This window comes from Methylophaga sp. F7, from assembly GCF_056863975.1.
This window is the reverse complement of sequence record NZ_CM166511.1, coordinates 286,544-344,214: the sequence shown is the minus strand read 5'-3', so window position 1 is coordinate 344,214 and position 57,671 is coordinate 286,544. Positions and strand designations below refer to the sequence as shown.

Annotated in this window: 55 protein-coding genes, 3 tRNA genes and 3 pseudogenes (2 of these 61 running past the window's edge); 27 read left to right on the top strand and 34 right to left on the bottom strand. The window is 45.8% G+C overall.

Annotation, left to right across the window (positions count from 1 at the left end; all coding sequences use genetic code 11):
• From AC08OG_RS01770 to AC08OG_RS01735, 8 genes are all read left to right on the top strand, one after another.
• Nucleotides 1–12, top strand: partial view of an AAA family ATPase gene (locus AC08OG_RS01770; protein WP_292403814.1) — the end only. The gene continues 1,023 nt to the left of window position 1, outside the view; 12 of the gene's 1,035 nt are visible here — the last part of the coding sequence; the start codon falls outside the window, past its left edge; it ends in the stop codon at nucleotides 10–12.
• A complete protein-coding gene (locus tag AC08OG_RS01765) occupies nucleotides 9–845 on the top strand; it encodes a DUF58 domain-containing protein (protein ID WP_482929952.1) in 837 nt (278 codons plus the stop codon). The genes AC08OG_RS01770 and AC08OG_RS01765 overlap by 4 nt, the downstream gene beginning before the upstream one ends.
• 34 nt (nucleotides 846–879) lie before the next feature.
• Nucleotides 880–1,797: a hypothetical protein gene (locus tag AC08OG_RS01760; RefSeq protein ID WP_439502988.1), complete on the top strand. Its 918-nt coding sequence runs from the start codon at nucleotides 880–882 to the stop codon at nucleotides 1,795–1,797.
• A complete protein-coding gene (locus tag AC08OG_RS01755; protein ID WP_292354508.1) occupies nucleotides 1,794–2,771 on the top strand; it encodes a vWA domain-containing protein in 978 nt (325 codons plus the stop codon). The genes AC08OG_RS01760 and AC08OG_RS01755 overlap by 4 nt, the downstream gene beginning before the upstream one ends.
• Nucleotides 2,768–3,340, top strand: a complete 573-nt coding sequence (locus AC08OG_RS01750; protein WP_292354506.1) for an MxaK protein — start codon at nucleotides 2,768–2,770, stop codon at nucleotides 3,338–3,340. Before AC08OG_RS01755 ends, AC08OG_RS01750 begins: the two co-directional genes overlap by 4 nt.
• 11 nt (nucleotides 3,341–3,351) lie before the next feature.
• Nucleotides 3,352–3,819 carry a vWA domain-containing protein gene (locus tag AC08OG_RS01745; RefSeq protein WP_482929951.1) on the top strand — a complete coding sequence of 156 codons (468 nt, stop codon included), beginning with the start codon at nucleotides 3,352–3,354 and terminating at the stop codon, nucleotides 3,817–3,819.
• Nucleotides 3,816–4,361, top strand: a complete 546-nt coding sequence (locus AC08OG_RS01740) for a hypothetical protein (protein ID WP_482929950.1) — start codon at nucleotides 3,816–3,818, stop codon at nucleotides 4,359–4,361. The genes AC08OG_RS01745 and AC08OG_RS01740 overlap by 4 nt, the downstream gene beginning before the upstream one ends.
• 277 nt (nucleotides 4,362–4,638) lie before the next feature.
• The gene (locus AC08OG_RS01735; protein ID WP_482929949.1) at nucleotides 4,639–8,700 is read left to right on the top strand and encodes an EAL domain-containing protein; all 4,062 of its coding nucleotides are present in this window, start codon (nucleotides 4,639–4,641) and stop codon (nucleotides 8,698–8,700) included.
• A gap of 119 nt (nucleotides 8,701–8,819) precedes the next feature.
• On the opposite strand, the gene AC08OG_RS01730 is transcribed toward AC08OG_RS01735, so the two are convergent.
• From AC08OG_RS01730 to AC08OG_RS01710, 5 genes are all read right to left on the bottom strand, one after another.
• On the bottom strand, nucleotides 8,820–9,131 hold the full coding sequence (locus tag AC08OG_RS01730) for a hypothetical protein (protein ID WP_482929948.1): 312 nt from the start codon (nucleotides 9,129–9,131) through the stop codon (nucleotides 8,820–8,822).
• A 275-nt stretch (nucleotides 9,132–9,406) separates the two neighbouring features.
• Nucleotides 9,407–11,749, bottom strand: coding sequence for a nitric oxide reductase activation protein NorD (locus AC08OG_RS01725; RefSeq protein WP_482929947.1), 2,343 nt, complete (start codon nucleotides 11,747–11,749; stop codon nucleotides 9,407–9,409).
• Nucleotides 11,750–11,788: 39 nt separating this feature from the next.
• The gene (locus AC08OG_RS01720) at nucleotides 11,789–12,601 is read right to left on the bottom strand and encodes a CbbQ/NirQ/NorQ/GpvN family protein (RefSeq protein WP_292354496.1); all 813 of its coding nucleotides are present in this window, start codon (nucleotides 12,599–12,601) and stop codon (nucleotides 11,789–11,791) included.
• A 96-nt stretch (nucleotides 12,602–12,697) separates the two neighbouring features.
• Entirely contained in the window at nucleotides 12,698–13,054 is a 357-nt protein-coding gene (locus AC08OG_RS01715; protein ID WP_014705744.1) for a ribulose bisphosphate carboxylase small subunit, read from the bottom strand.
• Between the two features lie 69 nt (nucleotides 13,055–13,123).
• On the bottom strand, nucleotides 13,124–14,542 hold the full coding sequence (locus AC08OG_RS01710; protein ID WP_292354492.1) for a form I ribulose bisphosphate carboxylase large subunit: 1,419 nt from the start codon (nucleotides 14,540–14,542) through the stop codon (nucleotides 13,124–13,126).
• 243 nt (nucleotides 14,543–14,785) lie between these two features.
• Here AC08OG_RS01710 and AC08OG_RS01705 point away from each other — a divergent pair, with 243 nt between their 5' ends.
• Complete coding sequence (locus AC08OG_RS01705) at nucleotides 14,786–15,736, top strand: LysR family transcriptional regulator (RefSeq protein ID WP_482929946.1); 951 nt, start codon at nucleotides 14,786–14,788, stop codon at nucleotides 15,734–15,736.
• Here AC08OG_RS01705 and AC08OG_RS01700 read toward each other — a convergent pair.
• Both AC08OG_RS01700 and mscL read right to left on the bottom strand, forming a co-directional pair.
• The gene (locus AC08OG_RS01700; protein ID WP_292354488.1) at nucleotides 15,714–16,328 is read right to left on the bottom strand and encodes a hypothetical protein; all 615 of its coding nucleotides are present in this window, start codon (nucleotides 16,326–16,328) and stop codon (nucleotides 15,714–15,716) included. The two genes, AC08OG_RS01705 and AC08OG_RS01700, sit on opposite strands and share 23 nt — an antisense overlap.
• A gap of 54 nt (nucleotides 16,329–16,382) precedes the next feature.
• Entirely contained in the window at nucleotides 16,383–16,784 is a 402-nt protein-coding gene (mscL, locus tag AC08OG_RS01695; protein ID WP_292403791.1) for a large-conductance mechanosensitive channel protein MscL, read from the bottom strand.
• 186 nt (nucleotides 16,785–16,970) lie between these two features.
• Between mscL and AC08OG_RS01690 the strand changes: the two genes are divergently transcribed.
• Together AC08OG_RS01690 and AC08OG_RS01685 are read left to right on the top strand one after the other, a co-directional pair.
• A complete protein-coding gene (locus AC08OG_RS01690; protein WP_292354484.1) occupies nucleotides 16,971–17,954 on the top strand; it encodes a hypothetical protein in 984 nt (327 codons plus the stop codon).
• 83 nt (nucleotides 17,955–18,037) lie between these two features.
• Entirely contained in the window at nucleotides 18,038–18,778 is a 741-nt protein-coding gene (locus AC08OG_RS01685) for a hypothetical protein (RefSeq protein ID WP_292354482.1), read from the top strand.
• Here the strand turns inward: AC08OG_RS01685 and AC08OG_RS01680 are convergent.
• The 3 genes from AC08OG_RS01680 to AC08OG_RS01670 all read right to left on the bottom strand — a co-directional run bounded on the left by AC08OG_RS01680 (nucleotide 18,775) and on the right by AC08OG_RS01670 (nucleotide 20,311).
• Nucleotides 18,775–19,209 carry a hypothetical protein gene (locus tag AC08OG_RS01680; RefSeq protein ID WP_292354480.1) on the bottom strand — a complete coding sequence of 145 codons (435 nt, stop codon included), beginning with the start codon at nucleotides 19,207–19,209 and terminating at the stop codon, nucleotides 18,775–18,777. The two genes, AC08OG_RS01685 and AC08OG_RS01680, sit on opposite strands and share 4 nt — an antisense overlap.
• An 81-nt stretch (nucleotides 19,210–19,290) precedes the next feature.
• Nucleotides 19,291–19,851: a hypothetical protein gene (locus AC08OG_RS01675; protein ID WP_482929945.1), complete on the bottom strand. Its 561-nt coding sequence runs from the start codon at nucleotides 19,849–19,851 to the stop codon at nucleotides 19,291–19,293.
• A 73-nt stretch (nucleotides 19,852–19,924) separates the two neighbouring features.
• Complete coding sequence (locus tag AC08OG_RS01670) at nucleotides 19,925–20,311, bottom strand: hypothetical protein (protein WP_292403785.1); 387 nt, start codon at nucleotides 20,309–20,311, stop codon at nucleotides 19,925–19,927.
• A 364-nt stretch (nucleotides 20,312–20,675) separates the two neighbouring features.
• On the opposite strand from AC08OG_RS01670, the gene AC08OG_RS01665 reads away from it, so the two are divergent.
• Nucleotides 20,676–21,806, top strand: coding sequence for a mechanosensitive ion channel family protein (locus tag AC08OG_RS01665; RefSeq protein WP_292403782.1), 1,131 nt, complete (start codon nucleotides 20,676–20,678; stop codon nucleotides 21,804–21,806).
• A 16-nt stretch (nucleotides 21,807–21,822) separates the two neighbouring features.
• Here the strand turns inward: AC08OG_RS01665 and AC08OG_RS01660 are convergent, their stop codons facing one another.
• Nucleotides 21,823–22,707, bottom strand: coding sequence for a LysR family transcriptional regulator (locus AC08OG_RS01660; protein ID WP_482929944.1), 885 nt, complete (start codon nucleotides 22,705–22,707; stop codon nucleotides 21,823–21,825).
• A gap of 111 nt (nucleotides 22,708–22,818) precedes the next feature.
• Between AC08OG_RS01660 and AC08OG_RS01655 the strand changes: the two genes are divergently transcribed.
• A complete protein-coding gene (locus AC08OG_RS01655) occupies nucleotides 22,819–23,685 on the top strand; it encodes an SDR family oxidoreductase (protein WP_292403776.1) in 867 nt (288 codons plus the stop codon).
• A gap of 233 nt (nucleotides 23,686–23,918) precedes the next feature.
• On the opposite strand, the gene AC08OG_RS01650 is transcribed toward AC08OG_RS01655, so the two are convergent.
• From AC08OG_RS01650 to AC08OG_RS01595, 12 genes are all read right to left on the bottom strand, one after another.
• Nucleotides 23,919–23,995 (bottom strand) — tRNA-Met (locus AC08OG_RS01650).
• Between the two features lie 89 nt (nucleotides 23,996–24,084).
• Nucleotides 24,085–24,639: a phospholipase A gene (locus tag AC08OG_RS01645; RefSeq protein ID WP_482929943.1), complete on the bottom strand. Its 555-nt coding sequence runs from the start codon at nucleotides 24,637–24,639 to the stop codon at nucleotides 24,085–24,087.
• Nucleotides 24,575–25,153 carry a phospholipase A gene (locus AC08OG_RS01640; RefSeq protein ID WP_482929942.1) on the bottom strand — a complete coding sequence of 193 codons (579 nt, stop codon included), beginning with the start codon at nucleotides 25,151–25,153 and terminating at the stop codon, nucleotides 24,575–24,577. The genes AC08OG_RS01645 and AC08OG_RS01640 overlap by 65 nt, the downstream gene beginning before the upstream one ends.
• A gap of 59 nt (nucleotides 25,154–25,212) precedes the next feature.
• A complete protein-coding gene (gene ychF / locus AC08OG_RS01635; RefSeq protein WP_482929941.1) occupies nucleotides 25,213–26,304 on the bottom strand; it encodes a redox-regulated ATPase YchF in 1,092 nt (363 codons plus the stop codon).
• A 102-nt stretch (nucleotides 26,305–26,406) separates the two neighbouring features.
• A complete protein-coding gene (pth, locus tag AC08OG_RS01630) occupies nucleotides 26,407–26,979 on the bottom strand; it encodes an aminoacyl-tRNA hydrolase (protein ID WP_292354466.1) in 573 nt (190 codons plus the stop codon).
• Between the two features lie 20 nt (nucleotides 26,980–26,999).
• Nucleotides 27,000–27,674, bottom strand: a complete 675-nt coding sequence (locus tag AC08OG_RS01625) for a 50S ribosomal protein L25/general stress protein Ctc (protein ID WP_292354464.1) — start codon at nucleotides 27,672–27,674, stop codon at nucleotides 27,000–27,002.
• 112 nt (nucleotides 27,675–27,786) lie between these two features.
• A complete protein-coding gene (locus AC08OG_RS01620; protein ID WP_292354683.1) occupies nucleotides 27,787–28,722 on the bottom strand; it encodes a ribose-phosphate diphosphokinase in 936 nt (311 codons plus the stop codon).
• A gap of 88 nt (nucleotides 28,723–28,810) precedes the next feature.
• Nucleotides 28,811–28,885, bottom strand: a tRNA-Gln gene (locus AC08OG_RS01615).
• Nucleotides 28,886–28,929: 44 nt separating this feature from the next.
• Nucleotides 28,930–29,142 carry a hypothetical protein gene (locus tag AC08OG_RS01610; protein WP_482929940.1) on the bottom strand — a complete coding sequence of 71 codons (213 nt, stop codon included), beginning with the start codon at nucleotides 29,140–29,142 and terminating at the stop codon, nucleotides 28,930–28,932.
• Nucleotides 29,079–29,576 carry a 4-(cytidine 5'-diphospho)-2-C-methyl-D-erythritol kinase gene (gene ispE, locus AC08OG_RS01605; protein ID WP_482930567.1) on the bottom strand — a complete coding sequence of 166 codons (498 nt, stop codon included), beginning with the start codon at nucleotides 29,574–29,576 and terminating at the stop codon, nucleotides 29,079–29,081. The genes AC08OG_RS01610 and ispE overlap by 64 nt, the downstream gene beginning before the upstream one ends.
• A gap of 195 nt (nucleotides 29,577–29,771) precedes the next feature.
• Complete coding sequence (gene lolB, locus AC08OG_RS01600) at nucleotides 29,772–30,371, bottom strand: lipoprotein insertase outer membrane protein LolB (protein ID WP_292354461.1); 600 nt, start codon at nucleotides 30,369–30,371, stop codon at nucleotides 29,772–29,774.
• A 4-nt stretch (nucleotides 30,372–30,375) separates the two neighbouring features.
• Nucleotides 30,376–32,142 carry a tetratricopeptide repeat protein gene (locus AC08OG_RS01595; protein WP_482929939.1) on the bottom strand — a complete coding sequence of 589 codons (1,767 nt, stop codon included), beginning with the start codon at nucleotides 32,140–32,142 and terminating at the stop codon, nucleotides 30,376–30,378.
• A 122-nt stretch (nucleotides 32,143–32,264) separates the two neighbouring features.
• Here AC08OG_RS01595 and hemA point away from each other — a divergent pair, with 122 nt between their 5' ends.
• Both hemA and prfA read left to right on the top strand, forming a co-directional pair.
• Nucleotides 32,265–33,524 (top strand): glutamyl-tRNA reductase, encoded by a 1,260-nt coding sequence (gene hemA, locus AC08OG_RS01590; protein ID WP_292403769.1) that lies wholly within the window; start codon nucleotides 32,265–32,267, stop codon nucleotides 33,522–33,524.
• A 3-nt stretch (nucleotides 33,525–33,527) separates the two neighbouring features.
• Nucleotides 33,528–34,616, top strand: a complete 1,089-nt coding sequence (prfA, locus tag AC08OG_RS01585; protein WP_014705722.1) for a peptide chain release factor 1 — start codon at nucleotides 33,528–33,530, stop codon at nucleotides 34,614–34,616.
• Between the two features lie 11 nt (nucleotides 34,617–34,627).
• Here prfA and hemF read toward each other — a convergent pair.
• The 4 genes and pseudogenes from hemF to purD form a co-directional block, all read right to left on the bottom strand.
• Nucleotides 34,628–35,544: pseudogene (gene hemF, locus AC08OG_RS01580) on the bottom strand (oxygen-dependent coproporphyrinogen oxidase).
• On the bottom strand, nucleotides 35,541–36,095 hold the full coding sequence (tsaC, locus tag AC08OG_RS01575; protein ID WP_482929938.1) for an L-threonylcarbamoyladenylate synthase type 1 TsaC: 555 nt from the start codon (nucleotides 36,093–36,095) through the stop codon (nucleotides 35,541–35,543). Before tsaC ends, hemF begins: the two are co-directional and overlap by 4 nt.
• A 33-nt stretch (nucleotides 36,096–36,128) precedes the next feature.
• A pseudogene (locus tag AC08OG_RS01570) lies at nucleotides 36,129–37,000 on the bottom strand (phosphoribulokinase).
• Nucleotides 37,001–37,028: 28 nt separating this feature from the next.
• Nucleotides 37,029–38,321: a phosphoribosylamine--glycine ligase gene (gene purD, locus AC08OG_RS01565; RefSeq protein ID WP_292354446.1), complete on the bottom strand. Its 1,293-nt coding sequence runs from the start codon at nucleotides 38,319–38,321 to the stop codon at nucleotides 37,029–37,031.
• A 177-nt stretch (nucleotides 38,322–38,498) separates the two neighbouring features.
• On the opposite strand from purD, the gene AC08OG_RS01560 reads away from it, so the two are divergent.
• The 4 genes from AC08OG_RS01560 (at nucleotide 38,499) to AC08OG_RS01545 (ending at nucleotide 42,508) form a co-directional block, all read left to right on the top strand.
• Nucleotides 38,499–39,170: an LOG family protein gene (locus AC08OG_RS01560; protein ID WP_292403757.1), complete on the top strand. Its 672-nt coding sequence runs from the start codon at nucleotides 38,499–38,501 to the stop codon at nucleotides 39,168–39,170.
• A gap of 86 nt (nucleotides 39,171–39,256) precedes the next feature.
• Nucleotides 39,257–40,630, top strand: coding sequence for an oxygen-independent coproporphyrinogen III oxidase (gene hemN, locus AC08OG_RS01555; protein ID WP_482929937.1), 1,374 nt, complete (start codon nucleotides 39,257–39,259; stop codon nucleotides 40,628–40,630).
• Between the two features lie 5 nt (nucleotides 40,631–40,635).
• Complete coding sequence (locus AC08OG_RS01550; RefSeq protein ID WP_482929936.1) at nucleotides 40,636–42,369, top strand: chloride channel protein; 1,734 nt, start codon at nucleotides 40,636–40,638, stop codon at nucleotides 42,367–42,369.
• Nucleotides 42,370–42,421: 52 nt separating this feature from the next.
• Nucleotides 42,422–42,508, top strand: a tRNA-Leu gene (locus tag AC08OG_RS01545).
• Between the two features lie 50 nt (nucleotides 42,509–42,558).
• Here the strand turns inward: AC08OG_RS01545 and AC08OG_RS01540 are convergent.
• Complete coding sequence (locus AC08OG_RS01540; RefSeq protein ID WP_292354438.1) at nucleotides 42,559–43,419, bottom strand: aldo/keto reductase; 861 nt, start codon at nucleotides 43,417–43,419, stop codon at nucleotides 42,559–42,561.
• A 501-nt stretch (nucleotides 43,420–43,920) separates the two neighbouring features.
• Here AC08OG_RS01540 and AC08OG_RS01535 point away from each other — a divergent pair.
• Complete coding sequence (locus tag AC08OG_RS01535; protein WP_292354436.1) at nucleotides 43,921–44,643, top strand: plastocyanin/azurin family copper-binding protein; 723 nt, start codon at nucleotides 43,921–43,923, stop codon at nucleotides 44,641–44,643.
• Nucleotides 44,644–45,128: 485 nt separating this feature from the next.
• Nucleotides 45,129–46,196: a mechanosensitive ion channel family protein gene (locus tag AC08OG_RS01530; protein ID WP_292403648.1), complete on the top strand. Its 1,068-nt coding sequence runs from the start codon at nucleotides 45,129–45,131 to the stop codon at nucleotides 46,194–46,196.
• Between the two features lie 192 nt (nucleotides 46,197–46,388).
• Here AC08OG_RS01530 and pqqA (AC08OG_RS01525) read toward each other — a convergent pair whose 3' ends face one another.
• Nucleotides 46,389–46,460, bottom strand: a complete 72-nt coding sequence (gene pqqA / locus AC08OG_RS01525; protein WP_081443609.1) for a pyrroloquinoline quinone precursor peptide PqqA — start codon at nucleotides 46,458–46,460, stop codon at nucleotides 46,389–46,391.
• 231 nt (nucleotides 46,461–46,691) lie between these two features.
• Here pqqA (AC08OG_RS01525) and AC08OG_RS01520 point away from each other — a divergent pair, with 231 nt between their 5' ends.
• Together AC08OG_RS01520 and AC08OG_RS01515 are read left to right on the top strand one after the other, a co-directional pair.
• Nucleotides 46,692–47,384: a plastocyanin/azurin family copper-binding protein gene (locus AC08OG_RS01520; RefSeq protein ID WP_482929935.1), complete on the top strand. Its 693-nt coding sequence runs from the start codon at nucleotides 46,692–46,694 to the stop codon at nucleotides 47,382–47,384.
• 352 nt (nucleotides 47,385–47,736) lie between these two features.
• Nucleotides 47,737–47,886: a hypothetical protein gene (locus tag AC08OG_RS01515; protein ID WP_482929934.1), complete on the top strand. Its 150-nt coding sequence runs from the start codon at nucleotides 47,737–47,739 to the stop codon at nucleotides 47,884–47,886.
• Nucleotides 47,887–48,171: 285 nt separating this feature from the next.
• Here AC08OG_RS01515 and pqqA (AC08OG_RS01510) read toward each other — a convergent pair whose 3' ends face one another.
• Nucleotides 48,172–48,243 (bottom strand): pyrroloquinoline quinone precursor peptide PqqA, encoded by a 72-nt coding sequence (gene pqqA / locus AC08OG_RS01510; RefSeq protein ID WP_081443609.1) that lies wholly within the window; start codon nucleotides 48,241–48,243, stop codon nucleotides 48,172–48,174.
• A gap of 107 nt (nucleotides 48,244–48,350) precedes the next feature.
• Nucleotides 48,351–49,427 (bottom strand): NAD(P)-dependent alcohol dehydrogenase, encoded by a 1,077-nt coding sequence (locus tag AC08OG_RS01505; RefSeq protein WP_292354429.1) that lies wholly within the window; start codon nucleotides 49,425–49,427, stop codon nucleotides 48,351–48,353.
• A 734-nt stretch (nucleotides 49,428–50,161) separates the two neighbouring features.
• Between AC08OG_RS01505 and AC08OG_RS01500 the strand changes: the two genes are divergently transcribed.
• The 4 genes and pseudogenes from AC08OG_RS01500 to AC08OG_RS01485 all read left to right on the top strand — a co-directional run bounded on the left by AC08OG_RS01500 (nucleotide 50,162) and on the right by AC08OG_RS01485 (nucleotide 56,001).
• Complete coding sequence (locus tag AC08OG_RS01500; protein WP_292354428.1) at nucleotides 50,162–52,336, top strand: glutamine synthetase III family protein; 2,175 nt, start codon at nucleotides 50,162–50,164, stop codon at nucleotides 52,334–52,336.
• A gap of 241 nt (nucleotides 52,337–52,577) precedes the next feature.
• Entirely contained in the window at nucleotides 52,578–54,467 is a 1,890-nt protein-coding gene (amt, locus tag AC08OG_RS01495; protein WP_482929933.1) for an ammonium transporter, read from the top strand.
• Nucleotides 54,380–55,128: pseudogene (locus AC08OG_RS01490) on the top strand (diguanylate cyclase domain-containing protein); the annotation flags it as partial. The gene amt and the pseudogene AC08OG_RS01490, both read left to right, overlap by 88 nt.
• Entirely contained in the window at nucleotides 55,123–56,001 is an 879-nt protein-coding gene (locus AC08OG_RS01485) for an EAL domain-containing protein (RefSeq protein WP_482930566.1), read from the top strand. The pseudogene AC08OG_RS01490 and the gene AC08OG_RS01485, both read left to right, overlap by 6 nt.
• Before the next feature lie 192 nt (nucleotides 56,002–56,193).
• On the opposite strand, the gene AC08OG_RS01480 is transcribed toward AC08OG_RS01485, so the two are convergent.
• The 3 genes from AC08OG_RS01480 to AC08OG_RS01470 form a co-directional block, all read right to left on the bottom strand.
• Nucleotides 56,194–56,652: an ATPase gene (locus tag AC08OG_RS01480; protein ID WP_292403638.1), complete on the bottom strand. Its 459-nt coding sequence runs from the start codon at nucleotides 56,650–56,652 to the stop codon at nucleotides 56,194–56,196.
• Nucleotides 56,653–56,729: 77 nt separating this feature from the next.
• Nucleotides 56,730–57,182: a nucleoside deaminase gene (locus tag AC08OG_RS01475; RefSeq protein WP_482929932.1), complete on the bottom strand. Its 453-nt coding sequence runs from the start codon at nucleotides 57,180–57,182 to the stop codon at nucleotides 56,730–56,732.
• A gap of 74 nt (nucleotides 57,183–57,256) precedes the next feature.
• Nucleotides 57,257–57,671 carry the 3' portion of a DUF1294 domain-containing protein gene (locus tag AC08OG_RS01470; RefSeq protein WP_482929931.1) on the bottom strand. The gene runs 218 nt beyond the window's last position, so 415 of the gene's 633 nt are visible here — the last part of the coding sequence; the start codon falls outside the window, past its right edge — the gene reads right to left on this strand; it ends in the stop codon at nucleotides 57,257–57,259.

Below are 57,671 nucleotides of genomic sequence, written 5' to 3'. Positions count from 1 at the left end.
CCATCCCCATGAATCAGCACGAAATTCAACACCTGATCTTTGATTACAGATCACCCTTTCTGCTGAATGCACTGCGTGAAAGTGAGCATAAAAGCAAACGTCAGGGGCCCGGCAGTGATTTTTATAAAAAGTCTCCCTTTTTAGCTGACCCGAATCCTGCGCGTATTGATCTTGCAATGAGCGTGACCGATCCGTTTGAATCGATTTACGTCAAAACCTTTCGTCAACGCAGCAAACTGGACGTAATGACTTTGGTAGATGGATCTGATTCCATGACTGTTCAGGATAAAACACCACTGCTCAGCTTAACTGAACAGAGTATTGCTTATTCAGTGGCGGCCAGAAATGATAATTATCAAAGTTATTTGTTGAGTCATTCCATACAGTCCATTACCAATGCCGAAATACTGCCACAGCATTTTGAGTCTGCTACCAGACAGGCTGCAAACCATAATGAAGCTGAGGCTTTTAACGATATAGAGCGGTTGTTACCCGCTCGTCGTTGTTTAATATTTTTGCTTTCTGATTTTCACTGGAGTAATGAAAAACTCTACCGGATTCTCAATAGCTTATCAGGCCACTATCTGGTGCCGATTGTTATCTGGCGTTCTGCCGAATACAACGACTACCCACTATGGCGCTTTGTTCAGATCAACGATGCTGAGACGGGTGAAAACAGTTTGATTTTTGTGACGCCCAAGCAGAAAAAACTGATCGAATCGACTTTCGCTGATCGGAAGATTTTTCTTAATAATCAATTTCAAAAGCACAATTGCAGAGCGTTTTGGATGATTGATCAATTTTCAGCACAACAATTAAGCGAATTCTTTCATGGCCATTCATAAGCGATTAAAACAAAAAGTGTGCATGCCGATGTTTATGGCTGTTCTGTTAGCTGTTTTTTGCAACACAGCTTTGTATGCTGACCAAGTCCGTACCGGCATTGTGCAGCAATCATTGGGAAGAGATTTTGGTATTCTGGTCGGTGATGTTATTGAACATTATTATATTGTTCAGGTACCAGCAGAATTTAGCTTAATGCCAGCCTCACTTCCTCCCGACGGGGAGTTGGATTATTGGTTGTTATTACTCGACAGCGACTATGAACTCATCAGCGAAAGTGCTGAGTTACGTCAATACAGACTGCATTTCACGTTTCAGACATTTTATGCCCCACTGGATGTCCGAGCATTAGCAACGCCTCCATTAACGGTAAGTTTTAACGCTGGCGATAAAACCGAGCAGCTCACCATACCGGCCTGGAACTTCACCATGTCTCCGCTGAAAGAAATTGCGCCTCGTGGTGTAGCCAAAGACTCCAACCAAAATGCCTTTATGAAGGCAGATTTACCTCCCTCAACTATCCCTACCAAAGATTTGCAGCAACAAATCTGGGTACTGGCGATTACGCTACTGATTCTGGCGATCTTATGGTTAAGCCTTAAGGGATATCTGTTTATACTGACACGATCACCGTTTCAACAGGCTTATCATCAGGTCAAAAAGCTACGCAAACACCATAACGACGAGTCGGCATTTAATCATGCCTTACAAGCGGTACATAGGGCTTTTAACAGATTGGCTGGCCATGCATTGTTTGCTCACCAAACAGATCAGTTTATTGATAAACATAACGAGTTTTCTGGCTATCAGGATCAAATTGATAGTTTTTACCAGTTATCCACTGAAGCGTTCTACTCCGAGCAAAAGGTAGCGTCAGAGAAAGACTTTGACCAATTACTGAAGCTCTGCAAACAATTGGCTGGTGCGGAAAAACTGGCGCTGAAAAAATCATGAACATCGCATTTGCCCATCCATGGGTGCTCGTTTTATTAGTATTAGCCTTGTTGCCATTTATCGCAGGTATATTCAATAAACGACTCACCAGTTGGAATCGGCTAATTCCACCATCCAATACAACTCGATGGATTAATCGACTCATTAAACTTTTAGGGGTACTGGCATTTATCAGCATCGTGCTGGGGTTAGCCGGACTTTACCAAACGGAAAAAACTTTTACCCGAACAGGTACTGGCGCGCACATCGTGTTTGTTCTCGATCGAAGTGCCAGCATGAATGAAACATTTGGCGGTAAGGTACCCGATAATGCTACGCCTGCCAAAAGTCAGGTTGCACGTCGTTTATTGTCCGAATTTGTTAATAATAGGCCGCACGACTTATTTGGCGTCGTCGGGTTTAGTACGCAACCTTTTTTTATCAGCCCGCTCACAGAGCACAAGTCCGCCACTCAAGCAGCGATAAACAGTCTCACCAGTCCCGGCTTGGCATTTACCAATGTAGCCAAAGGGCTCGGCATGGGCCTGAGTTACTTTCAGGATCAACCGCATACCGGTTCCCGCGTCATTGTATTGGTCTCTGATGGCGCAGCGACACTTGATCATCGTGCGCAGAGGGTGTTGCGTGAGTGGTTTGAGCGTTATCAGGTAAGTTTATATTGGTTTTTTCTGCGTACCGAAAATGGATTAGGTATCACCTCTGAGCCTGAATCAGCTCGAGATGATAATCCCCGGGTGATGCCAGAGCGTTATCTTGATCAGTTTTTCCGTACCCTGCCGATCCCATATCACGCTTATGAGGTGGATACACCGGAATCTATGGAAGCAGCCATTCACCAGCTGGATAATCTGGAAAGCTTGCCACTGGTTTATAACGAATTGATACCCCGCAACGATATGACGCGCTTATGTTTTTTGACTGCCCTGCTTGCCGTTCTTATTTTACTGGGCATCAAAGCGCTGGAGGCAAAATGATGTTTTTGAAGCGAAATAATTTTATTTATCTGATCAGCCTGTTGGCATTGGCGGTTATCACAGCACTGATATTCAGTATCTATACCTTGCAACAACAGCAGCAAATCAACCAACAAATCCTCCTGCTGAATAAAGGTGAGCTGGTTGATCATGAAAAATTGAATATGCAATCGCCTGAAGTCAGAATCGCTTATGCCTATCTGCAAGGTAAATTGAACTTATTTGATGAAGCAGTAGAAACCTATAGCGGCACTGAGCGGCTGGCTAATCAGCAGCAACTTGTCCATATCCACTATAACCTTGGCAATCTTTATTTGGTTCAGGCTATCGATTTGGCAGAAAATCTTTCTGTTGATCGGGCGGTGGCGATGGCCGATGTGGCAAAGGACTTTTATCGCTCTGCACTGAAAAACCAGCCCTCCTTCTGGGAGGCTAAATACAATCTGGAAGCTGCGCAACGTCTGTCGCGGGATTTGCCACTGGGTGATGTCACCATCAGTGAAGAGTCTCAGGATGCCAGTACCGAGTTATGGTCGGCAATGCCCGGCTTTCCCATTGGTTTACCCTAAGGGATTGTCTGATGAAATCTATCTGGTTGCTGGGCAGCTCTGCAGTTCTACTGATTATTGCGGTTTTAATACCTAACCTGCCATTTCCCAGTAAAAAATATGATTATTTTTTTATGGTAGATATCACCCGCAGCATGAATGTAGAAGATTATCGTGATAATAACGGTGATCCGATTAGCCGGCTGGAAAAAGTCAAAGCGGATGCTTTAGCTGCCATACAACAACTTCCCTGTGGTTCACGAGTTGGGCTGGGCGTGTTTACTGAACGTATGCCGACGCTGCTCTATACCCCCATGGAAGTGTGTTCAGACTATCCTGAAATCCGGGAGAGCATCAGACGTATTGACTGGAGAATGGCCTGGGTCGCCGACAGTAATATTATTCAGGCATTTGCCAACACGTTGGAGTTGATGCGCACTGTTGAATTAACCGATGCCACGTTGGTTTTTTTACCGATGGGCAGGAAGCACCACCAATGAACTCGCGTTATGCGCCGGATCTTGGAGAATTACAATCTGCTGAGAATAATGATCAACAGCCAATTAGTGGTCTCATAGTGGGTACCGGTGATCATGCATTAAGCCGGATCCCAAAATATGATGAAGATGGAATCCAGATTGGCTTCTATACGGCGGAGGATGTACCACAGGGAACGACTTTTGGTTTACCGGAAGATCCCAGCAAAATTGAAGGCTATGTCCCTCGGAATGCCCCGTGGGGAAATCAAAGTCGTGCTGGGAATGAACACCTTTCCAGTGTAAAAGAAGACTATCTGAAATCACTGGCGGAACCGGCCAAATTTCACTACCATCATTTACAAACATCAACGGCATTATTGACTGCGCTAACGCACGACGATTTCTCCCAACGGCATATTCGGAAAACCGATTTAAGTTTTATTCCGGCAAGTGTGTCGCTGTTTTTATTATTTCTGGCCTATCTGCCTGAAAATATTTTTTCCCGTAAAAAAAACTTACTCAAACCAAACATCAACGAGCGCATACCTCTTAACTCAGGTTAAATCTAATCCATCTGTTGAATCACTCATCAGCTCGCCAATAATCCGCCAACAAATTGAAATTCTTGTTATTATCGGCAAGCAATTCGAAAACGGATCCCATGCACGTTATACCTCACAGGTTTACTTTTTTCTGCTGTTTATTCTGCTTGTATGTCTATTTGGCCAGGCCAAGGCTGCATCGACGGAATCTGTTACGCTGCAACTTAAATGGCGACATCAATTTCAGTTTGCCGGTTATTACGCCGCTATTCAGCAAGGTTATTTCCAACAGGAAGATTTGCAGGTTACGCTGCGAGAACGCCAACCCGGTATTAATGTTATCAATGAAGTCACCAGTGGCCGTGCAGATTATGGCATTGGTGGTATCGGACTACTGGCAGAATATGCTGCTGGCTCACCCATTAGAGCCTTGGCTGCCATTTTTCAGCATGATGCATTAGTGCTGGTCAGCAAAACCCAGTCTGGCATTGTCAGCCCGTATGAAATGCTTGATAAACGCATCATGTTTGACGATTCGGCCGGCAACGATGCTGTTTTCCTCGCTATGTTTGCTGATGCCGGTATTTCCCCACAGGATTACAAACTCATCCCGCAGGATCTGCAACTTGATAGTTTTATTAATGACCGGGTTGATGCAATCTCAATTTATCGAACTGATCAGCTTTTCACATTGGAACAGCTGGGCGTTAAGGTCAATATCATTAATCCCCAAAGCTATGGTTTTGATTTTTATGGTGACATTTTGTTTACCGGGGATAGAGAGCTTCGCAATAATCCAGGTCGCGCTGAGCGGTTTCGACGGGCTTCGTTAAAAGGCTGGCGCTACGCACTGGAAAATCCTGAAGAAATTATTGATGTGATAATCAATCAGTATGACAGCCAGGCCAGTCGCGAACAGCTACAACATGAAGCCAGAGAAATTCAGAAACTGATATTGCCTGACCTGATTCCTTTGGGCCAATTGGATCCGGCTCGTCTTCGCCGCAGTGCTCAGATATATGAACGGCTGAATATTGCACCACCACTCTCCGAGGCCCAATTAGAGGGCTTTATATATCAATCCAATGCTGCATTGCGACTGACCCCAGAAGAACAATCATGGCTGGAGGATAACCCTGTCATCAAACTCGGCATTGATCGGGATTTTGCACCTTACGAATGGATTAACAGCAAAGGGAATTATCAAGGCCTGGCAGCTGAATATATTCAGCTATTACAGGCCAAGCTTGGCGTGGAATTTGACATCATAGACGATAAACCCTGGCATGAAATTCTCGCAATGGCACAACGGGGTGAGCTGGATATGCTTTCCTGTTTGCACATGAGTCCCGAACGTTCAGAGTATTTATTATTCAGTCAGCCGTATATCACTAATCCAGTGGTCATCGTCAATGCGAATCGCTTCGGCTATATCGGTCACCTGGACAATCTGAGAGGCAAAACTGTCGCAGTGGAAAAAAGTTACCATGTTCAGGAAAATCTGGCCCGGAATCATCCTGATATAAAACTTATATTCACTGAAACCACACTCGAAGCTTTAAAAAAGGTCAGTACCGGCGAAGCCGATGCTTATGTGGGAGATGCTGCATATGCCAACTATGCCATCAAACAAGCCAACCTGATTAACTTGCAATTTTCCGGACAAACTCAGCAATATAATGCATACAGGATGGGGATAAACCCTTCTCATCCTCAGCTGCAATCCATCATTAACAAGGTATTAAGCAATATATCAGCTGATGAACGTCAGCGAATTGAGCAGACCTGGATGGGGCTAACCATCAATAATGGCGTTTCGCAGTCAACCCTGCTCAAAATACTGCTGACGATAGCCGTGATTATTCTGCTGTTTGTATTCTGGGTGTTCAGACTGAAACAGTCGGGTCAGGTATTAGCGCGAAACGAATCCAAATTACGCAGTATTGTTAATGCCTCTCCTATTCCGCACATGTTAAGTGACGGCAAAGGCAGGATTCAATATCTCAACAAAGCCTTTGTTGATAGCTTTGGCTATAACCTGGAAGACTTACCCAGCCATAAGGTCTGGCTGGAAAAAGCCTATCCCGATCCAAACTATCGTCAACGCAGCAAACTGGCTTGGGAGACTTTTGTAGCTCAGGCAGAGCAGCATCCACTGCCCTATCGTGGTGAGGCGGTTGAAGTGAAAGTGATGACCCAGCAACAACAAGCCAAACAAGTGATAATTTCCAGCACCGCAATTAATGATGGTCAGGCCGATGTCTTTATCACCATTTTTTACGATATTAGCGAACGTAAGCTCGCTGAGGAAAAGCTCAAATTATCAGGCCGGGTATTTAACCAGGCACATGAAGGCATTCTGATCACCAAACCGGATGGTCGTATTGTCGATGTGAATCCGGCATTTTGTGATATCACCGGTTACAGTCGTGATGAAGTCATTAATCAACAGCCATCAATCCTCAAATCAGGTAAACATCCCGAGTCATTTTATCGGGAGATTTGGCAAAGCCTTATTGAGAAAGGCTACTGGCAGGGAGAGATCTGGAATCGTCGCAAAAATGGCGAATTATTAGCTGAGTTGTTAACCATTTCCACCTTGATGGATGATCAAGGCGATACCTTGCATTATCTGGGCTTATTTTCCGATATAACTGAAATTAAGGAACAACAGCAGGCGCTGGAAATGATGGCGCATTATGACATGCTCACCCAGCTGCCCAACCGCACATTATTTGCAGATCGATTCCAGCAGGCTATTGCACACAGTATTCGTCAACATAGTCTGCTGGGAGTCATTTTTCTGGATCTGGATGGATTCAAACCGGTCAATGATAACTATGGTCATGAAATCGGCGATCAAGTACTGATTGAGGTGGCCCAGCGAATAAAAGCCTGTATTCGTCTGGATGACACCGCATCACGACTGGGTGGAGATGAATTTGCTATTTTGCTCAATGACATCAGTTCGGTAGAACACTGCGAACGATTGGTCAGCAGACTGTTACGCACCATTCAACTGCCTTATCGAATTGATGGCGATATCATCCAGTTAGGGGCCAGTATGGGGGTAACACTCTATCCACTGGATCAGTCCGATGCAGATACGTTGCTGCGTCATGCTGATCAGGCCATGTATCAATCAAAACAGACAGGCCGAAATCGCTACTCAATTTTTGATGCTGTGCATGACAAGCAAATTCTGCTTAAGCAAAGCCAGTTGGACAATTTACATCAAGCCTTTAACAAAAATCAGTTTTGCCTGTATTACCAGCCGAAAATTAATATGCGTAATGGGCGCATTCATGGCGCGGAAGCGCTGCTTCGCTGGAACCATCCTCAGCAAGGTATCCTGGAGCCAGCAGCTTTTTTAAGTTCAATGGCGGGCACTGAGCTGGAAATCCGTATTGGCAACTGGGTCATTGATCAGACGTTAAAACAGTTACAAAATTTTCATCAGCAAAACAGAGTCATTGAAATCAGCGTGAATATTTCCGCGCATCATCTGCAATGGCCAGGATTTTTTGACCATCTTGATCGGTTATTGGCCAAATATCCGGACTTGCCAGCCGAATATTTGCAGCTGGAAGTGCTTGAAAGCAGCGTGTTAACAGATATCCAGAATATTTCAGCGATTATAAGTACCTGCCGTGAAGGCCTAGGGGTAAGAATCGCACTAGATGATTTTGGCACCGGATACTCATCATTAAGCCATTTGCGGCATTTGCCGGTTGATGTGATTAAAATTGACCAGAGTTTTGTCCGCGACATCATGGATGATCCCAATGATTTCACCATAGTGGAAGGCGTTATTGGGTTAAGTCATGCATTTCAACACCAGGTTATCGCCGAAGGGGTAGAAAGCATTGAACATGGTTTGATGCTGATGACTATCGGTTGCGATATGGCACAGGGATATGTCATTGCCCAACCAATGCCAGCAGATGAATTAGGCCTGTGGATGGAGGATTACCAGCCGGAATCACGCTGGCTGAATCATGCACATAATACCTTATCCCCCCAACAGCGCCTGCTGGCATTAATGCAAATGCAGGGCGAGCAGTGGTTACAGCGAGTAATTGATAATCTGCACAGCAGTCCTGCTCAAATTAGCAGCTGGCCATTAATGAACCCCAAACGCAGCCATTTTACGCACTGGCTGGAGCAGGGTAAGCAGGAAGAGCTATTTAATCAATTATGGCTGGATCGACTCAAATTAGCCTATTACGAATTATTTCATGCCGCTGCCGGGTTACGAAATCAATTCGAAGAAAATGAAATCGCGTTAGCTCGTAAGGGTGTAGAAGATTTACAAACGTTATATGCTGAAATTAAGCAGATGCTTGCGACCCCATCATAGTGGTGATACTGCGTAATTGTCACATTTAGCTATTGGTGGATTTTAAGATTTAAGTCAGATTTTCCAGATCTCATTTCCAAAACTGGAATCTTATGATATCGGGTATAAATACAAGACCATCAGACTTCGTCGATAAGATCCCGTTCGGCATCCCACCCAGATTGTTTGGCTTGATTAATTGCCGCATCGTGAATACGCATAAATTTCTGTTGCATCTCCGGTGGCAGGTTTGCCACCCTGAAACCATATTTTTCCCATTCCAGATTAACCTTGCGCCACAGATCTTCAAGTCGTTGGACTACCCAGCCTTCACAGGTTTCGGTCTCCGGTATTAAACCAAATACCCAGGCATCACGGATGATTTTCCCGGTGTCGGTCATGCCACCATTTATTTCTTTATCAATACCAACGTAACGTTTTTGATCTTTCATGATTATTCCTAGGGCTTGTTGATCTTTCATATCCACCACTGCTGGTGGCTATTTTTTCGTCCTACAAGACGGAAATGATGCGATGTAGTTGTTCTACATAAGTCATTTCCAACGCCGTAGGGCGGAAAAATAGCCCCAGCCCTTTGGGTTGTGACTGAAAAAACGCCACTCTTCGTTGCTCGTCACTTATTTATAACAACTAAAAAGCGCTCCTCGTGCCTTGATTGACGCTTTTTCAGCTCACAACAGAGGCGGAGATGAAAGATCAACAAGCCCTAACGGGTCAGGCTGGCAAATAAAGTGGGCAGTTTTTCAGGCAACCGATCCACATGGTCAACAATGGTGTAGTTATTTTCACCAAAAATTCGTTTAACGTAACTATCAGCATTAGCATCCAGCGTCAGACAATAAGTCATCACACCACGGCTCCATAATTCATCCACCGCTTTGCGGGTGTCATGTCGTAAATGCTGAGGATCGCGCTCATCTATATCCGAAGGTTCACCATCGGTGACTAGCAATAATAGCTTGCGACGTTCCGGCTGTTTTAATAACTGTTGAGCGGCATGGCGCATTGCCGCACCCATCCTGGTTGATAAACCACCTTTCATTCCAGCCAATCGAGCTTTTGATTCATCATCAAAGGGCTGATTGAAATCTTTAAAGCGGAAGTATTGCACATCATGTCGGCCATCCGAAGCAAAGCCATGTAAAGCAAATGGATCACCGATGCCATTGATGGCCGTAGCAACTAAGGTGGCTGCTTCGCGGGTTAAATCCAGAACCGTCTTATGACTGCCTTCGATAACATCATTGGTTGATTCCGATAAATCCAGTAACACTGTCACGGCTAAATCCCGATTTTTTATCACATTGCGCATGGTGATACGTGTGTTGGGTTGCTCGCCCATACGGATGGCAATCATCGCATCAACTGCAGCATTGATATCAATCTCATCACCATCTTCCATATTGCGAAGCCGTTGTACTCCGGCCGGAGACAATAAGTCGATGATCTGCCGGATACGATGTGCCACCGGTTTGTATTCTTTCAGAATATTATCGATGTCATCTGGATCGCCTTTTTTGGGACGATACTCATATACCGTGCTCCAGTCGGGACGATACAGCTGCACCTGATAATCCCATTCCTGATAATGATAGGGTTCTGAGACGGGATCTTTACCCCACATCTCATTAAAGCTGACCGTTGCCTCACCGGCATCTTCATACGGCATGAACTTGGTGGAACACACCCAGATTTCCTGAGCATCATCGCCAGCCAACTCACAATCCACTTCATTGGCCATTTCAACGGCACTGACATATTTACGTATCTGTCGCTGGCTCGCTGGAATATATTCCGCTCCGTGCCTCAGGAAATCGAATTCTTCAAACTCCCAGACAAAACGATTATCGTCGCGATAAGGTAAACGAATAGATTCTAATATTCGTAAACTGGGTACCTCGCGCTGTTCGGCAAACAGATGAAATAATTCCATCCCCATATCCCAGCTGAACTGGTTATTTTCTGCTTGCTCAGCAATATTTTGATGGAATCTTTCCGCCAAGGCATTTAATGGGTCATCGTTGTTTTTAATCGATGCATCATGCAGGCTGCGGGCAAATTGTTCGAGTTTTAGCAGCCCCTTATGCTCAACATCCTGACTTTGTTCGATATTTAACAAGCTGCCCCAGAGTTTCTGCAAACCGGGGAAATCCTGTATCGCCAGATACTCAACCCGTGCGTCTTCCAGCAGTCCGATAAAAAACATTTGCGCCGGACTGAGTTGTTCGGCCGAAATCGGTGCTCGGGTATATTGAATGTGTGCTGCCAGATGGGCGGCCTGGGCTCGGTAGAGCTCCAGACCAGTGATACCCTCAAGATCGTCAACAGCATCCGGCAAATGCATGACAAAAAGTTCGATATAAGGTTTGAAACCTTCATAATCCGCCGCTGTAGGACGCAGAAAGAAATCCCTGCCCCATAATGCCCGCAGATAGAAATTCAGTTTGCGTTGGGTATCAATAAACAGCGTGCCGCGGCGTTCCTTCTGCAGCATCTTCTTGCTGTCAGCGGTTTCCAGAGCAAAATATTTGACCAGGTTATTCAAGTCGCGCCGGTAGGCTTCGGCTCCAAAATTAGCCCAGCGGCGTAAACCGGACAAGGTGAGTTTGGATAATAATTCATCAATAATGCCGAGCATTGGCCTTAAGCCACGGGAAGCTTTGGCAGACAGTTGATGAATCAGGCTCAAATACCCGCGTAATAACTCCGGGTCGCCCAACCGTCTGGCAGCAGTTGGTAGACTATGAATCATCAGCGCAATAACCTCACCCGAGGTCATTGACGATAATTTCATTGCCGCATTGATGCAATCGCGTATTACGTCCTCGCCACATTCCTTGACCACTTGCGGAATATCTTCCAGAAAGGCAACCACCAGTTCTTTACCCCGTCCCAGCTCTGCCAGGCCTTTGGCACCTTCCATATATTCCTGCAAACCAGCTGGCGACATGATTCTGGCTGCATCCTGGAAAGTACTGTCCAGCGTATGCACCAGTTCCGGCGCTATCTTTTCAAGCTGTTCGCGGTAATCGTCTAGATTGACGCTCATGATGTGATATCCAGACCGGAGAGACCGGGTCGGCCTTTATCAACTAACAAAGAAGGTATGAACAGCGGCTTCCAGCGTTTCACGCATATCCGGATCATCGGTCAATGGCGTGACTAATGTCATCTGGCAGGCAGCCAAAGGTTCAACCCCTTCTGCAATCATTTGCCCTGCATAGACCAACAATCGTGTGGATATACCTTCATCCAGGCCATGGCCTTTCAGGTTGCGTGCCCGATGGGCAATCTGTACCAGTTTTTTGGCTATCTCGGCATCGACACCGGTTTCCCTGGTGACAATTTCGGCTTCCAACTCGGCATCAGGATAATCAAAATTCATTGCCCCGAAACGTTGTTTGGTGGATTGCTTGAGATCTTTCATCAAACTTTGATAACCGGGGTTATAGGAAATCACCAGTTGAAAATCTTTATGGGCTTCGACCAGTTCACCTTTTTTATCCAGCGGCAGACTACGACGGTGATCGGTTAACGGATGGATAACAACGGTTGTATCCTGACGTGCTTCCACCACTTCATCCAGATAACAGATTGCACCAATACGTGCTGCAGTGGTCAAGGGTCCATCCTGCCATTTGGTGCCATCTTTATCGAGCAGAAAACGCCCCACCAGGTCTGAGGCGGTCATATCTTCATTACAGGCAACTGTGATCAGCGGGCGACCTAGCTTCCAGGCCATATATTCGACAAAACGCGACTTACCGCAGCCTGTCGGACCTTTCAGCATTACCGGCATGCGTCGCGCGTAAGCGGCTTGATACAGTTCCACTTCGTTACTGACCGGACGGTAAAAAGGTTCTGTTTTGACTTTATACTGTTCAGCAATTTTCTCGCTCATCGCAGTAACCTCAGGGTATTCAAGGGGAAGACTTTTTGTACAAGTTTGCTTGAATAAGTCCCTGACGCTGCGGTCAGGGACTTATTCGATTTGATGTTATACCGACTGACCGCGGAACACGACCATTTCTGCGCCTTTGGATTGAGCATAGTTATCATAACCCACCAAGCGGACATGGTTTTTCGGATGTGCTTTGTGGCAGGCTTCGGCTTCAGCCAGAATGCGATCCACATCGGTTTCACCGAATAAAGGCAGCTTCCACATATACCAGTAGTGACCAAACGCATTTTCTGGTTCAGTGTGCTCTACTGCAGGGTTCCAGCCCTTGCTGACGATGTATTCAACCTGTTTACGGATACGTGCAGCATCCATTTCAGGTAAATACGAGAAGGTTTCAAACTTGCGGCTTGAAGTATCGGCCAGGCTTGAAGCGTAATCTTGCATTTCACTCATTGTCATTTCCTCAAATAATGGCGAATTCGATATCAGTTAACGATGGTCAACAGCACCGACCAACATCACTTACTTATGTGCAACGTCTAATTTGTCGACAGTGTCGAATTCGAATTTGATTTCTTTCCAGGTTTCCATCGCCACTTTCAACTCTGGACTGTGTTCAGCAGCGGCGGTCAGGATTTCTTTACCTTCTTTTTCCAACTCTCTGCCGTGGTTACGTGCTTCTACGCATGCTTCCAAAGCCACGCGGTTGGCAGCTGCACCCGCCGCATTACCCCATGGATGACCCAAAGTACCACCACCAAACTGCAATACCGAATCATCACCAAAGATGCTGACCAGTGCAGGCATATGCCATACGTGAATACCGCCGGAAGCGACCGGCATGACGCCAGGCATGGAAGCCCAATCCTGATCAAACATGATGCCGCGACTGCGATCTTCTTTGATATAAGAATCACGCATGATATCGATCCAGCCCAGTGTTGCAGCCCGATCGCCTTCCAATTTACCGACCACAGTGCCTGAATGCAGATGATCACCACCTGACAAACGCAACATTTTGGTCAAAACGCGGAAATGAATACCATGGTTCGGATTACGATCCAGTACCGCATGCATTGCCCGGTGAATGTGCAGCAACATGCCGTTATCACGACACCAGTTGGCCAGACCGGTATTAGCGGTGAAACCGCCCGTCAGATAGTCATGCATGATGATTGGTGCACCCAGTTCTTTGGCATACTCGGCACGTTTGTACATTTCTTCAGGGGTTGGCGCTGTGACGTTCAGATAGTGGCCTTTACGTTCGCCCGTTTCGATTTCGGCTTTGTCGATGGCTTCCATAACGAAATCAAAACGTTGTCTCCAGCGCATAAATGGCTGTGAGTTAACGTTTTCATCATCTTTGGTGAAATCCAGACCGCCACGCAAACATTCATATACAGCACGACCGTAGTTTTTTGCAGACAGACCCAGTTTTGGCTTGATGGTGCAGCCCAGTAATGGGCGACCATATTTGTTCATGATGTCACGTTCAACCTGGATACCATGAGGAGGTCCACCACAAGTCATTACGTACGCAACAGGAATCCGCACGTCTTCCAGACGCAAAGAACGTACGGCTTTAAAACCGAAAACGTTACCCACCAGAGAAGTCAGCACGTTAACGACTGAACCTTCTTCAAATAAATCGATCGGATAAGCGATAAAGGCATAGAACGCTTCATCGTTGCCGGGAACATCTTCAATAGCGTAAGCACGGCCTTTGTAATAATCCAGGTCCGTCAGCAAATCGGTCCAAACTGTGGTCCAGGTACCAGTTGATGATTCCGCCGCTACCGCAGCAGCCGCTTCTTCACGTGGCACACCCTCTTGAGGAATAACCTTGAAACAGGCCAGAAAATCGGTGTCTTTTGGAGTGTAATCGGGCATCCAGTATGTTTCGCGATACTCTTTTACACCCGCTTGATAAGTTTTTGCCATGGTGCTCTCTCCAGGTATATGCGCAAGCAGATTAATCAAACTGTTACTTTGGGTTAGTCAGAGCCTGTATATCTCATAGTTATCTTGAGATGGACAAATTTTGTCTCCAGCCATGGTGGCTGTGAAAACGAATTTTATCCAAATGTAACCCAGCGACTATTTCATGTCTGAGGTAAAAATAGTTGACTTGACCTATTAAAACAAGTTAATAGTTTTTATCCTTGTCATAAATTAAAGTTATATATGTTACATGCCTCATTACAACAGTTACGCCTATTCGAAGCGGTTGCACGCCTGAAGAGCATTACCCGTGCGGCAGAAGAAAAACATTTAACCCAACCTGCCGTGTCGATCCAAATGAAAAAACTGGAAGAATCAGTCGGTATGCCTTTATTTGAAAGCGTTGGGCGGCAGTTACATCTTACTGTCGCAGGTAATGAACTCTATGATGCCTGCCGAGATGTTTTACAACGTCTTGCCGATCTGGACGCCGCATTAGCTGATTTACATGGTGAGGTTGCTGGTCCGGTAAACCTTGTTGTGGTCAGTTCTGCCAAATATTTTCTACCCTATCTTTTGGGCAATTTTATTGCGCGCTATCCCAAAGTTGAACCGAGGCTACAGGTAACTAATCGAGCCAGACTACTCGAACGTCTCGATGCCAATGAAGATCATCTTTATGTCATGGGTCAGGTACCAGAAGACCTGCCAGTGGTTGAGTACCCGTTTTTAGAAAATGTTCTGGTGATCGTCGCCCGGCCTGACCATCCATTGGCCAAACAAAAAAATATTTCATTAAAAACTATCTCTGAACAACGACTGGTTGGCCGCGAACCAGGTTCGGGCACACGCAAAGCGGTGGAAGAATTATTTGCCAAAAGCGGTTTAAAAGTCTCACCGTATATGGAATTAGGTGGAGCGGATGAAATCAAGCACGGCGTGATGGCGGGTTTGGGACTGGCAGTATTATCACTACATAGCCTGCGGTTAGAGCTGGCAGCAAAAAAACTGGTGGTCTTGGATGTAGAGAACTTTCCATTAAGACGGCGCTGGTATGCTGTGCATCGGCAAGGCAAAAGACTATCACTTGCCGCAAAAACATTTCTGGAGTATCTGCAACAGGAAGGTGAACAGGAAATCGAGCATTTACTAACAGATAACCTGTCTCTTCTTACTGACAACCCAGACGTTTAGCCTGGGCAATCAAGTCCGCCACCGAAGCTTGCTGTTGATTCCGGCATCGGCTGAGAAAGCTCCTCTGAGTGCCAAGAGAATAAGTGTTCTCGATAAATCGACAGTTATTCATTGATGCAGATTTATCCCACCCCGCGAGGTATTGAACGGGTTGCGAAAAATTGCCTTTCTGAAAGAGCACCACCTCAGCCGGACGCTGTTGGATTCTACTCAGGTGTACCTGGAATTTATCATCGCAGTCCAGCCGCTGCAGAGAATGTTGTTGATATAAATGCTGCATCGTTTTGATTTGAGCTTGCTGCTCCAGCTGTTGCAGCTTTGGCTCAATCAAAAGCAGATATCCTGCAAATATCACCACCAACACGATTGCAGCAGCAAATGCTCTGCGAGTCCAATCCAGCTTCTCGACTAGCGTGAAGATAACGCCGGCAAGGCATAATAAAATGCCCGCATAGAAAAAAAGCGGAACCAACCAATTTGCATAATGCGAAGGACTACCGATTAGACCAGCCAAATAGCCATAAAAAAATATCCCTCCAAGTAATAAACCAGCAAGAAGACTTACAGCAAACCTGGCAAGCAATAACATCATGCAAAATGACTAAAAAACCGAAAATCAAAAGATTTCCGGTGTTTTTTGGAAAGCTTATTTTTCTTTGAGCAGATCACGAATTTCCGTTAACAGAATTTCTTCTTTAGTTGGCGCTGGTGGAGCTTCAGGAGCAGCCTCTTCTTTTGCTTTCAGTGAGTTCATTGCTTTAATCACCAAAAAAATCACAAAGGCAATAATCACAAAATCAACAATGGTTTGAATAAACTGTCCATAAGCGATAACCACTGCCGGCGTTTCACCAACCGCTTCTTTAAGCACTATTGCCAGATCCTTGAAATCCACTCCCCCCAGTAACAAGCCCAGTGGGGGCATAATCACATCAGCTACAAATGAGGAAACAATTTTGCCAAAAGCGACACCAATGATAATACCGACGGCCATATCTATCACATTGCCACGCATCGCAAATTTCTTAAATTCTTGTACCATGCTCATATCTGCTCTCCTTTTTGACTTTAATAAATTTCCCGATAAAACAGTTTTTTACGGCTTTTATATCAGCAGTTTAGAATATATGACATAAATAATTATTTGTCGGTAAAAATTAGCGGACAATAGAAGGAATGCGATTTTTCCACTGACACTTACTTCGTCACTCGATAAAGTTATAAGGCTTAATATATGGCTATTGGTTTTTTTCAAAAACGTATTGAAGAGATTATCGACAATGTTGCGAACTCTGACGATACAACCTCATTAACGGCCGAACAACTGGCGCAATTGTCCTCAGAATTGGCATTATATTTTTCGACCATTTTGCTCACGCTTGCTGGAGCTTTGCTGATCGCAATCTTTGTTTTATGGATTTTGAAACGACGTGCAAATCCCGCTACAACCGCCAATAAAGAACTTGAACGTCAACGCTTATTGCAGGACCTTGAAACCCAATTTCTGACTATCAGCAATCAACCCTCGGTATGGTTAAACAACAGATCAAATTTTGACGCCAAACTGGTCTATGAATTCTCACTGGCATTGACGCCGGAAGTACGCTGGCATGTCCCACAAACAGTTGAAACATCATGGCATATGGGAGATCGGCTGATCACGATTACAGATCAGCAAGATTTGCTGACCGCCAGTTTGCTTGATGAAATATTGCTCTGGTTCCGTCGCCTGGACCGGGCCGTTGCCGGAGAAATCATCAAAGTTGAAGATATTTATAGCTTATGGCGCCAGATATTGCCATTTGCCATTGATAACCGCTTCAGCTTTATGGCCGCTTACTTTGCAGAAGATAACCGCGGTAGCATTGATGATATTGAAGCAGTACGACAAGTCCTGATTGGGGTGATTCGTTATTGTCAGCAACAAAAACATTCACAACCACTGAGTTACATTAATGGCAGACTGGATCCGCTATTCTTCGATCAGCTGCCTAAAGGAATGAAAACGGGTATTGAAGCGGCAAGACACAACACAGTTCGCAAGGATCCGGTAGTGATGGATGAGGTTTCTGTCCCGGTGCAACAAAATAGAACTGAGCGAAAAGAACCTGTCGTTACTTCGCCGGAAAATGTTGCTGAAACATCCAAAAAAACCACTCGTAAAGAGCCTATCGTCAGCTTTGATGATGTGGATGTCGAAACCAAAAAACCGGGGTAATATTCAAGATCTGAAATCAGTCAGAAATAAACAGTTGATGTGTCAAGCCATAACACATTAGTTTTGTTGGGAGATGCTGAGTAATGAAACATTATTCATTAGTCTTTTTGCTCTGCCTTAGTACGACACATGTCTGTTTTGCTCAACAAACTGACAATATGCATATTATTATTGATGGTCGCCAGCCATTGAAAAGCGAAGATCAGAGCACTTGGTTAACCCATCCGGCAATTTTGCAGGCGGCCAATCTGGCGAGGTCATACTGGCTAAAACAGAACACCGTTTATCAGGAAGATTTTCGGATTATGGCAAGCAGCCAGGGAAACTTTACCCGGTCCGAGAGTCGACAGTCAGCAGTATTGTATTTGCTCAGTCGATGGCCACGTTGTTGCAGCAATATGGGACTCGCCATTATCGAAGATAATCAGCTTGTTCGTAATATTGTGTTTGCCGGTGGCACGCATCATTTATTTTCTGTCGCTGATATTAATCATGACCAACTGGATGAACTGGCATTGGTTAGTAGCTTTGGAATGGGTGGTAGCAATGAAACAACTCTACGTATTATTTCGTTGCCTGCGAGGGAAACTGTTTTATTAGGCACTATGCCACTTGCTTATGACAATTGTGCAACATTGCGTGAAGACAGCCTGCTCAGCACATTTCGGATCAGTATTAATAACGATGCTGTAGATAAAATTGAACTTGAAGAATTTCAGGCAGACTGTGAGCACCCAGAAGATGTGATGGTCACTTCGGTTAAAAGCATCATGATCGAAACAAAGCAACTTAACGACGAATATATTGATTTGCCGATTAACTAAGGACTGACATTCGCATTTTTACAGACATTGGCTAACACTGCCATAGCCAGATCAATCTGATAAGTCGGTTGTCGATGCTCGCGCAGAAAGAATTGCTGTACTCGATAGGCTTGTTGCTCTTTTTCAATGCGCTGTTCACAACGCATTTCATCGATTACCAGTTCGCCATTAATATCCTGAAGATAATGTACCATTTCATGCACTATAAAACCCCGGGCACTTTGGTCCTGCTGCAACTCCATTCGCTCATCATAGAAAATTGTCCGAGTCTCGGTATCGTAATAGGCAACGGCGGTACAGAATTGATCATCACATAATGTCTGCAGCAGCTGCTGATGACTAACGGCCTCAACTGTTGGCAACTTAATCGGCTGCTCAAAGCTGGTTAAAGTTACTGCCCATATCATCAAATCATTGATTAGCTCTTGCATATCTCTGCTCCGGTGCTTTTGTACTAGAGTCTGTTTATCTCTCAGCTCATAACAGAGGCGAAGATGAGAGCTGAACAAGCCCTAAAGCAATTCAAACAATTTCTGCATTGCCTGTTGATGCGTTAAATTCTGCTGTCTTAAATTACTGTAATTGGCACATAACTCGCCATACACATACCGGCCGTTCACGGTTTGAAATTGATCAGCAAAATCCTCCAGAATCTGATCTTCATTTGCCTCAATCCCCATTTCCTGTAATTGCCGTGTGGTCTGTACAGTACGATTGGCGATCACCCGGGGTTGCTCATGTACATATGGCTTAATAGAAAAGAGAAGTTTCTGGTAATAGTTGTTATCACGTGTGTTATCAGCATCTGGTTTAGCTTGATAAAGTGAGAGCAACCATTGTTCCGGCGGGGTGGGATCGGCAACTGATAGCATTTCTACTGGTTTGGCCTCTGGCATTCCTTGCTGTAGATTTTGCGGGACCGGTTTGACAATGGCATAGGATGGTTGCTGTTCTTCAACCTGAGACGTTTGCTGAACATCATCATTACACCCGGTGACGCCAATAATGGCGACTGAAATAATTAAAAAGAACCCCACACGTTGCACCGCCAGGACCATTAATGTTAGTTTCATTTGGTTGCTCCCTGAATAGTTTGCTCGAACCTGCCGGGTTTATCAGTCTGACACTTTATGAAGGCATGGCCGTTTACTGAAAGTCACCGTAGCGTTCTTCAGCAGCAGCTTCACTGATAAAACTGGCAGCTACTAACTCCCAGCGTTGTTCAGCATCAAACACTCGACTGCATCCTAAGGCCTGTGAAACGTTGGGTTTAAGCGGAAACATTGATCGTCCCGCCTGTCTTACATCATAAAAATAACGATCCAGTTGTAAATCAATGATATGTGTCTGGTGGGTATTTTTTACAAATACTCTGGCCCCACCTTTCTCATCACAATCCTCATCCCACTCTTCATAAAACTCAATATAGTGAGTTGCTTCATTTGCTTCTGCCATTAAAACTGAGCTGTGTGCAATGCAAAATAGCCCCCCGATAAAAACAAGCAAACTGGCAGTAGAAAGTTTAGTGAGCATAAAAATTTAACTCCTGAAACAAATATGGGTTCATAGCTAAGTCCAGACCCAGTGTTAAGAATCAAAGTTTCTCCACAACCCAAGGTCAGGACATCATCCCTAGATGATTCAGGAATAAAGAATATTTATTACTCAGCAGCATTAAACCGACTGACCTGAAGCGGGAAACTTGATTGATCGAAAACAACTCGATAGTTTATTTATGCAGGTAAGTACAATTTTTCAGGCCTGATAACGTAATCCCCGCTAAACCTTTATTTTGATTGAATCCGTTAATCTTCCTGAGTCATCGCATTAACTGGATTCTGATCAATTTTGTGTTACCAGGGCTTGTTGATCTTTCATCATTTTTTTGGAGAACATAATGTTTGACTGGAATTTATTGAGTGATGGGAAGGCATGGATATTTCAACCAGCCGTATTGAATTTCTTCCTGGTGCTCGGAATTGCAGTTGTAAGCTACATGTTACTTCGCATGGTGATGCGTTTTTTTATTACCCGCAGCGTCGATCTGCTCTCACGATCCAAAGGACGTTGGGGACGATATGGCGCTGAGGTCTTCAGGCATACAAGTCGATTATTAATAGCCGCCATGGCCGTCCAAATTGGTCTGGCACTAGTTGATCTTGGTCCTGAATGGGATAATCGGGTCAGTCATATATGGTTTCTGGTGCTGGCCTTGCAACTGGGACTGTGGATTGATGCTGCCATCGTCATGTGGAAAACAGAAACCATCGAAACGCGGGTAGACCGTGAAAACCAATTAACCGTCACCATTGTTTCCTTACTGGTTCGTACCAGCATCTGGGCTGTCGTATTGCTATCTGTATTGGCAAATCTGGGCGTCAACATTACCGCTCTGGTTGCCAGCCTGGGTATTGGTGGCATTGCCATCGCTCTGGCACTTCAGACATTGCTGGGAGATTTGTTTGCCTCTGCATCCATCGGTTTTGACAAACCTTTTAGAACCGGAGACTTTATTGTTTTTAATGATGTTGCCGGTACCATTGAATATATTGGGCTGAAAACCACGCGTATTCGAAGCCTGAGTGGCGAACAGATCATTTGCGGTAATACCAACCTGCTGCAGCAAATCATTCACAATTACAAACGAATGAATGAACGTCGAGTGGTTTTCTTTCTGGCAATTTCATTTCGCACGCCAGTCGCCAAAGCCAGACAGATACCCGGCTTAATAAAGGAAATCATCGAATCCATCGACAAAACCCGATTTGATCGGGCGCATTTATTCAAATTTGATGATTATTCGATGAGATTTGAGGTGGTCTATTACGTGCTAAGCTCAGACTACAATATCTATATGGATATCCAGCAAAACGTTAATTTTACGTTGCTGGAGGAGCTGGACAAAAGAGAAATCAGATTTGCTATGCCTGTGCGTTCCATTGAGTTTCTTGATGATATACCGATTCCTGACAAACCTCATGCTTCGAGCAGTCACCTCAGCGACAAGACTATTCACAAAGCAGAATAAGTTTGTTTAGGGCTTGTTATTGATTTGGAATGGTGAAAATGCCGTCAGGGTACTGGTTGCACATAAACTCAACGAAGGCACGAACCTTCGGGCTTTGTAAACGACGTGACGTATGCAGAATCCAAAGCTCGGTTTCCCCGTCGGCCATGCCCCATGACACCAGTTCACCTTTTTCAAGTTGACTGCCAATAATGGAGTGCGGGAGCATTGCCGCTCCTGCCCCTGCAGCAATGGCATCGCGGACCATTAACAGCGATGAAAGACGAAGAACAGGTTGCGGTTCAATGATGTGCTGGCCATCATTGACGCTCCAAAAGTCTCCGTCACGATAGGTTTGCATAACCACTGCCGGAACCTTAATCGGCTTACCGCGTTGGCCCTTCGGCATTTGAAATGAAGGTGCGGCAGCAAGCACTCTTTTGTCTCTAGCAAAGCATCTGCCAACCAACAAACTGTCATTATCTGGATTAATACGGATGGCAACATCGAAATGTTCTTCAACGAGATTGACCAGACGATCTTCCGACACCACTTCAATCTGTACATCCGGATAATTTTCCAGGAACTGAGCAGTAAGCCGTCCCAAAGCGAGCTGAGAAAACAGGAGCGGTGCTGCAATACGCAGGCGACCACGCGGTGAATCAAGGCCATCCTTTGCCGACGCTACTGCATCGGTGATCTCATGCATTGGTCCCTGCGTTCTGGCCAGTAGCAGTTGTCCTGCTTCAGTCAATTCCATGCTACGCGAACCTCGCTCGATGAGCCGAATACCCAAAGCTTCTTCGAGATCGGCTATACGACGCGATAGGGTTGCCTTAGACCTGCCACTGGCACGGCTGGCTTTTCCAAAACCACCATGAGCTGCTACCAGTTGGAAGTCGTTAAGTGCATTCAAATCCATTATGTCTCACTTTTGATACAAACTGTCTTTATTTTAGTGTCTTTGTTTTAAATATGGAATCACTTATTGTTTGGTTGTACGCAATTCAAACCCAACCAAGGAGACATTATCATGACCATTCTCGTTATAGGTGCAACGGGCACTGTCGGAAGCCAAGTTATCGAACAACTCACAAAGCGCGGTGCCGATGTTAGGGCACTTGTTCGTGATACCACTAAAGCCAACTTCCCTGCTGGTGTCGACATTGTCCAAGGCGATCTGCTCGACGTTGATTCGCTGAGAAGTGCCTTCGCCGGCGTCTCGACATTATTTCTGCTCAACGCAGTGGTAGCCGACGAATATACCCAAGCTCTGATAGCGCTCAATATTGCTCAGGAGGTCGGCATTGAGCGGATTGTTTACCTTTCTGTCATTCACGCCGACCGTTATCTGAACGTGCCGCACTTCGCCGGAAAATATGGTGTTGAGCGTATGATCGAGCAGATGGGCCTTAACGCCACCATTCTGCGTCCTGCCTATTACATCAGTAACGACATCACGATTAAGGATGTAGTGACGGGATACGGTATTTATCCAATGCCCATTGGCGACAAGGGGCTGGCCATGGTGGATACGCAAGATATTGCCGAGGTCGCTGCCCTCGAACTTATCCGTCGTGAGGAGTCTTCAGTACCGCAGCCGCTTAATCGAATCAATCTCGTCGGCCCTGACACGCTGACCGGACAGGATGTCGCCGAAATCTGGACGCAGGTACTGGGTACTCCGATCACCTATCCGGGCGATGACACTGCAGGATTCGAGCAGAATCTCCGGCAGTTCATGCCGAATTGGATGGCTTATGATATGCGTCTAATGAGCGAACGTTTCCTCACCGAGGGCATGATCCCCGATGTTGGCGATGTAGAACGTCTGACTTCGCTACTTGGACGTCCGTTGCGGAGCTATCGTGACTTCGCTGACAAACTTGTTTCGGCATAGATCTTTCAGGAAACTCTCGTCGATCAGGTAGTGTGTGAGTAATTTTTAACGACACAAAATAGAAAGCCCAGTCATCTAATGATGACTGGGCTTTTGTCCGAACGGAGGATGGGGATCTACCAGGCCGCAATTAAGCTGATAACACCCAATGACTATTGCTATAACTACATAAAATGAAAGATCGGTGCCAGAGCTACACCAAGTTTAATTTTGGGGAAAATTAGAGAAGAAAGTGGTGGCTACACCTAGATTCGAACTAGGGACCCCATCATTATGAGTGATGTGCTCTAACCAACTGAGCTATGTAGCCACGAAGCCGAGCATTTTACGTTGCTGGGCAATAAATATCAACATTAAGAGACTGTTAATCTCTTACAACCTGAAAGGCTGGGGAGATGGTTATAACCAATCGCTGAACTGAATACCAAACCCTATGCTGTTGGTGCGGTGGTCATAATCAATTAGACTTTCACCATAGCCATTAAACCACTGCACATAACCTCTAAAGTTTTTATACAGCGGAAAGCTCCAGCCCAGTTGCGTTGCGCCTTTATTATCGCTACGCAGATTATTACGGATCATTAGATCAAAACTGTGATCACCGTATTTATAAACCGAAGTGAAATCAAAATTCCCCATATATTTTTCAATATCCGGGTTATCGTCCGAGCTATCTCTTTCAGGAACCCGATACCATGGGCGAACAGCAAAATAAAAGTCGCCTTTTTCTACGACGAACTCCGCAAATATGCGATTCCAGCTACGGGATAATTCACCACTCTGGCCATTTGATTGGTGATTAAAGCCGACATTAATCAGTGAGTTTTTAAACCCGAATAACTCGGTATCGTTTGCAAATGAAAGCCAGGCCTCTGGTTCGTGGTTGGAATCACAGAAACACTTGTGAGTTATCGTTATTAAACATTTGCCAGAAAGATCGGTTGGTATAAGCAATAAAGGCATCCGCCCGATTATTAAACAAACCTCTGACCACGGGAAGTTTTAAGCTGATTTGAAATTTACTTTCCCACGGTTGAAAATCATAGTCATTGCCAGGATCAGAAGCTTCAAAAGGAGCTTCATTGTAAGAAGCTACATTGTTACTGAAAATGAAGTAATTGGGTCGATGCGGCAAGAATGCAAATGGATTATTTGACTGACTTTTTTCTAAAACCAAACGACGTGTTAAGGCAGAACCATCCGCCGTTTTAATACTGGTGGCATCATCACCATCAAGGGAGATAGTCTGCTCCTCAGCACGCTTCACCGCAGGCAAAGTGACCGGATCAAAAGATTCCTGTTTTTGTGAGCTGATGTCAGCGCTGCATATTGCGCGAATATCCCCGACCGTAACCGTATCATCGGAAGTAGCCATCTTGGACAAAATGCACGCATTCATAGCCGGATCGGCCTGTGCCACGCCCATCAGTATCGGTGTTAATAACACGCCAACAAACCATCTTTTCATGATTATTCCTTTACTTCAGAGCGCCTTCCGAGATCCACTGATCAAAGGCAAATTTTCAATTAGACGTTAAATCTAAAATGCATTACGTCGCCATCTTTAATGACATATTCTTTGCCTTCCAGACGCCATTTTCCAGCATCTTTAGCACCCTGCTCACCATTAAACTGCACAAAATCTTCATAGCTGATAACTTCTGCGCGAATAAAGCCTTTTTGGAAATCAGTATGAATAACACCGGCACCTTCAGGTGCGGTCGCGCCGACTTCAACAGTCCAGGCACGTACTTCTTTAACACCAGCGGTAAAGTAGGTATGTAATCCAAGCAATTGATAACCGCTACGAATGACTCGATTCAGACCCGGTTCTTCCTGACCAAGTTCCTCAAGAAATTCTGCTTTATCCTCATCTGCCAGATCGGCAATCTCAGATTCAATAGCGGCACATATTGCTACAACAATAGCATTTTCTTTATCAGCCAAGGCCATTACTGCATCCAAAGCAGGATTGTTTTCAAAACCATCTTCAGCAACATTGGCAATATACATTGTTGGTTTGATGGTTAATAAATGCAAACCCGTTAATAATGCCAACTGTTCATCATCAAGATTCATTGCCCGAACAGGTGCCCCCTGGTCCAGGTGTTCGCGGATCTGTGTCAATAAATCCAGGCGTGCTTTGGCGACTTTATCACCGCCTTTGGCGTCCTTGGTAGTTTTGGTGATCGCTTTTTCTACTGATTCCAGATCAGCCAGAGCCAGTTCGGTATTGATCACTTCAATATCATCAACCGGCGAGACTTTACCGGCCACATGCACCACATTTTCATCTTCAAAACAGCGAACAACATGGGCGATAGCATCAGTTTCACGGATATTGGCCAGGAATTTATTACCTAAGCCTTCACCCTTGGAAGCCCCGGCAACCAGACCGGCAATATCAACAAATTCCATGGTAGTGGGCAAAACCCGTTGCGGATTAACGATTGCAGCCAGTTTATCCATACGCGGATCCGGCACCGGTACGATGCCAACATTAGGTTCAATCGTGCAGAACGGATAGTTTTGTGCTTCGATGCCCGCCTGCGTCAACGCATTAAATAACGTGGACTTGCCTACGTTAGGTAAACCGACAATACCGCATTTAAATCCCATGAGAAATCCTTAGGGGTTATTTATAACAATGACAAAATTCTTACCTCGCACCTTACACAGGTGTTTTCTAAAGTTCACAACAAGAAAGTTAAAAAACGATTCTTACTGTGAGTGCAGCCAGTTCATGGCTTTTTCGAGGTTTCCTGAAAGTACATCAGGTAAAACACGCAGGCTGTTATCGATACCTGCCATCATATTTTCCCGATCTGTTGCAGAGGGTTTACTCAGCACATAATCGGCAACTTGCTTACTATTGCCCGGATGATCAATACCAATCCGGCAACGTAAAAAATCTTTGCTGCCCAGTTGACTGATGATGTCACGCAGACCATTGTGCCCACCATGACCGCCACCGCGTTTCAGGCGCACCGTACCGGCGGGTAAATCCAATTCATCGTGGATAACGAGAATATTTTCTGCAGGGATTTTATAAAAATTGGCCAGCGCCGCAACAGATTGACCGCTGCGATTCATAAAGGTAAGTGGTTTGATCAACCAGACTTTGTGTTCAGGATTTGTGTATTGAATCAGTTGACCATGAAATCGGGATTCTGTTTTAAAACTCAGCCCAAAATCACTAGCCAACTGATCCAACCACCAGAACCCGACGTTGTGTCGGGTCTGTTCATACTGAGAACCGGGATTGCCCAGACCGGCGATAATCCAGTTTGTCATAACGGTTCCCGTCGACTGAATTAATCTTCAGTCGCTTCTTCCTCATCATCAGCTTCTGTATCTTCTTCAAGATCCACTTTAGCAACACGTGGCTCATGAATACTGACAACGGCTTGATCGTAAGAAGAACGTTCACCTTCTTCCAACTGCTCATCCTGAGTATGCGTCAAGGCAGTCAGAGTGACACCTTTAGGCAGCTTCAATTCGCTCAGGTGAATTGCTTCATCCATAGCCAGTTTTGCAACATCTATTTCGATGTATTCTGGCAGATCTTTAGGCAAACAAGAGATTTCAACCTCTGTCATCAGATGCGAAACCAAACCACCGGCTTTAACACCAACCGCTTTTTCCTCATTGATAAAGTGCAATGGAATAGTCATTGTCATTGCATGTTTGGCATCAACGCGCAGGAAGTCTGCATGGATGATTTTGTTGTCGTTCGCAGGATGACGTTGCAGATCTTTCAATACGACCTGATTTTTCTTGCCATCAATAACCAATGTCAGAATGTGAGCGTAAAACGCTTCTTCTGCCAAATGGCGAATGAACTGGTTATGGTTTACTGAAATTGAAACAGGTTCTTTTTCAGCACCGTAGACTACTGCTGGTACTTTGCCCGCATGACGTAGGCGGCGGCTCGCACCTTTCCCCTGGTCAGTACGCGCTTCAGCTTGTACTTCAAATAAATTTTCCATCTTCTTCTCCAAGACTAAAAAACGGACACGAGGCCCGTTCATATGCCGTTTTCCGGCTTTTCGCCTCCCCCGCGACCAGGTTCAGCACATACAACCAAAATAAATTTTTTGGTTAATCCATATATAAAGAGCTAACTGACTCTTCATTACTAATTCGGTACATCGCTTCCGCGAGCATTTCAGCAATGCTCAAGACGCGAATTTTGTCACATGCGGCCGCATCAGGCTGCAATGGGATGGTATCTGTCACCACTAATTCGTTCAGCAACGAATTATTGATATTTTTAATGGCTGCTCCCGATAAAACCGGGTGAGTACAGTAAGCAACCACATTGGTGGCACCATGTTCTTTCAAAGCGGCTGCTGCGGCACACAACGTACCAGCAGTATCGACCATATCATCGACCATCACACAGGTACGGCCATCAATATCACCGATGATATTCATTACTTTGGCCACATTGGCACGAGGGCGGCGCTTATCAATAATCGCCAGTTCAACATCCAAATGTTTGGCTAATGCACGGGCACGAACCACACCCCCAACATCCGGCGAGACCACAACCAAGTCCTGGTATTTGTGTTTCCAGATGTCACCCAGTAACACGGGTGAGGCGTAGACATTATCAACAGGGCAATCAAAAAAGCCCTGGATCTGATCGGCATGTAAATCAACGGTTAAAACACGGTCTGCGCCAACACCTGTCAACATATTGGCAACTACCTTAGCGGTAATGGCAACACGAGCTGAACGAGGACGGCGATCCTGACGGGAATAACCAAAATAAGGGACAACCAGGGTAATGCGTTTGGCTGATGCACGACGGATAGCGTCGGTCATCACCATTAATTCCATCAGGTTATCGTTGGTAGGCATACAGGTTGGTTGGACGATAAACACGTCCTTGCCTCGGACATTGTCGAGAATTTCAACCATGATCTCGCCATCACTGAATTTCTCAACTGTGGCTTTACCCAAGCTGATATTCAGAAAATTGGCGATATTTTCTGACAGTTTACGATTAGCGTTTCCAGTGAAGACCATCATATTGTCGTCTGCAGAACGCTGTTGTAACTGGAGGAGTCGGTTTTGAGTCACTATAGAGATGCCGAGTTCATTCAATAAACAAAAAGAGTGGCTGGGGTACCAGGATTCGAACCTGGGAATGACGGGATCAAAACCCGTTGCCTTACCGCTTGGCGATACCCCAACTGTTTTTACTCAACTCTATCAAATTGCAGTTACATTAAGACTTCAATCGAAGTCTTGAGCACAAAAACTCAACGGTGATTTGTTGCAGCCTTTGGCAGTAAAAGCATGCCAATGTTCCGGCACATGTTCTAAAACATTTTCAGCCGCAGTGGCTGAGTCAAAGCGGGCAAATACACAAGACCCTGTTCCGGTCATACGTGGATTGGTGGCATATTGTGCCAACCATGCCAGTGCTTGTGCAACTGGTGGATGCATTTTTTCACCACCGATTCGCAAATGTTACTGCCTTCCCCCGCAAGGAAGCCCGCTATTGTGATGGGTTCACAATCGCGTGTCAATTCAGTTGCGGAAAATATTTCAGCGGTGGAGACGGCGCATTGGGGAAAGATAACTAAATACCAAGGTTCTGGTGGATCAATTTTAGTAAAAATTTCTCCTACACCCTCGGCCCACGCCGCGTGACCTCGCACAAAAACCGGCACATCTGCGCCTAATTGCAACCCCAGACCCGCTAATTGATCTTCTGATAAATCACATTGCCAAAGCTTATTCAGCGCAACGAGGGTGGTGGCGGCATCGGAACTGCCTCCTCCCAGACCACCTCCCATCGGCAGATTTTTTTCCAGTTGGATAACAGCACCTGAATGACAATTGCAGGTTGATTGTAAAAGCCGGGCGGCTTTTACAATCAGATTATCCTGATCTGCAACGTCTGGCAGATCGCCTTGTAAGGTGATTTGCGAGATCTTCGGTGACGGTAAATTTTAATCTGTCGCCATAGTCAAGAAACTGAAATGCCGTCTGTAACTCATGATATCCATCTGGCCGTCTGCCGGTGATATGTAAAAACAGATTCAGTTTTGCCGGTGCAGGCCACCATTCATTCATTTACCAGCTTTCCATCCATTCATTACCAGACGAATACTTAACTGCGGATGTTCGATAAAGATCTTCGCCGGCACATCATTGCCTTCCAACGGCGCATAATCAACAAACTCCACTTGCCACCCTGCCTGGGAAAGCGTAATTAAGCGGCCTTTTTCATCCAGGGTTTTCTCATCAATCTTGATAGGGGCATGCGGCAAGCCTCTGACCCAGTCACGCAAGGCACTGACCGGTAATAACCAGCCCAGCACTTCTGCAAGAAGCTCTTCCGGTGTAGCAGCAGAATAGGTTTCACCATCAGAAAAAGTCATGGTGACCAGTTTGTCATTACCGGCTAACTCCACTCCCCCTTGAGAAAAGGGACCAAACAAGCGGATATTGAATTCTTCCTTCTGCTGTTGCCAGGTCACGCCGACATTCCAGCCTTCTTTGTCCTGACGAATAACCGTGCGACCTCGAAATGACCAGTTATCCATTTGTTTTAACGCCGTCTGACGGGTTTCCCACAACTGTTCAGCTGGTTCTAATGGTTTTGTCTGCCAGAATGGGGTACAGGCCGTCATCAACAGCAAACTGGTTACTACAAGAAGCTGTTTCATTTGGTCAACCGCTGCAGGGTCTCCTGAAGGACTTTGTTATTCGGATCCAGTTTCTTCCCCTGCTCCCAATACTTTCTGGCTTCATTTTTTTATTCTGCATCCACAGCACTTCACCCAGATGGGCAACAAACTCCACATCGGCCTGAATCTCCACTGCCTCACGCAGGTAATATTCAGCTTTTTCCAAATCACCCATCCGGTAATACACCCATCCCAGGCTATCGAGGTAATAAGGATCATTAGGCCGCAGTTCCAAAGCTTTATTGATTAACTGCAAAGCTTCTTCATGTCGATCAGTACGATCGGTCAGGGTATAACCCAAGGCATTCATCGCCTGAGCATTTTCCGGGTCAATTTTCAGAATAGTGCGCAGATCTTGTTCCAGCATCTCCAGCTTGCCAATCGATTCGGCCACCATGGCGCGACTGTATAACAGATCCTGATTGCCCGGATGATTGGTCAGGGCTTCCGTTAACAACTCAACAGACTCTTCCGGCATGTCGTGATCCCGCAAAAAAGCGGCTTCAAACAAATAAAAATCAATGGCCTGCTGAGGACGTTCCTGACGCAGCAATTGCAGATGCTGTCGTGCTTTATCAATATCACCTTGATCGGCCAATAAATTGATATAACGGGTTTGCGCCATTTCAAAACGCTGGCTGTCTGTTGGCACTGAGGCGAACCAGACCAAAGCAGAATCCACATTGCCATTCATTTCTTCGGCAAGCCCCATAAAATAGCTGGCCTGACCACCGGCATCACCCATTTGTAATAACTGACTGAAATACGACTTGGCGGTTTCTCCATCATCGCGTTCCAAAGCCAGTAATCCCAGCGCAAAAATCACATCCGGGTTTTCCGGACTCTCCAAATGCAATTCTTCAAAAATGCGCTTTGCCTTTTCCGATTCGCCACTTTCCCCTAACAGTTTTCCATAGGTGAAGCGTAAGGACTCACTTGCCCCATCGCGCTGAGCTGCTTTGGCAATTAACTTTAACGCTTCTTCTTTTTTATCAAAGGTTTGCAGTAAATCCGCTTTAAGGCTCAGATAAGCTTCGTTGTTTGGGTCTTCTTCCAACAATTCATCGACGGCGATTTCAGCTACATCAAAGCGCTGGAAATAAGCCGCTAATCGGGCATAGGTAAAGCGAGCAGCCGGATCATCATTTTTATACAGGTCCAATTCCAGAATCGTCTGCAAACCTCTTTCCGGATCTCCCTTCTCGCTTAAATTGGCGGCTAGGCTTTCCAGATATTTTTCTTTGTTCTCCGGCTCCAAAGCGAGCGCTTTGTTTATGTTCACAACGACTTCGGCATAATTATCTTCCATTAATAAAAATGGAACCCGCATCACATAGACCTCGGCCTCTTCCGGGGAGACTTCCTGCCATCGGGTCAATGCCCGGTCAATACGTTTGGGATCTCGTGAAAATGTCGAAATTCGTGCGGAACGTCCCGCCAGTTCGGGAGAATCGGTTAATTCTGCTGCCTGGTTATATAAATCGACCGCAATATCAAGTTGACCGCGCTGACCCGCAATTTCGGCGGTAAGCACGTAATAAATCAGTTCTGGAGTCAAAGGCAAATCCAATTCCGTCTGCGCAGTTTCCACTGTCTCTGCTTCGTTTACTTCCACTGGCTGCAGGGGAGTTTTTTCGTCTGATTGCTTAGCTGTAGCGGCGCATCCAAACAGTAAAATAGGTATCATCACCCAGGCCGCCGATGAGGCGAACTGTTTTGAATGACCGCGTAACTGTTGCAATAAATCCATAATTCAACGACCTGACTGATTGAGTTTGATAGAATGGCGAATTAGTCTTGTCCAGACCGAGATATAAGACAACTTAGCTCACGGCTGCAAAGTTTAACAGCATACAACACGACTCCTTAATTATGCATCTTGTCACTTACGGCATTAATCACACAACCGCACCGGTTGATGTGCGCGAGAAGCTTAGCTTTGATGCTGATAAATTACCTTTGGCTTTAGCGTCACTGATGCTGAATGAAAGCGTGATTGAAGCAGTCATTGTCTCAACCTGCAACCGTACCGAAATATACTGTCATCTGGACGAAGATTATGACAATAGTGTCCTGTTATGGTTGCATAACTTTCAACAACAGGATGCCAATGCCCTCAAGTCCTATCTCTATTGTTACGAAGGTGCTGATGCGGTAAGACATTTATTTCGGGTCGCCTGTGGTCTGGATTCGTTAGTTTTAGGCGAACCGCAGATTCTCGGTCAGTTAAAAACCGCCTACACCCAGGCCCTTAACGCAAAGGCGCTGGGGAAATCGCTGGGACGTTTGTTTCAACATGCTTTTGGCGTAGCCAAGCAGGTGCGTACCGATACCGCCATTGGCAACAGTCCGGTTTCAGTCGCCTTTGCTGCTGTCAGTCTGGCAAAACAAATCTTCAGTAATCTGGCCGAATCAACCGCCCTGCTAATCGGTGCCGGCGAAACCATCGAACTGGTCGCCCGTCATCTGTTTGATAATGGTATCAAGCGTCTGATTATTGCCAATCGCACCGTTGAGAAAGCCCATCTTCTGGCAACCTCGGTAAATGGATACGCGATTAGTCTGAGTGAAATTCCGGCCCACCTCGCCGAAGCAGATATTGTGATCAGCTCCACCGCCAGCCAGCTGCCCATACTTGGCAAAGGTACGGTCGAAAGTGCATTAAAGCTGCGCAAACGTAAACCGATTTTTATGGTGGATATTGCGGTTCCACGGGATATCGAAGCAGAAGTTGGACAGCTTGAAGACATTTATTTATATAGCGTTGATGATCTGCATGACATTATTGAAGAAAATCTGCAGTCACGGCGTGATGCTGCCAAGCAGGCAGAGGAAATCATAGACACGCAGGCCGATCACTTTGCCGGCTGGATGCGCAGTCAGGATACCGTACCGGTAATTCGGTCGATTCGTGAGCGCGGACAGATGCTCAGCACCCAGGCCGTTGATAAAGCCCTGCGTCAGCTGGAACAGGGTGCGAGTGCTGAAATGGTGATGACTGAACTGGCCCGAACCCTGACCAACAAACTGTTACATGAACCCAGTAGACAACTGCGGCAATCAGCATTTGAATCAGATGAAAATAATCCGATGATTGATGCTGCCCGCCGTTTATTTAACATTAAGGATTGATCTGTGAAAGATTCCATCAGGCATAAACTTGAAGCATTAGTTGATCGTCATGAAGAGATCAGTGGCCTGCTATCTGATCCGGAAACCATGGCCAATCAGAACAAATTTCGCACTTTATCGCAGGAATATGCACAGCTGGAGCCAGTTGTTAAACACTTTGGCTTATATCTGCAAACCTTGAGTGATTTGAAAGACGCTCAAGCAATGATGCAAGAAAGTGATCCGGAAATGCGTGAAATGGCCAAGGAAGAATTGGCCATTGCCGAAGAAAAGCAGGAACAGCTTGCCATTGATTTGCAGAAATTGTTGTTACCTAAAGATCCAAATGATCAACGTAATATCTTTCTGGAAGTCCGCGCCGGTACCGGTGGTGATGAAGCCGCCATTTTCTCCGGTGATTTATTTCGAATGTACACGCGTTATGCTGAGTCACGTCGCTGGCAGGTTGAAGTGCTCAATGCTCAGGAAGGCGAGCATGGTGGTTATAAAGAAATCATCGCCCGTATTGTTGGTGATGGTGCCTACTCACGGTTGAAATTTGAATCCGGCGCCCATCGGGTGCAACGGGTTCCGGAAACAGAATCGCAAGGACGGATTCATACCTCAGCCTGTACGGTAGCGATTTTGCCGGAAGCCGATGAAATCGATCAGATTGAAATCAACCCGGCCGATATCAAAATGGATACCTTCCGTTCATCCGGTGCCGGTGGCCAGCACGTTAATACTACTGATTCCGCCGTACGTATCACACACATTCCAACCGGCATTATCGTTGAGTGTCAGGAAGAACGTTCACAGCACAAAAACCGCGCCAAAGCGATGTCCGTTTTGCAATCACGCATCATGGCGGCGAAAGAGGAAAAACAAGCCTCCGAACAGGCCGAAACCCGCAGATTGTTAGTCGGTAGCGGTGATCGCAGCGAACGTATCCGTACCTATAACTATCCACAAGGCCGCATTACCGACCATCGAATCAATTTAACGTTATATAAATTGGATGAAGTCATGTCAGGTCAACTGGATCAGGTCATTGATCCGTTAATCAGCGAATACCAGGCGGATCAGCTGGCATTATTGTCTAAAGATTCCTAGGATCAAAAGACCTAGGTTTTAGCTAGCCAATCCTGAGGTTGAAGGTAGTAATCATATAACTTGGCTTCCGCCGAGCCCGGCTCGGGTTGCCAGTTATAGCGCCATTTGACCAATGGCGGTAACGACATCAGGATCGACTCGGTACGTCCACCCGACTGCAAACCAAACAAGGTGCCGCGGTCATAAACCAGATTAAATTCCACATAACGACCACGACGATACAGCTGAAAGTCACGCTGTTGTTCGGTATAGCTTAACTCTTTGCGACGCTCGACGATTGGTAGATACGCTGTGGTGTAACTGTTGCCAACGCTTCGCAACAAACCAAAGCAATGTTCAAAATCCGGCTGATTCAAATCATCGAAAAACAGCCCGCCAACCCCCGCGGTTCGTTACGATGCTTGAGAAAGAAATACTCATCACACCACTTTTTGTAATCATCGTATACCGTGTCACCAAAAGGGTCGCAGGCATTTTTAGCTGTTTGATGCCAATGAATAACATCGTCATCAAAGGTGTAATAGGGCGTCAGATCATAACCACCACCAAACCACCAGATAGGTTCTTCACCGGCTTTTTCAGCAATAAAGAAACGTACATTGGCATGGGAGGTTGGTACATACGGGTTATGTGGATGAATCACCAGCGATACGCCCATCGCCTGAAAACTGCGCCCGGCAAGTTCAGGCCGACTGGCCGTTGCTGATGGCGGTAAGTTATCACCGCTGACTTCGGAGAAATTGACCCCTGCCTGTTCAAACACCGCCCCGTTATTTAAAACCCGGGTTCGTCCCCCACCACCGGCTGGGCGCTGCCAGTCATCTTCAGCAAACCTCTGCTTGCCATCTGAATCTTCAACCTCTTTACATATGGCATCTTGTAGTGAGAGTAAATACTCACGTACGGCATTAATATCCGGCCCACTCATCGCAGTACCTCACCAGTGAATGCATCACGAATAGTGGATGGCTTGGTCGCCCCGCCCAATGCCCCGGGCAGCACATAATCCAGTTCAGGTAACTGCCAATGCACTTGATGAACATTTTTGGCAGGTCGCAACCCGGTAATATTGGCACTGCTGGAAACCAGCGGTCCGCCAAATCTGCGACAGAGTTCTGCCGCTAAGGGATGTGCTGTTACTCTGACCGCCAGTGTGTCTCGGCCACCGGTTAATAAGGGAGAAACCGAAGAACGAACCGGCAATAACCAGGTGTTTGGGCCGGGCCAGCTCTGAGTGACTGTGGCGAGAATGTCAGCAGATAACGGCTGGATAAAATCCTGCAATTGGTTGAAGTCTGATGCAATCAGAATCAGGCCTTTTTCCAAGGGGCGACGCTTCATCATCAATAATCTGATAATGGCGGTTTCGCTCGAGGGATCACAGCCAACGCCAAACACTGCTTCGGTAGGATAGGCAATTATCCCATCCTCCTGCAAAGCAAGGCAGGCCTGTCTTAATTGCCAGTTAGAAAAATTCATATTCGGTGCAGATCGCTACTTTTAAAAGATAAATTAACCACGTTGCCGTTTTTTCTGCATCATTTCTTCAACAAACGGCATCAAAATAATTTCAATGGCCAGACCCATTTTGGTTCCGGGCACGACCATATTATTGGGTCGTGACATAAATGAATCTTTCAGCATTGACAGGTAATACGGAAAATCTGCCATCTTAGGATCTTTAAAACGGATAACACACAGACTTTCATCCGGGGTGGGAATTTCCCGCATAACAAACGGGTTGGAGGTATCAATTAATGGCACCCGCTGAAAATTGATATGGGTGCGGGAAAACTGAGGCGTAATGTGGTGAATGTAATCCGGCATACGCTTCAAAATAATATCGACAACGGCATCCTGAGAATATCCACGGTTGGAACAATCACGTTTGATCTTCTGGATCCACTCGATATTGATAACCGGCACCACACCAATTAACAGATCGGTATATTGGGCGATATTCACTTCATCGGTAACCATACCGCCGTGCAGCCCTTCGTAAAACAGAAGGTCACTGTCATTATCCAGCTCTTCCCACTCTGTAAATGTTCCGGGGGTTGATTGAATTTAACGGCTTCGGTTTCGTCGTGAATGTAATAGCGTTTTTCGCCACGGCCGGTTTCTGAGTAGGTCTGAAACAATCTTTCCAGCCGATCGAGACAATTGGCTTCAGGACCGAAATGCGTCATCGCGCGACCTTCGGCTTCCGCCTGAGCCACAGCGGCAAGCATCTCTTCACGATTATATCGGTGAAAGCTGTCGCCCTCGATAACAGCAGGCTTAACATTGGTACGACGAAAAATATCTTCAAATGCATGTTTTACATTCGAAGTGCCTGCGCCGGAAGAACCTGTAACTGCAATAATCGGATGGGATACAGACATTCCGCCTTCTCCTTAAAGTCGCAATTTATCAGCCTTTCTGTTGCTCACGGGCAACTGCACGATAGGCAATATCCGTTCGATAATAGGCATCCTGCCATTGAATCTTTGCGACTCCAGCATAAGCCTGTTGTTGAGCAGCAGCAACACCTTCACCCAGAGCGGTCACACATAAAACACGGCCACCAGCGGTGACAACTTTATCTTGATCAAATGCTGTACCGGCGTGGAATACACGGGTATCAGCTGAATCCACGACATCCAATCCGCTAATCACATCGCCTTTTTTATAGCTGTCCGGATAACCACCAGCAGCCATGACGACACCCACGGCAGCACGGGGATCCCACTCAGCGGTGACTTGATCCAGTCTTTTATCCAATGCTGCTTCACATAACTCGACTAAATCGGAAAGCAAACGCATCAAGATAGGTTGGGTTTCCGGGTCACCAAAACGGCAGTTATATTCCACCACTCGTGGCGCACCCGTTTCATCAATCATTAATCCGGCATATAAAAAGCCGGTGTATGGGCGACCATCAGCTGCCATACCTTTAACGGTAGGCTCGATAACTTCACGCATCACTCGATCAAAAACGCTATCTGTCACTACCGGAGCAGGCGAATAGGCGCCCATACCACCGGTATTGGGTCCTTTATCACCATTATCGCGAGCTTTGTGATCCTGTGAAGTTGCCAGCGGCAGGATATGTTCACCATCGACCATCACAATAAAGCTGGCTTCTTCGCCGGTCATAAATTCTTCGATAACCACACGATGACCGGCTTCCCCAAAGGCATTCCCGGACAACATGTCTTCAACTGCAGCAATCGCTTCTTCAACCGTCTGCGCGACGATAACGCCTTTACCGGCAGCCAGACCATCAGCTTTCACAACGATAGGCGCGCCACGCTCCAGAATGTATTCAATGGCATTGGAGATATTGGTAAAGACTTGATAGGCAGCAGTAGGAATTTGATGACGGGCCAGAAAATCTTTGGTGAACGATTTGGAAGCTTCCAGCTGAGCGGCGTCCTTGCTCGGACCGAAACAGCGTAACCCGGCTTTTTCAAAGGCATCGACGACACCCTTAACTAATGGAATTTCAGGGCCAACAACGGTTAAACCGATATCATTTTGCTGTGCAAAGGCCACCAGCGCATCAATATCATCAACCGCGATGTCGACATTGCTGACACCTGCCTCATTTGCGGTTCCCGGATTGCCTGGGGCGACAAAAACTTCACTGCAACGCGGTGATTGTTTCAGTTTCCAAGCCAGCGCATGCTCACGACCGCCACTACCAATGACCAGAACTTTCATTATCTTGTTGCCACACCTGCTGAAATAAAGCGGCAATGATACCGTAGATGACTGTATAACCAAACATTAATACATGGTTATGACATACCCAAGTCAGCTTATATAAGGCATGGATTGTAACTGTGGCGGCTTTTCATTATTGTGATGTTCAGCCTTTGCCAAGTGAGAAAAATACAAGTGGAAGATTTAAAAACATCGGAAGCCTGGCGCGTCTTCCGCATTCAATCTGAACTGATTGACGGTATTGAAACCCTTAATGGGCTTGGTCCCGCCGTATCCATCTTCGGTAGTGCGTGTTTAACAGAAGACTCTCCGTATTATCAGGCGGCCAAACAGGTTGCACTGTCACTTTCCCAGGCAAAGTTTTCGGTTATTACCGGTGGAGGTCCCGGCATTATGCATGCTGCCAATGCCGGTGCGTTCAAACAGGGGGCACATTCGGTCGGCCTCAATATTGAACTGCCGATGGAACAAAAACCCAATCCGAATCAGGATATCAGCCTGAGTTTTCGCTATTTTTTTGTTCGCAAACTGATGTTTGTTAAATCCTCAATGGGCTATGTAGTATTTCCCGGTGGTTTTGGTACTTTGGATGAATTCTTTGAAGCATTAACCCTTATCCAAAGCCGCAAAATCCGCCACTTTCCGGTTATTTTGTATGGCTCAGAATACTGGAAAGGACTGATTGACTGGCTTCGGGCTGAAGTGCTGCGGATGGACTGCATCAAGGAAGACGATCTGAATATTTTCCATCTGGTTGATAAGCCCGAAGAGGTCTTGCCGATTATTCAGAAACATTTTGCTGATTTAGGGGCTCATCCGGAAGACGATCAACGTTTTCCAGTCTGATCTGGATCAAGAAAACGTGCATTAGGCATTTGCGATAAAAATCGGCTGTTTATAATCATTTGCCTCACTGTTACAAGGCTTTTGGTATGCAAAATCAGCTGATCGTGAACCGCCAACTTATCCAGAAATACGATACTGCCGGACCGAGATACACCTCGTATCCCACCGCATTGGAGTTTGATGAAACCTTTAAAACAAAAGAATTCATCGAACACGCCGAGTCATCCAACCAGCGCGGTGGGCCACTGTCTCTGTATTTCCATTTACCGTTTTGCGATACCGTGTGTTTTTATTGCGCCTGCAACAAAATTATCACCAAAAATCGTGATCATGCCGCGCCGTATCTGGAAAACCTCTACAAAGAACTGGCCCTTAAGGCAGCATTAATTGATACCAGCAGACCGGTGACGCAACTGCACTGGGGCGGTGGCACACCGACATTTATCAGCGAACAGCAAATGCAGGATCTGATGACTGAAACCCGTCGGCATTTTCATATTGCCGACGATGCCGATATCTCGATTGAAATTGATCCCCGTGAAGCCAATGCCGATACCATCGCGCTATTAAAACGAATTGGGTTTAATCGTATCAGCCTCGGCGTGCAGGATTTTGATCCGGCCGTGCAAAAAGCGGTTAATCGCATTCAATCCGAGGCTGAAACGTTAGCGGTGATCGATGCCGCCCGCCAGCATCAGTTTCGCTCGATTAGCGTCGATTTGATTTACGGTCTGCCGCTGCAGACATTATCCGGCTTTGATACTACGCTCGATAAAATCATCGCTGCCGATCCTGATCGTATCTCATTATTTAACTACGCCCATATGCCAAAGTTTTTTAAAACTCAGCGTCAGATTAAAAGTGAATACTTACCTACTGCAGAGCAGAAATTGAGCATTTTGCAACTGTCGATCAATAAATTAACGCAGGCCGGTTATCAATATATTGGTATGGATCACTTTGCCAAACCGGATGATGAGCTCAGTCTGGCCCAGCAACAAAATCGGTTACATCGTAATTTTCAGGGGTATGCCACTCACGCCGAATGTGATCTGATCGGCTTTGGTATCACTTCGATTGGCAATATCGGTGACGCTTATGCACAGAACGTAAAAACCCTGCTCGAATACGACACTCTGCTCAAGCAAAATCAGTTACCGTTAATGCGTGGCATCAGCCTGTCAGAGGACGACAAACTGCGACGTCAAATCATTACCCGTTTAATCTGTGATTTTGAACTGAGCATTGTAGAAATCGAACAGGAATACGGCATTCAATTTAAAGAATATTTTGCCGATGCCTACCCTCAGCTCGAACAATTTGCCGAAGATGGCCTGTTGCAGTATAACTGGAAAAACATTGTGGTCTTACCAGCTGGTCGCTTGTTAATCCGTAATATCTGCATGGCGTTTGATAAATACAGTCAACAAGCAAAACAGCGATTTTCCAAAGTTATATAGGGCTGATGCTGGAAAAAATCCGACAGTATTTCATATTTGGTAGATTAGGCGTAAAGCTCTATGTGCTCGCCGTTATCACCGGATTATTGGCCAGCCTTGCCATCATCCTGCTCAGACTTACCATTGAACATGGTCAAATGCTGCTATTGCCCTCCGGTGAAGTCGAAGGCTTTGCCAGCCTGCCCTGGTGGGGTCTTTTGGGCCTGCCTATTCTCGGTGGCCTGCTTATCGGTTTACTGTTTCGCGGATTAACTCAAGAACAACGCACCACCGGCATCCTCCATGTTATCGAACGGCTCTCCGCTTATGAAGGCCGCCTCCCCTGGCAAAATGCCGTTCGCCAATTTATCGGCACCAGTATTGCCATCATCACCGGTCATTCCGTTGGTCGTGAGGGTCCCGGTGTGCATCTGGGTGCCGCCAGCGGCAGCTTACTGGCAAATGGTCTGGAGTTACCCAACAACAGTGTTCGGATTTTGGTGGCATCAGGCACAGCGGCGGCCATAGCCGCCTCATTTAACACACCGATTGCCGGAGTGATTTTCGCCATGGAAGTCATCATGATGGAATATTACATCGCCAGTTTTATTCCGGTGATTCTTGCTTCCGTCACCGGCGCAGTGGTCTGCCGGCTGACCTTTGGTGACGATACGGTTTTTATCAACCTCAGCGCCGAGATGCAGTCACTATGGGAACTGCCCTACATCATATTCCTGGGTCTCGTTATCGGTGGTTTAGCCACCATTGCGTTAAAAACACTGACGCTGTTTACTAATCTATACACCAATCACCCGTCATGGTTACGGCCGGTTTATGCCGGAATTTTAATGGGCTTGTGCGGCATGATGGTGCCGGAAGTGATGGGTATGGGCTATGGCATTATCGGCAGTATTTCCGCCAATGATATTGCCATCGGCACGCTGGTCATCATCATGGTGATGAAACTGCTGTTATCTTCTGCCACCGTCGGTTTAGGCATCCCGGCCGGAGTCATTGGGCCGACCATGGTCGTCGGCGCCTGTGCCGGCGCAATATTAGGTTACTTTGGCCAGATCCTATTGCCTGAATATGCTTCATCAATGACCTTTTATGCCGTGTTAGGCATGTGTGCGATGATGTCTGCCACCCTGAAAGCCCCGCTTGCCGCATTAATGGCCATGCTGGAACTCACCGGCAACCCGGAAATCATTCTGCCGGGCATGCTCGCCATCGTCTTTTCCAGTCTGATTACGCACGATTATTTCAAGCAGGAGCCACTATTCGTCAATATGATGCGAGTAAAAGGTCTGGATTTTCGTAATGACCCTATCTCGCAAACGCTTCGTAAAATCAGTGTCGGCGCCGCGATGCAACGCAATATCGCTGTATTGAATCAGACAATCAATCGCGATTTGGCCCTGCATACACTTGAAAACAACCCGGAATGGATTTTAATCACCAAAGAACGCAATCCGATTGCCTTGATGCCCGCCAGCGACCTGGCCAGAGCGGTGAGCGTAAAAGAAGACGAAGATGAGTCAGAAATCGATTTGATGCAAATCCCGGCAACCAGACGCAATGTGCATAAAATCTCATTGCATACCAGCCTGCATGAAGCCTATCAGGCGCTTGATAAATATGAAGTAGAGGCGCTGTACGTCAGTCGACAGAGCACCCCAATGATCGACCGTATTTATGGGATTTTGACCCGGGAAATGATCGAAAGCCATTACCAATTACCCCCTTCCACCAGAAAATAAGCGAATTGGGTGTGAACAATTGTGAAATCTTGTTTATAATGTGCGGCTTGCTGCCCGGGTGGTGAAATTGGTAGACACAAGGGACTTAAAATCCCTCGACTTTGCGGTCGTGCCGGTTCGATTCCGGCCCCGGGCACCATCAGAAATATCTAAGCCTCGATACTGAAAAGTGTTGGGGCTTTTTTGTTTTCAATACTTAGTGGTGCTTAAAGCCGTAAAGTCTTCGTCTGATAGTTCAAAATCACCAGCTTTTACGTTCTCTTCCAAATGATTCACCTTGCTGGTGCCTGGAATGGGAATAATTACTGGGCTGCGTTTTAACAGCCAAGCCAGCACAATTTGATTCGGAGTGGCATCGTATTTCGCGGCAATGGTTTTGAGTATTGAAGCGGACTCTGCCAGTGCATTTTTTGCCAAGGGGTACCAGGGGATGAAGCCAATACCCTGTTCGGTACAGTAATCAACGACCTCCTCGTATTGCCGCATCTTCAGGTTATATTGATTCTGTACCGTACTGACCTTGAAATACTTCTGAGCTGCAATAATGTCGTCGACACCCACTTCACTTAAGCCGACATGCTTAATCAGCCCCTCATTCTGAAATTCCTGCACAGCTGCGAATTGTTCGTCCCGAGGAACTTTGGGATCAATTCGATGTAACTGCCACAAACCGATCTGTTCTACATTGAGCCTTCGCATACTCATTAATACGCATTGCCTCAAATATTCTGGCCTTCCAAGTGGCGCCCAGATATTCTCACCATGCCGGGTTAAACCAGCTTTCGTTGCAACCAAAATGCCATCATATGGATACAATGCTTCACGAATTAAATCTTCACTGACATTAGGGCCATAACTATCTGCTGTATCAATAAAGTTGATGCCTAATTCTGGTGCCCTTTTTAACACTCGAAGGCATTGCTGACGATCTTCTGGTTCACCCCATATGCCAGGCCCGGTAACTCGCATAGTTCCCAAACCTATACGGTTAATTGAATACTGCCCAAGTTGGAATGAGGCTTGCTGTACAAGTGAATTGGTTTTAACCATGAGCGACTCCGACTATTTCTTTTCTTGATGTTAACATGTCTGATTAGCCATCTATTTTTACGATGGATTTAGCCTTGCTCATAATGCACAGTTCGTATCTGCATCAGATTTACTCTCGTTAAGCTTGTTAAAGCATAGATTACATCAACTTGATAGCCTCAATTCAGTTGAGATCACAGGGGTATATAAGGCTGTTATGGATATTTGAACTAACTTACTCGACCTCTTGTGCCGGTTCGATTCCGGCCCCGGGCACCATCAGAAATATCTAAGCCTCGATACTGAAAAGTGTTGGGGCTTTTTTTGGCTTAATTTGTAATGATTAAGACTTAATCTGACAGCAGTTAGCTTTTTATAAGCATAAAAACAACATCAAAACTGGCTCTCCACGCTAATTAACACAAAGCTGATATTTGGATTTAGTGGGATATCGAACCTACTGCAGGTTTTTCACTGTTACACTATTGTTGAAATTTTTTGCCTTTAATTAAGGAACACAAGATGCTCAAAGCAATTACGACGTTTACACAGGCGAGAAACATTGCAATGGCACTGACCATGTCATTCTTGACCGCTACGCTGATCACTGGTTGTGGTAACGATGACAGCTCTGACACCACACCAAGCCCTGAAACTGAAATGAGCTCCGAAAATCAGAGCAACATGGACGCGACTGAAAACATCACACCAAGCGCACCAGAAACTGAAGTGGTCATTGAAGATGAACCTATCGCTGAGAGTGATCAGACATCTGCGACGGATCAAACTGAAGCAACAGAGACAAATATTGAAGCTGAAGAGACTGATTCTGCATCGACCGCTGATAAAGCAACCACTACTCCAGCCGATGAGCCAGCTAGCGAAGGTCCCGAAACCCATACTGTTATGGCGCAAGGGCTTAAATACATTCCGCTGGTCATCACCATCAAGAATGGAGACACTGTTTCCTGGCGCAACATGCCCACTCACAACACAAAGTCACTCGATGGCTTGATTCCAGAAGATGCTGAGCACTGGGAATCACCCATAAATGAAAACTATGATCGGACATTTACTCAAGATGGTATCTATGTCTACAAATGTGTCCCTCACTTCGGAGCTGCCATGGGGGGCGTCGTTATTGTGGGCGAGCCAGTCAATCTGGAACAGATTAAAAACGCCGATGCCAAGGGCGCTGCTGGCCGTTTGGTCAGAAAGGCTATTTCTAAAGCAGAAAGTATGTAGTTTTTTTGCCTGAGAAGTTGATACCAAAAAGCGGATTCAAAACGGAATCAGCATATGAGTGTTGGGGTGGAGAAACTAACGTAATGGCCTGTTCGATTACGGCCCCGGCACCATCAGAAATAGTAAAGCCCCAATACTGAAAAGTGTTGGGGCTTTTTTTGAGTGCAAGCCCACCACGATGACACGGACGAGTTAAAAACTGTCTAAAAAAGTATATATATTGATGGGGTTACTTTGCTTAAAGGTTTTAATTCTTCATTACCTGATTAGTACCGCGTTGAATGTATTCAGGAACGGCTAAATAAATTTTAAGGTGCACTTTTTTGGTTCAGCCTGCCAACAAACCGTGCATCTTTAACGATATAACGCTCAGAAATTGCATCATTTTCTGTCCTATCACTTGATACGAAACACGCTGACCGCTTTCTCATTAAGGGCACAACTTCTGCATAAGTTATTACTAACTTAGTCATTAAGGTTGCGTAATGAAGTTCCAGGATTGGCTTGATGCCTTGCCCCAATGGTCAATGATGACGATCATTGTCTTGGGCGCTTTTATTACGCTTACTCTTGTTAAGCGATTTATTCTGGCACGTATTTTAAAAGCCGCGGAGACCAGTCAAATCTCCCTAATCGGCATAATCATTAAATCGGTCAACTTCCCCCTCACACTTGTGTTACTGGCGTTCCTTTCCAAACTCTTTGAACAGTTGTTGGTACATTATTCAGTCAACATAAATTCCAGTATTTTTAATATTGTTGCCAAGCTTCTGCTCATCTTAGCGTTAGTGGTATTTGTTGATAGATTGGTGAACGGTTTAGTTGGCCGCTATGCCGATAGAAACGTTAGTTTCAGAACCAGCAAAGGCATCATGCAAGGTATCACGCATATCGTGATCCTCGGCCTTGGCTTGCTGATGATTCTCAGCACCATCGGTATTTCCTTGACTCCCATTATCGCCTCACTGGGTATCACCTCTTTGGCGCTGGCATTGGCGCTGCAACCGACACTGGAGAACTTCTTTTCCGGCATTCAGCTGGTCATCGATAAGCCTATCCGGATGGGGGACTTTATTGAGCTGGATTCAGGTGAACAAGGCTTTGTTGAGAAAATAGGCTGGCGATCAACCTGGATCCGAATGCTTCCTAACAATATTGTGATAATGCCCAATAGTGTTTTATCAAAGTCGAAGCTGATCAATTATTATTATCCGGAAAAACAGCTTTCCGTACCGGTTGAGGTCGGGGTGCACTACAACTCTGATCTGGAACACGTTGAGCGCGTAACGCTCGAAGTCGCCCGTGAAATTCTCAAATCACATAAATGGGGAGTGGAGGAATATGAGACATTTGTTGTTTTTCACACTTTTGACAATTCCAGTATTAATTTCACCGTTATGTTAAGAGCCCAGGAATATTTCAATCGCTTTTGGGTGAAATCAGCGTTTATCAAAGCCCTTCACAAACGCTATAGAGAAGAAGGCATCACCATTCCATATCCCATCAGAGCGATAAACTATGATCAGGAAAGCTCGGAGCAACGACCATCATGAGGAATTTACCCCCCTCGGCTTTGCGCCTGTGCAGTTTTGATTCCAGCCCTGGACACTATCAATTTATAAGTGCTTTTTTTAAGCTTGAGATTCGAGATTCCGAAACTTTTTAAAGTTTGGATGGAGTAACGCATCACCTAGCCACAAAAAAGCCCCCTTCCGGGGGCTTCTTGTTTTGCGTGGTTTCAAATCTTAACGATTACAAATGTACATCGTTACTTCAAAACCGAAACGCATGTCTGAATATTCTGGTTTAGTCCACATGATAATCACCTCCAAGTTATTTCGTTAACTTACGATTGAAATGTTACGCTGACAGTTAAAAATGCCATAAGGTGATTTACTCATCCGGACTCAGGATTTTACTTTATGCATTTTCACAATAAACAACTGGGGTGAATATAATAATTTTGCGGTTTAGAGGGAAATCGAACGGACGGGGTTTGCCACTGTCATAATCTGGAACATGAATTTTTTATCAGGAGAGTACAAAATATGTTTAAAGCAACTTCGGCGTTTACACAAACGAGAAATATCGCCATTGCACTGACTATGTCGTTTGCGGCAGCCACGCTGTTTACAGCCTGTGGTAGCGATGACAGTTCTGACACGACACAAAACCAAGAAACGGGAATGAGCTCTGAAAATCAGAGCAATATAGACACGACTGAAAATATCACCCCGGCCCCATCAGAAACTGAAGTGGTCATTGAAGATGAACCTGCAGCTGAGCTTGATAAGACTGATAACACCATGGCAACTGAAGAAACAGAAGTCAGTGGAACATCAGATGACGCAGCCGCTCAAGCCGATGAGCCAAAAAGTGAAGGAGCAGAAACGCATTTCGTAACTGCAGAGGGCCTGAAGTTTAATCCGCTGGTCGTCAAAATTAATTCTGGTGACTCTGTGTCTTGGCGCAACATGAGCACACATAACTCTGAATCAATAGATGGCTTGATTCCCGAAGGTGCCGAGAAATGGAACTCGCCGATGAGTGAAAATTATAAACACACCTTCACAGAGGAAGGCATTTACGTCTATAAATGCACACCGCATATTGGTTCAGGTATGGGAGGAGTGATCATCGTAGGTGAACCAGTGAACCTCGAACAGATTAAAAATGCCGATGTCAGTGGCGGTGCTGGACGTCTGGTCAGAAAAGCAATATCTGAAGCAGAAAGTATGTAATTTCGGGCTCAGATAACTTGGCACCATAGCAAAAAGGCACTTATTTTAAGTGCCTTTTTTATTTCTGATGAACCGTCCTGAAATAAGTCTACTGATCGGAAACGTATTTGGACAAGCTAAATCCAAGGCATCGGCATACCCAGAAAGATTGAGTGTTGGTCCTGGAATTGTCTGTTGTTGACCAAGTCGAAAAACCCTAGCTAGTCATAGACTTAGTATATTTTGGATAAAGTTGAACTTTTTCAATAGCTCGTGCTCTGACGTTATTTACCTATATGGAATCGTTAAAATGCCCCTTAAAACCCGAAGACGTAGCGTATTAGAGCACGCCATAATTCATAGTCAGGATGAATTGGATCGACTGATCAAAGAATTAGATGCACAAGAGCAACATGAGTTAGAAATTAGCCGTCGATTTGGAAGAAAACCAAGAAGAATGTCTGGAAAGTCAGCTCCTTTACTACTTGCAAAAGCTTTTCAGAATATTCAAAAGAAAAATTGAAACATAAAGTTAGCTTTAAACTTTATAGCAACATTCCCAACTGACTATGTACAGAAGCAATGATTGTCGTAAATTAATACAAAAAAACACTTAACATCCAGTAAGTTTTTAGGGGTGGTAGTTGATACTGGTTTCGGTAATAAATAAAACAGGCACACATTCATGAGTGCTTTTTTTATGTCTGAAATTTGATATTTAAGAATAGGATTTCGTGATTTAATCCCGAACACTCGCCCACAAAAAAGCCCCCTTTCGGGGGCTTCTTGTTTTGCGTTGTTTCAAATCTTAACGATTACAGATGTACATCGTTACTTCGAAACCGAAACGCATGTCTGAATATTCTGGTTTAGTCCACATGATAATCACCTCGTTGGTTGTTTTGTTTGTCTTACGGTTCATATATTACGCTGTCACAATAAATAGCCATAAGGTGAATTGCTTGTTGGGACTCAGGATTTTGCTGGTCAGATCTCGATAGCCACCTTCAATACCCCATCGCGTTGATGAGAAAACAAATCATAGGCTTCGGTGATGTTTTCCAGTTTGAACCGGTGGGTCACCATAGGGCTTAAATCCAGTCTGCCGTGCGAAATAACATCCATCAAACGACGCATACGTTCCTTACCGCCGGGGCATAGTGAGGTAACGATTTTGTGGTCGCCCAATCCTGCGGCAAACGCATCGAGAGGAATGGTCAGATCGGATGAATACACGCCAAGACTTGATAATGTTCCGCCGGGTTTCAGGACACGCAACGCGGCTTCAAAAGTGCTTTGTTGTCCAAGGGCTTCAATGGCGACATCGACACCACGTCCACCGGTCAGTTTCAGTATTTCGGCAACCACATCATCTTTTCTATAATCCAGTGTCACATCTGCGCCCATTTGTTTGGAGATCGCCAGACGTTCATCCACCCCATCTACCGCAATGATAAAACTGGCACCCTTTAATCGCGCCCCGGCTGTGGCACACAAGCCAATCGGACCTTGAGCAAATACCGCCACAATGTCCCCAATTTTAATATTGCCTGATTCAGCACCGGCAAAACCGGTGGACATAATATCGGGACACATCAGGACCTGTTCGTCGGTTAAATTTTCTGGCACAGGGGATAAATTCGCCTGCGCATCCGGCACCAGAAGATATTCGGCCTGTGCCCCATCAATGGTGTTGCCAAACCGCCAGCCACCCATAGGTTTATATCCATGAGAGTGTGCTCCACCATCTTGTGCCGAACAGCCATCCTGACAGGCATAGGAGGTATAACTGGGACAGATTGCACCGGCTATCACCCGTTGCCCTTCATGGTAGCCCTGAACATTTTTGCCCAGCTTTTCAATCACCCCGACGGGTTCATGGCCAATTGTCAGACCTTTTTCAACGGGATATTCACCTTTAAGAATATGCACATCCGTGCCACAGATGGTGGTTGTGGAAATTTTGATTAATGCATCATTATCGCCAATGTCGGGAATGGGTTTATCATCAATCTCGATGCGGCCTGGCTCAATAAAAATAGCTGCTTTCATCATAGTTGCCATAACGCGACTCCTCATAATTGTCTGAGATGTTCCCATAGCTGTAAAAGCGGGAGCGATAAAACCAGATTAGGTCTTTTGGGATTTTATGTCATTGACCCAGATCATTTAAGGCACAACTTGTTTTGCCGTAACTTAAGCACTGCAATAAATTTATGGGGGGTGATAAAAAAAGTCAGGCATAAGCCTGACAAAAACAACGAGAGAGACAACGTCAACTACCAGAAGGATCTTCTGTTGAGATTAGTTATCCGCCTAATTCGTTTCAGAAACCGTGAATCACATCTAATATTTAAAAAAACGATATCAGCCAGACGAAAAACCAAGGGTTTGATTGTAACGAATCACTGACTTATCAATGAAAGCAAAAAATAACTAACAGCTACTACAAAATGTAGCGCCAAATTGCCTTTTTCTCGCCATAATATTGCGCAATATTTATGCCCCATTTTGGTGCTGACCGCACCTTCTTCGCTCGCAGTAAGACTCAATCCTGACCCTCTCTGCATCCTTAAAAAATCAGTACCTCAGGCCTATTCTTGTTTTGCTGAATATTACGTTTTCTATGATAATTGGACTGCTTATTGCTTATGACTGTGATTGGATAAAAAGAACTTAATGGTCGTGTTCTGTTTCGCCGTTCTACTCATGATCAATTTTTACAGGGTTAAGCTTCTTACTACCATGTCGAATAACTACAACACGAATTAAACAAACATCGCAAAAAGGATAATTAAATGAGTGGAAACGAAACGCGCCTGACAGCCATTTCACAAATCACCAACCGCGAAAAAATCGCAGTCAAAACACCTGAATCCTTAGATAAGATTTGGGCAACGGATGTATTCAACCTGGAAACCATGGAACAGGCTTTGAATAAATCGGCATTCAAAGCGGTTAAACAAACAGTACAAACCGGCGCACCACTTGCACCGGCGGTGGCGGATGTTGTGGCAGCAGCGATGAAGAGCTGGGCGTTATCCAAAGGCGTTAAGTTCTTTTCACATCTTTTCTATCCAATGACCAATATTACCGCAGAAAAACATGACGGTTTTATTGTGACCAACTCTGAAGGTAATGCTATTACCGAATTTTCAGGAAGTTTATTGATTAAAGGTGAGCCGGACGGTTCATCATTCCCTAACGGCAGCTTGCGTATGACCAATGCTGCACGTGGTTATACTGCCTGGGATCCAACCAGCCCTGCGTTCATCATGCATACCGAAAATGGTTCAACGCTGATGATTCCAAGCGTGTTTATGTCCTGGACCGGCGAAGCGCTGGATAAGAAAATCCCACTACTGCGCTCCAATGCAGCGATGGATAAAGCCGCTCGCAAAGTGCTGTCATTAATGGGTGAAGAAGAAATTGCCCCACTGAGCTCAAGCTGTGGCGCTGAACAGGAATACTTCCTGATTGATATTAATTTTGCTAATGCCCGTCCAGACTTATTGTTAGCCGGTCGTACTCTATTTGGTGCCTCGCCTGCCAAAGGTCAGCAATTTGATGATCATTACTTCGGTGCGATTCCTGAGCGTGTGCAAATCTTTATGCAGGATTTTGAAGACCAGTTGTATCGTCTGGGCATTCCTGCCAAAACTCATCACAACGAAGTGGCTCCTGGCCAGTTCGAAATCGCACCGTATTATGAATCTGCCAATATCGCTGCCGACCATCAGCAGTTGATGATGACACTGATGAAAAGCACGGCAAAAAAACATGGTTTTATGTGCCTGTTACATGAAAAACCGTTCGCGGGTGTGAATGGTTCAGGCAAACACGTCAACTGGTCTGTCGGTAATGCCACACAAGGCAACTTGCTGGATCCAGGCAGTACTCCACACGATAACCTCAACTTCCTGTTGTTCTGTGGCGCAGTTATTCGTGGCGTAAATAAATACGGCCCGCTAATGCGTGCAGTTATCGCCTCTGCTTCCAATGACCACCGTTTGGGTGCCAATGAAGCGCCACCAGCAATCCTGTCTGTCTATCTGGGTGACCAGCTGGAAAAAGTCTTCCAGGATATTAAAGACGGCAATATCGCCTCATCGAAACAAGGCGGCGAAATGGATCTGGGTCTGTCTCAAATCCTTAAATTCGAACGTGATCCAGGTGACCGTAACCGTACTTCTCCGTTTGCCTTCACCGGTAACCGTTTTGAATTCCGTGCTGTCGGTTCTTCACAATCGGTATCCGGCCCATTAGTGGCGATGAACACCATTCTGGCAGACTCGTTAGATTGGATTGCTGAAAAACTGGAAACCGAACTGGCGAAAACGGAATCACGAACCACTGCCGTTTTAGCCGTATTGAAAACATTGATGGAAGAGAATGGCAACGTAGTTTTCGGTGGCGATGGCTATTCTGCTGAATGGCATAGAATGGCGGTTGAGGAACGTGGTTTGAAAAACCTGCCGACCTCAGCTGATGCGCTTCCATACCTGCGTGATGAGTCAATCCGCGAGCTGTTCAAGCGGACCAATGTGTTTTCACCGGTCGAGCTGGAAAGCCGCTTTGAAGTCTATGCCGAGCAGTACATTTTATCGATTGAAGTCGAAGCCAAACTGGTTATCGAAATGGCCAAAACCATGATTTACCCAGCAGCGACGCAATATCTGGGCGAATTATCGATGACCTGTTCAGGTATGTCTGATCTGGGCATTGAAATGGACAACTCGATTGCCAGCTCAATCGCCAACGAAACCAATGCCATGATCGCTGCGGTAGCTGAACTGTCCAAAGCCATAACCAAACATGACTTTGACTCAATCGAAGCACATATGAACTACTGCGCGAATGATATCCATACCCTGATGGATAAAGTCCGTGCCCATGTTGATGCGTTGGAAACGGAAGTAGCCGATGATTTATGGCCACTGCCGAAATACCGTGAGATGCTGTTTATCAAATAAACTAACATCTACTTTACAGGCAACAAAAAGGGCCAGAGAATTTTCTCTGGCCCTTTTGTTTGTAATGATCCCTCTTTTAAATCGTTTTCCTTTCCAATGCAATCAATGTTAGCTGAAATGGCACAATTTCTGCTCCTTGAGAAGTCACAACGCTCGATATGGCGAGGGCTGGCGCTATTGTGTCAATAACTGCCAGGCTCTCGCACCGATAGAGTGCTGACTTTATCTTCGGAGACTGATAATGCCTGATATGAGTGCGCTGGATGCTTTGTGGATTTTAATTGCAGCAATGCTGGTGCTGATTATGCAGGGTGGATTCCTGTGTCTGGAGTCTGGTCTTACCCGAAGTAAAAATGCGATTAACGTAGCGCTTAAAAACGCCTTTGATTTGATCGTTACCGCCATGCTCTTCTGGCTGTTTGGTTTTGGCATCATGTTTGGGGCTCATGAAGGTCTGAAACTCGATACCCACTGGTTTATTGCCGATTTTTCCAGAGATGAATTCTGGCACGCCAGTTTTTTCTTTTTCCAATTAACCTTTTGTGCCACAGCCGCCACGATTGTCTCTGGTGCTATCGCCGAACGCAGTCGTTTTGTGGTGTATATCATCATTACGGCCTTGATCAGTTTGCTACTTTACCCGGTCTTTGGTCATTGGGTCTGGAGCAGCGCCGTAAATGAATCTCCTGGTTGGTTGGAAGCCATGGGCTTCACCGATTTTGCCGGCAGCACCGTAGTACACAGTGTGGGTGGCTGGGTAGCACTGGCCGCCGTGATTGTTATCGGCCCACGTACCGGACGTTTCATTCGAGGCAAAGTACAAAACATCCCAGGCAGCAACCTGCCGTTGGCGATTCTTGGCATGCTGTTCTTCATGATCGGTTGGATTGGCTTTAACGGTGGCAGTACACTGGCTTTTACCACGGCTATTGCCGGCATCATCGTCAACACCATCATTGCAGCCGCTGCTGGTGGAATCACGGCGATACTGCTTTCAAAAACACAACAGGATAATAGCCAGACCACCTCGCTCACCATTAATGGCACCCTGGCCGGACTAGTCGCTATTACCGCAGGTTGTCATGTAGTTTCAACGCCACAAGCGGCGGTGATTGGAAGCCTTGGCGCGCTGGTGATGTTTCTGGCTGAAAAACAAATGCACCGAATGCAGCTGGATGATGCTATTTCGGCGGTGCCAGTACACTTAGTCGCCGGAATCTGGGGCACGCTGGCCGTTGCACTTTTTGGTGATTTGCAACTGCTTGATACTGGCTTAAGCCGCTTTGACCAATTGCAGGTGCAATTGCTTGGTATATTTGCTTGTGCCCTGTTTATTTTCCCGCTGACAATCACATTTCTCTTTCTACTGAACCGTTTCATACCTTTGCGCGTCAGCATCGAAGCCGAGCAGCAGGGGCTGAATGTGTCAGAACATGGCGCGAAAACCGAACTGACGGATCTGCTTTCAGCCATGCAAACGCAAGAGCGTAGTGGTGATTTAAAGCAGCGAGTGCCAGTTGAGCCTTTTACCGAAGTTGGACAGATTGCCTCCCAATACAATCGGGTGATTGCTAACCTGAACCGCATGGTGACACGCACCCGCTTGATTGTGCGAGATATGCGTGACGGAGTGATCACCTTCTCCAGCCAGGGGATTGTGACCAGCGCCAATCCAGGCGTGGAAATTATGTTCGGCCTTCCTGCTCACCAGTTGGTGGGGCAGCCAACTGATGTTTTACTCCATGAACAAAACCAACAAACTTTTTCGGGCACAAGCCCGGAACGTTTATTTGTCACCCTGGCCAGTAGTCAACAACCGGGGCCTTATGAAATCATCGCCAGACACAGTCAGGGCAACCCCTTTACCCTGGAAGTCACCACCACCGCCAGTCCAACCGAGGAGGGCGTGCAATACAGCGCCATGCTGAGGGATATCAGCGAAAGAAAAAGATGGAGGCTCGTCTGCACCGCCACTCTGAGCTGGCACAAGTCACACTTGAAGCCATCACGGAAGCAGTTGTTACCTGTGATGCAGCGTATAACATCGTCTATCTTAATCCGATGGCCAGTGAACTACTGGGACAGACATCTGAAGAGGCATTCGGCAAGCCGATTGACGAGATTATTCTGATTGAAGACAGTGAAGCGACCCCAATTAACATCACGACATTGTGTCAGCAGTACTCAGTTAAAACGCCTAACACCAGCCAAAAACGTCTGTTTCTGCTGAAAAACAAGCAAGGTGATGAATTTGAAGTGCAACTGAACTGTGCGCCCTTGCTCGATACCAACCGACAAAATATAGGCTGGGTGGTTGCTTTACAGGACATTACCCAAAACAGTCGTTTGCAAAAGATGCTGAGCTTTCAGGCGGTGCACGACACCTTAACAGGCCTCATCAATCGACGTGAATTTGAAAAGCGTTTGGAATCGCTGATCAATGAAGCCCACCATGATAAAGCGGAGCACCTGCTCTGCTATCTCGATTTAGACCAGTTCAAATTGGTCAATGATACCTGTGGACACAGAGCCGGTGATGTACTGTTGAAGCAACTCTCAAATCTTCTTAAACCGGTATTACGTCAGAGCGATACTCTGGCACGGCTGGGGGTGATGAATTCGGAGTGCTGCTCAGTCATTGTCCAATTGAAAAAGGCCTGGACATTGCCGAGACACTGCGTAAAACCGTCACTGCTTTTCGTTTTTCCTGGGAAGGTCAGGTATTTTCTGTAGGCGTCAGTATCGGTTTGGTCAGTATTACCGAGGCCAGTGGCAGCCTGGATGAGGTGTTAAGCCATGCCGATGCCGCTTGTTATGCAGCCAAAGATCGCGGGCGTAACCGCGTTCACCTGTTTCAACCGGATGATATTCAGGCCCAGGAGCGCCAGGGTCAAATACAGTGGGCCAGTCGGTTACAAGAAGCACTCGATAAAGACCTTTTCCGGCTCTATTTTCAGACGATTGTTCCGCTGGAAAACAGCGATAACATCATGCCGCATTATGAAATTCTGGCTCGAATGATCGGACCAGAGGGTGAAATCATTCCACCAGGCGCCTTTATTCCAGCGGCCGAACGCTTTGGATTAATGCCAAAAATCGACCAATGGGTGATTCGCAACACACTGGCCTGGATGGGCGATCAACTTCGCCAGAACCAGCAGCCGGTTTTTTGCTCGATTAATCTATCCGGTGCCTCCATTGGTCGTGAAGACTGCTTGCAGTTAATTCAGGAACAACTGACTAAACGTAAAGTACCCGCGAATAATATTTGCTTTGAAATCACCGAAACCGCCGCCATCGCTGATCCAGCCAATGCTGCTCGCTTCATTACCGAACTGAAAGGCTTAGGCTGCCAATTTGCTCTGGATGATTTTGGTAGTGGTCTGTCTTCATTCGGCTATCTCAAACAATTACCGGTCGACTACCTGAAAATTGACGGTATTTTCATTCAAGAGCTAGCCAACAACCGGATTGACCAAGCCATGGTGGCGTCGATTAACAACATCGGCCATATTATGGGTTTAAAGACCATTGCCGAGTTTGTTGAAGACGCCGCAACACTGAATATCCTGCGTCAAATTGGAGTGGATTATGTTCAGGGCTTTTATCTGTCACGACCAGAGCCATTGGAATCACTCATGAGCGTCCGGGTAATGCCGCGTTAGATGATGGATATTTGGGATCCGCGTCCGGATTAAAGGGTTAGCCAAATAATTTAGTTTTATACTTTATCAAGCTGATTGAAAGAAATAACTCTATTCCTCGCCGATATTTTCGTTCCAGATGTCGTATCAAAGGTATCAGAAACGATTGTATTTAGAGAACTTTCAATCGACCTTATCTCCAAGGTTTCAATCTCAAATATCTTCTAATCGATTAGCTGACTGTGACATCACCATAATTTCATGCTCTTCAAAAGATCTGAGATCTTCCATCAACTCTTTTGCCGAGGATATATCCGCACAATCATGCAGGTAACGATAAAGGTCAATGATTTGCTGATGTTGATGAATGATTACTTGCATAATGTCGGTGGTTGATAGTTCAGAAAATGGTGCATCACAATGATGATGTTGCACGATGGGATTTTTATCAAAGTACTCATAGCACCAGGTATTTAACGCATGTTCATTCCCTGTGACTTCGAATTGGTGCACAGCATGTCCGAGCTTTTCTTCATGCTCTGACAAATAGTTAAGAAGCATTTGTGCTCGCGTATTTTCAGTTTTATCGGCACCACGTTTCAAACATTCTGTGAGGTGTTGATGAAACTCGCTTGTCCAATGAAGAACATCTCTTAACGTTTCAACTTTCATAATAATTTCCAGTATTTTTGTTTGCCGCTGTTATTGGAATAGTTTGAGGGATCAATTGAAGATCAAAGACACAGCCCCTAATCTTCACCGATATCTTCATTCCAGATTTCTGGGTTTTGGGCAATGAAATCGCCGAGCATTTGGATGCATTCCTGCGAGTTAAGATCGATGACCTCTACGCCAGTTTCGCGAAGCCAATCTAGCCCGCCGTCGAAATTTACGGATTCGCCAACAACCACTGTGCCGAAGTTGAATTGCCGTGCCAGCCCGCTGCAATACCAACAGGGTGCAAGTGTTGTGACCATGATTTTGTCGCGATAGGACTTTTGTCTTCCGGCCTTACGAAAGGCATCGGTCTCGGCATGAACAGAAGGATCATTTTCCTGAATTCGGCGATTGTGGCCTGCACCGAGTAGCTTGCCATTTTTATTGAAAACTGCAGCACCGATAGGAATACCACCCTCGGCTAATCCTTGACGCGCTTCATTGATCGCCACTTCCAGCAATGCCTTATAGTCAATGGTTGTCATGCCTGTGTTCCTTCTTCAGGTTGTGTAGATCAAAAGGTTGTAGATCTAAGGAGTCGGCCACCTTGATTTGCAAGTTAGCCATTGAATAATCGAAAAACCACATTATTGATGAAGTTTGCTCCTTTCTCTGTATGAAGCCAAAACAAACCACCTAAGTTCAACAAAACCGTTACCCAATAAACATTTATAAATGCTTTCTTAATCGATTTATGGCGTAATTTCTTTTGGGCAATATAGGCTCCTGGCCAACCACCTATTAGAGAAAGTAAGTGCAAGGTACTTTCTTGTATTCTCCATTGGCCATTTTGAGCCGCGGATTTATCCATCGCGTAAGCGATAAACGCGATTAGGCTCATGATTAGATATACACCGACAATAACTAAAGGCAACTTTCCACTAAAGACTGAGACCAACAGTCCAATGAAAAAGACAATCGTAAAGATACCACCGAAGCCTCTTTGGCTTTTTACTTTATCTCGTTTTTTGGGC

What these genes read in the sequence shown, in the direction of transcription:
- AC08OG_RS01765 (WP_482929952.1), top strand. Translation starts at nt 9, where the DNA reads ATGAATCAGCACGAAATTCAACACCTGATCTTTGATTACAGATCACCC.
- AC08OG_RS01760 (WP_439502988.1), top strand. Translation starts at nt 880, where the DNA reads ATGGCTGTTCTGTTAGCTGTTTTTTGCAACACAGCTTTGTATGCTGAC.
- AC08OG_RS01755 (WP_292354508.1), top strand. Translation starts at nt 1,794, where the DNA reads ATGAACATCGCATTTGCCCATCCATGGGTGCTCGTTTTATTAGTATTA.
- AC08OG_RS01750 (WP_292354506.1), top strand. Translation starts at nt 2,768, where the DNA reads ATGATGTTTTTGAAGCGAAATAATTTTATTTATCTGATCAGCCTGTTG.
- AC08OG_RS01745 (WP_482929951.1), top strand. Translation starts at nt 3,352, where the DNA reads ATGAAATCTATCTGGTTGCTGGGCAGCTCTGCAGTTCTACTGATTATT.
- AC08OG_RS01740 (WP_482929950.1), top strand. Translation starts at nt 3,816, where the DNA reads ATGAACTCGCGTTATGCGCCGGATCTTGGAGAATTACAATCTGCTGAG.
- AC08OG_RS01730 (WP_482929948.1), bottom strand. Translation starts at nt 9,131, where the DNA reads ATGAAAGATCAAAAACGTTACGTTGGTATTGATAAAGAAATAAATGGT.
- AC08OG_RS01725 (WP_482929947.1), bottom strand. Translation starts at nt 11,749, where the DNA reads ATGAGCGTCAATCTAGACGATTACCGCGAACAGCTTGAAAAGATAGCG.
- AC08OG_RS01720 (WP_292354496.1), bottom strand. Translation starts at nt 12,601, where the DNA reads ATGAGCGAGAAAATTGCTGAACAGTATAAAGTCAAAACAGAACCTTTT.
- AC08OG_RS01715 (WP_014705744.1), bottom strand. Translation starts at nt 13,054, where the DNA reads ATGAGTGAAATGCAAGATTACGCTTCAAGCCTGGCCGATACTTCAAGC.
- AC08OG_RS01710 (WP_292354492.1), bottom strand. Translation starts at nt 14,542, where the DNA reads ATGGCAAAAACTTATCAAGCGGGTGTAAAAGAGTATCGCGAAACATAC.
- AC08OG_RS01705 (WP_482929946.1), top strand. Translation starts at nt 14,786, where the DNA reads ATGTTACATGCCTCATTACAACAGTTACGCCTATTCGAAGCGGTTGCA.
- AC08OG_RS01700 (WP_292354488.1), bottom strand. Translation starts at nt 16,328, where the DNA reads ATGATGTTATTGCTTGCCAGGTTTGCTGTAAGTCTTCTTGCTGGTTTA.
- mscL (WP_292403791.1), bottom strand. Translation starts at nt 16,784, where the DNA reads ATGAGCATGGTACAAGAATTTAAGAAATTTGCGATGCGTGGCAATGTG.
- AC08OG_RS01690 (WP_292354484.1), top strand. Translation starts at nt 16,971, where the DNA reads ATGGCTATTGGTTTTTTTCAAAAACGTATTGAAGAGATTATCGACAAT.
- AC08OG_RS01685 (WP_292354482.1), top strand. Translation starts at nt 18,038, where the DNA reads ATGAAACATTATTCATTAGTCTTTTTGCTCTGCCTTAGTACGACACAT.
- AC08OG_RS01680 (WP_292354480.1), bottom strand. Translation starts at nt 19,209, where the DNA reads ATGCAAGAGCTAATCAATGATTTGATGATATGGGCAGTAACTTTAACC.
- AC08OG_RS01675 (WP_482929945.1), bottom strand. Translation starts at nt 19,851, where the DNA reads ATGAAACTAACATTAATGGTCCTGGCGGTGCAACGTGTGGGGTTCTTT.
- AC08OG_RS01670 (WP_292403785.1), bottom strand. Translation starts at nt 20,311, where the DNA reads ATGCTCACTAAACTTTCTACTGCCAGTTTGCTTGTTTTTATCGGGGGG.
- AC08OG_RS01665 (WP_292403782.1), top strand. Translation starts at nt 20,676, where the DNA reads ATGTTTGACTGGAATTTATTGAGTGATGGGAAGGCATGGATATTTCAA.
- AC08OG_RS01660 (WP_482929944.1), bottom strand. Translation starts at nt 22,707, where the DNA reads ATGGATTTGAATGCACTTAACGACTTCCAACTGGTAGCAGCTCATGGT.
- AC08OG_RS01655 (WP_292403776.1), top strand. Translation starts at nt 22,819, where the DNA reads ATGACCATTCTCGTTATAGGTGCAACGGGCACTGTCGGAAGCCAAGTT.
- AC08OG_RS01640 (WP_482929942.1), bottom strand. Translation starts at nt 25,153, where the DNA reads ATGAAAAGATGGTTTGTTGGCGTGTTATTAACACCGATACTGATGGGC.
- ychF (WP_482929941.1), bottom strand. Translation starts at nt 26,304, where the DNA reads ATGGGATTTAAATGCGGTATTGTCGGTTTACCTAACGTAGGCAAGTCC.
- pth (WP_292354466.1), bottom strand. Translation starts at nt 26,979, where the DNA reads ATGACAAACTGGATTATCGCCGGTCTGGGCAATCCCGGTTCTCAGTAT.
- AC08OG_RS01625 (WP_292354464.1), bottom strand. Translation starts at nt 27,674, where the DNA reads ATGGAAAATTTATTTGAAGTACAAGCTGAAGCGCGTACTGACCAGGGG.
- AC08OG_RS01620 (WP_292354683.1), bottom strand. Translation starts at nt 28,722, where the DNA reads ATGATGGTCTTCACTGGAAACGCTAATCGTAAACTGTCAGAAAATATC.
- AC08OG_RS01610 (WP_482929940.1), bottom strand. Translation starts at nt 29,142, where the DNA reads ATGCATCCACCAGTTGCACAAGCACTGGCATGGTTGGCACAATATGCC.
- lolB (WP_292354461.1), bottom strand. Translation starts at nt 30,371, where the DNA reads ATGAAACAGCTTCTTGTAGTAACCAGTTTGCTGTTGATGACGGCCTGT.
- AC08OG_RS01595 (WP_482929939.1), bottom strand. Translation starts at nt 32,142, where the DNA reads ATGGATTTATTGCAACAGTTACGCGGTCATTCAAAACAGTTCGCCTCA.
- hemA (WP_292403769.1), top strand. Translation starts at nt 32,265, where the DNA reads ATGCATCTTGTCACTTACGGCATTAATCACACAACCGCACCGGTTGAT.
- tsaC (WP_482929938.1), bottom strand. Translation starts at nt 36,095, where the DNA reads ATGAATTTTTCTAACTGGCAATTAAGACAGGCCTGCCTTGCTTTGCAG.
- purD (WP_292354446.1), bottom strand. Translation starts at nt 38,321, where the DNA reads ATGAAAGTTCTGGTCATTGGTAGTGGCGGTCGTGAGCATGCGCTGGCT.
- hemN (WP_482929937.1), top strand. Translation starts at nt 39,257, where the DNA reads ATGCAAAATCAGCTGATCGTGAACCGCCAACTTATCCAGAAATACGAT.
- AC08OG_RS01550 (WP_482929936.1), top strand. Translation starts at nt 40,636, where the DNA reads ATGCTGGAAAAAATCCGACAGTATTTCATATTTGGTAGATTAGGCGTA.
- AC08OG_RS01540 (WP_292354438.1), bottom strand. Translation starts at nt 43,419, where the DNA reads ATGGTTAAAACCAATTCACTTGTACAGCAAGCCTCATTCCAACTTGGG.
- AC08OG_RS01535 (WP_292354436.1), top strand. Translation starts at nt 43,921, where the DNA reads ATGCTCAAAGCAATTACGACGTTTACACAGGCGAGAAACATTGCAATG.
- AC08OG_RS01530 (WP_292403648.1), top strand. Translation starts at nt 45,129, where the DNA reads ATGAAGTTCCAGGATTGGCTTGATGCCTTGCCCCAATGGTCAATGATG.
- AC08OG_RS01520 (WP_482929935.1), top strand. Translation starts at nt 46,692, where the DNA reads ATGTTTAAAGCAACTTCGGCGTTTACACAAACGAGAAATATCGCCATT.
- AC08OG_RS01505 (WP_292354429.1), bottom strand. Translation starts at nt 49,427, where the DNA reads ATGGCAACTATGATGAAAGCAGCTATTTTTATTGAGCCAGGCCGCATC.
- AC08OG_RS01500 (WP_292354428.1), top strand. Translation starts at nt 50,162, where the DNA reads ATGAGTGGAAACGAAACGCGCCTGACAGCCATTTCACAAATCACCAAC.
- amt (WP_482929933.1), top strand. Translation starts at nt 52,578, where the DNA reads ATGCCTGATATGAGTGCGCTGGATGCTTTGTGGATTTTAATTGCAGCA.
- AC08OG_RS01480 (WP_292403638.1), bottom strand. Translation starts at nt 56,652, where the DNA reads ATGAAAGTTGAAACGTTAAGAGATGTTCTTCATTGGACAAGCGAGTTT.
- AC08OG_RS01475 (WP_482929932.1), bottom strand. Translation starts at nt 57,182, where the DNA reads ATGACAACCATTGACTATAAGGCATTGCTGGAAGTGGCGATCAATGAA.